At 61.0% G+C, this 56,649-nt stretch carries 51 protein-coding genes, 1 tRNA gene and 2 pseudogenes (2 of these 54 running past the window's edge); 31 read left to right on the top strand and 23 right to left on the bottom strand.

Features of this window, described 5'->3' with window-relative positions:
- A protein-coding gene (locus AC0L2D_RS25830) for a protein-disulfide reductase DsbD domain-containing protein (protein ID WP_013532766.1) crosses the window boundary here: on the bottom strand, positions 1–471 show its 5' portion. 336 nt of this gene lie to the left of the window's left edge; 471 of the gene's 807 nt are visible here — the first part of the coding sequence; it begins with the start codon at positions 469–471; its stop codon lies off the left edge, out of view.
- A 170-nt stretch (positions 472–641) separates the two neighbouring features.
- On the opposite strand from AC0L2D_RS25830, the gene AC0L2D_RS25825 reads away from it, so the two are divergent.
- Positions 642–1,250, top strand: coding sequence for a YqgE/AlgH family protein (locus AC0L2D_RS25825; protein ID WP_013532765.1), 609 nt, complete (start codon positions 642–644; stop codon positions 1,248–1,250).
- 5 nt (positions 1,251–1,255) lie between these two features.
- Here the strand turns inward: AC0L2D_RS25825 and AC0L2D_RS25820 are convergent, their stop codons facing one another.
- The 5 genes from AC0L2D_RS25820 to AC0L2D_RS25800 are packed head-to-tail and all read right to left on the bottom strand — an operon-like array spanning position 1,256 to position 7,594.
- Complete coding sequence (locus AC0L2D_RS25820; RefSeq protein WP_013532764.1) at positions 1,256–4,144, bottom strand: EAL domain-containing protein; 2,889 nt, start codon at positions 4,142–4,144, stop codon at positions 1,256–1,258.
- Between the two features lie 3 nt (positions 4,145–4,147).
- Positions 4,148–4,744 (bottom strand): GNAT family N-acetyltransferase, encoded by a 597-nt coding sequence (locus tag AC0L2D_RS25815; RefSeq protein WP_013532763.1) that lies wholly within the window; start codon positions 4,742–4,744, stop codon positions 4,148–4,150.
- 15 nt (positions 4,745–4,759) lie between these two features.
- Positions 4,760–6,052 (bottom strand): M16 family metallopeptidase, encoded by a 1,293-nt coding sequence (locus AC0L2D_RS25810; protein WP_013532762.1) that lies wholly within the window; start codon positions 6,050–6,052, stop codon positions 4,760–4,762.
- Between the two features lie 14 nt (positions 6,053–6,066).
- Positions 6,067–7,464 (bottom strand): threonine synthase, encoded by a 1,398-nt coding sequence (thrC, locus tag AC0L2D_RS25805; RefSeq protein WP_473543008.1) that lies wholly within the window; start codon positions 7,462–7,464, stop codon positions 6,067–6,069.
- A gap of 1 nt (position 7,465) precedes the next feature.
- Complete coding sequence (locus tag AC0L2D_RS25800) at positions 7,466–7,594, bottom strand: hypothetical protein (protein ID WP_255337193.1); 129 nt, start codon at positions 7,592–7,594, stop codon at positions 7,466–7,468.
- Here AC0L2D_RS25800 and AC0L2D_RS25795 point away from each other — a divergent pair.
- Entirely contained in the window at positions 7,593–8,324 is a 732-nt protein-coding gene (locus AC0L2D_RS25795; RefSeq protein ID WP_063171665.1) for a hypothetical protein, read from the top strand. The genes AC0L2D_RS25800 and AC0L2D_RS25795 overlap by 2 nt on opposite strands.
- 42 nt (positions 8,325–8,366) lie before the next feature.
- Here the strand turns inward: AC0L2D_RS25795 and AC0L2D_RS25790 are convergent, their stop codons facing one another.
- Positions 8,367–9,053, bottom strand: coding sequence for an HAD family hydrolase (locus AC0L2D_RS25790; RefSeq protein WP_473543006.1), 687 nt, complete (start codon positions 9,051–9,053; stop codon positions 8,367–8,369).
- A gap of 175 nt (positions 9,054–9,228) precedes the next feature.
- Between AC0L2D_RS25790 and AC0L2D_RS25785 the strand changes: the two genes are divergently transcribed.
- The gene (locus AC0L2D_RS25785) at positions 9,229–10,362 is read left to right on the top strand and encodes a site-specific DNA-methyltransferase (RefSeq protein WP_013532758.1); all 1,134 of its coding nucleotides are present in this window, start codon (positions 9,229–9,231) and stop codon (positions 10,360–10,362) included.
- Positions 10,363–10,428: 66 nt separating this feature from the next.
- On the opposite strand, the gene AC0L2D_RS25780 is transcribed toward AC0L2D_RS25785, so the two are convergent.
- Positions 10,429–11,040: an HAD family hydrolase gene (locus tag AC0L2D_RS25780; RefSeq protein ID WP_473543003.1), complete on the bottom strand. Its 612-nt coding sequence runs from the start codon at positions 11,038–11,040 to the stop codon at positions 10,429–10,431.
- Entirely contained in the window at positions 11,033–12,181 is a 1,149-nt protein-coding gene (mutY, locus tag AC0L2D_RS25775; RefSeq protein WP_473543001.1) for an A/G-specific adenine glycosylase, read from the bottom strand. Before mutY ends, AC0L2D_RS25780 begins: the two co-directional genes overlap by 8 nt.
- A 53-nt stretch (positions 12,182–12,234) precedes the next feature.
- Here mutY and AC0L2D_RS25770 point away from each other — a divergent pair, with 53 nt between their 5' ends.
- The 3 genes from AC0L2D_RS25770 (at position 12,235) to smc (ending at position 17,209) form a co-directional block, all read left to right on the top strand.
- Positions 12,235–12,735, top strand: coding sequence for a DUF721 domain-containing protein (locus AC0L2D_RS25770; RefSeq protein WP_013532755.1), 501 nt, complete (start codon positions 12,235–12,237; stop codon positions 12,733–12,735).
- 163 nt (positions 12,736–12,898) lie between these two features.
- Positions 12,899–13,642: a DsbA family protein gene (locus tag AC0L2D_RS25765; protein ID WP_013532754.1), complete on the top strand. Its 744-nt coding sequence runs from the start codon at positions 12,899–12,901 to the stop codon at positions 13,640–13,642.
- A gap of 105 nt (positions 13,643–13,747) precedes the next feature.
- The gene (gene smc, locus AC0L2D_RS25760; RefSeq protein WP_473542998.1) at positions 13,748–17,209 is read left to right on the top strand and encodes a chromosome segregation protein SMC; all 3,462 of its coding nucleotides are present in this window, start codon (positions 13,748–13,750) and stop codon (positions 17,207–17,209) included.
- 263 nt (positions 17,210–17,472) lie between these two features.
- On the opposite strand, the gene AC0L2D_RS25755 is transcribed toward smc, so the two are convergent.
- The 5 genes from AC0L2D_RS25755 to AC0L2D_RS25735 form a co-directional block, all read right to left on the bottom strand.
- Positions 17,473–17,688 (bottom strand): hypothetical protein, encoded by a 216-nt coding sequence (locus AC0L2D_RS25755; protein ID WP_473542996.1) that lies wholly within the window; start codon positions 17,686–17,688, stop codon positions 17,473–17,475.
- Between the two features lie 180 nt (positions 17,689–17,868).
- Positions 17,869–18,237, bottom strand: a complete 369-nt coding sequence (locus AC0L2D_RS25750; RefSeq protein WP_013532752.1) for a VanZ family protein — start codon at positions 18,235–18,237, stop codon at positions 17,869–17,871.
- 92 nt (positions 18,238–18,329) lie between these two features.
- Positions 18,330–19,100 carry a hypothetical protein gene (locus AC0L2D_RS25745; RefSeq protein ID WP_473542994.1) on the bottom strand — a complete coding sequence of 257 codons (771 nt, stop codon included), beginning with the start codon at positions 19,098–19,100 and terminating at the stop codon, positions 18,330–18,332.
- 184 nt (positions 19,101–19,284) lie between these two features.
- Positions 19,285–20,487 (bottom strand): alpha-2,8-polysialyltransferase family protein, encoded by a 1,203-nt coding sequence (locus tag AC0L2D_RS25740; RefSeq protein ID WP_244514274.1) that lies wholly within the window; start codon positions 20,485–20,487, stop codon positions 19,285–19,287.
- 760 nt (positions 20,488–21,247) lie between these two features.
- Positions 21,248–22,885, bottom strand: coding sequence for an ABC transporter substrate-binding protein (locus AC0L2D_RS25735; RefSeq protein WP_027164134.1), 1,638 nt, complete (start codon positions 22,883–22,885; stop codon positions 21,248–21,250).
- A 128-nt stretch (positions 22,886–23,013) separates the two neighbouring features.
- Here AC0L2D_RS25735 and AC0L2D_RS25730 point away from each other — a divergent pair, with 128 nt between their 5' ends.
- A complete protein-coding gene (locus tag AC0L2D_RS25730; RefSeq protein WP_013532748.1) occupies positions 23,014–23,913 on the top strand; it encodes a LysR family transcriptional regulator in 900 nt (299 codons plus the stop codon).
- 86 nt (positions 23,914–23,999) lie between these two features.
- Here AC0L2D_RS25730 and AC0L2D_RS25725 read toward each other — a convergent pair whose 3' ends face one another.
- The 4 genes from AC0L2D_RS25725 to AC0L2D_RS25710 form a co-directional block, all read right to left on the bottom strand.
- Positions 24,000–24,872 (bottom strand): phytanoyl-CoA dioxygenase family protein, encoded by an 873-nt coding sequence (locus tag AC0L2D_RS25725; protein ID WP_024503632.1) that lies wholly within the window; start codon positions 24,870–24,872, stop codon positions 24,000–24,002.
- 168 nt (positions 24,873–25,040) lie between these two features.
- The gene (locus tag AC0L2D_RS25720; RefSeq protein WP_224621107.1) at positions 25,041–27,131 is read right to left on the bottom strand and encodes an O-antigen ligase family protein; all 2,091 of its coding nucleotides are present in this window, start codon (positions 27,129–27,131) and stop codon (positions 25,041–25,043) included.
- 221 nt (positions 27,132–27,352) lie between these two features.
- Positions 27,353–27,427 (bottom strand) — tRNA-Gln (locus tag AC0L2D_RS25715).
- A gap of 127 nt (positions 27,428–27,554) precedes the next feature.
- Positions 27,555–27,899, bottom strand: a complete 345-nt coding sequence (locus AC0L2D_RS25710) for a VOC family protein (protein ID WP_013532745.1) — start codon at positions 27,897–27,899, stop codon at positions 27,555–27,557.
- A 222-nt stretch (positions 27,900–28,121) separates the two neighbouring features.
- Between AC0L2D_RS25710 and ppdK the strand changes: the two genes are divergently transcribed.
- The 3 genes from ppdK (at position 28,122) to AC0L2D_RS25695 (ending at position 32,931) form a co-directional block, all read left to right on the top strand.
- The gene (ppdK, locus tag AC0L2D_RS25705) at positions 28,122–30,800 is read left to right on the top strand and encodes a pyruvate, phosphate dikinase (RefSeq protein ID WP_013532744.1); all 2,679 of its coding nucleotides are present in this window, start codon (positions 28,122–28,124) and stop codon (positions 30,798–30,800) included.
- Between the two features lie 118 nt (positions 30,801–30,918).
- Positions 30,919–32,022, top strand: coding sequence for a glycosyltransferase family 9 protein (locus AC0L2D_RS25700; RefSeq protein ID WP_473542990.1), 1,104 nt, complete (start codon positions 30,919–30,921; stop codon positions 32,020–32,022).
- A 168-nt stretch (positions 32,023–32,190) separates the two neighbouring features.
- Positions 32,191–32,931: a polysaccharide deacetylase family protein gene (locus tag AC0L2D_RS25695; protein WP_013532742.1), complete on the top strand. Its 741-nt coding sequence runs from the start codon at positions 32,191–32,193 to the stop codon at positions 32,929–32,931.
- 35 nt (positions 32,932–32,966) lie between these two features.
- On the opposite strand, the pseudogene AC0L2D_RS25690 reads toward AC0L2D_RS25695, so the two are convergent.
- Positions 32,967–33,357, bottom strand: a pseudogene (locus AC0L2D_RS25690) (DUF427 domain-containing protein).
- A gap of 147 nt (positions 33,358–33,504) precedes the next feature.
- Positions 33,505–33,861, bottom strand: a complete 357-nt coding sequence (locus AC0L2D_RS25685; RefSeq protein ID WP_013532740.1) for a hypothetical protein — start codon at positions 33,859–33,861, stop codon at positions 33,505–33,507.
- Between the two features lie 182 nt (positions 33,862–34,043).
- Between AC0L2D_RS25685 and AC0L2D_RS25680 the strand changes: the two genes are divergently transcribed.
- Complete coding sequence (locus tag AC0L2D_RS25680) at positions 34,044–35,672, top strand: fatty-acid--CoA ligase (protein WP_275953715.1); 1,629 nt, start codon at positions 34,044–34,046, stop codon at positions 35,670–35,672.
- 80 nt (positions 35,673–35,752) lie between these two features.
- On the top strand, positions 35,753–36,538 hold the full coding sequence (locus AC0L2D_RS25675; protein ID WP_024503644.1) for a DUF1499 domain-containing protein: 786 nt from the start codon (positions 35,753–35,755) through the stop codon (positions 36,536–36,538).
- 31 nt (positions 36,539–36,569) lie between these two features.
- Here AC0L2D_RS25675 and AC0L2D_RS25670 read toward each other — a convergent pair whose 3' ends face one another.
- Positions 36,570–37,478 carry an MBL fold metallo-hydrolase gene (locus AC0L2D_RS25670; protein WP_473542987.1) on the bottom strand — a complete coding sequence of 303 codons (909 nt, stop codon included), beginning with the start codon at positions 37,476–37,478 and terminating at the stop codon, positions 36,570–36,572.
- 117 nt (positions 37,479–37,595) lie between these two features.
- On the opposite strand from AC0L2D_RS25670, the gene AC0L2D_RS25665 reads away from it, so the two are divergent.
- Positions 37,596–38,186 (top strand): biotin transporter BioY, encoded by a 591-nt coding sequence (locus tag AC0L2D_RS25665; RefSeq protein WP_473542985.1) that lies wholly within the window; start codon positions 37,596–37,598, stop codon positions 38,184–38,186.
- A gap of 92 nt (positions 38,187–38,278) precedes the next feature.
- On the opposite strand, the gene AC0L2D_RS25660 is transcribed toward AC0L2D_RS25665, so the two are convergent.
- Both AC0L2D_RS25660 and AC0L2D_RS25655 read right to left on the bottom strand, forming a co-directional pair.
- Positions 38,279–38,791: a Fic family protein gene (locus AC0L2D_RS25660; RefSeq protein ID WP_473542983.1), complete on the bottom strand. Its 513-nt coding sequence runs from the start codon at positions 38,789–38,791 to the stop codon at positions 38,279–38,281.
- Positions 38,792–38,797: 6 nt separating this feature from the next.
- Positions 38,798–38,851 (bottom strand): annotated as a pseudogene (locus AC0L2D_RS25655) (Fic family protein); the annotation flags it as partial.
- A 543-nt stretch (positions 38,852–39,394) separates the two neighbouring features.
- Between AC0L2D_RS25655 and AC0L2D_RS25650 the strand changes: the two are divergent.
- The 18 genes from AC0L2D_RS25650 to AC0L2D_RS25565 form a co-directional block, all read left to right on the top strand.
- The gene (locus tag AC0L2D_RS25650; protein WP_473542982.1) at positions 39,395–40,672 is read left to right on the top strand and encodes a sugar transferase; all 1,278 of its coding nucleotides are present in this window, start codon (positions 39,395–39,397) and stop codon (positions 40,670–40,672) included.
- 43 nt (positions 40,673–40,715) lie between these two features.
- Positions 40,716–41,990 (top strand): nucleotide sugar dehydrogenase, encoded by a 1,275-nt coding sequence (locus AC0L2D_RS25645; protein ID WP_473542980.1) that lies wholly within the window; start codon positions 40,716–40,718, stop codon positions 41,988–41,990.
- The gene (locus AC0L2D_RS25640; protein WP_127365516.1) at positions 41,990–43,015 is read left to right on the top strand and encodes an NAD-dependent epimerase; all 1,026 of its coding nucleotides are present in this window, start codon (positions 41,990–41,992) and stop codon (positions 43,013–43,015) included. Before AC0L2D_RS25645 ends, AC0L2D_RS25640 begins: the two co-directional genes overlap by 1 nt.
- Positions 43,016–43,049: 34 nt before the next feature.
- Positions 43,050–43,943, top strand: a complete 894-nt coding sequence (locus tag AC0L2D_RS25635) for a glycosyltransferase family 2 protein (RefSeq protein WP_473542978.1) — start codon at positions 43,050–43,052, stop codon at positions 43,941–43,943.
- Positions 43,940–45,208: an MATE family efflux transporter gene (locus AC0L2D_RS25630; RefSeq protein WP_473542976.1), complete on the top strand. Its 1,269-nt coding sequence runs from the start codon at positions 43,940–43,942 to the stop codon at positions 45,206–45,208. Before AC0L2D_RS25635 ends, AC0L2D_RS25630 begins: the two co-directional genes overlap by 4 nt.
- On the top strand, positions 45,201–45,977 hold the full coding sequence (locus AC0L2D_RS25625; protein WP_164755503.1) for a class I SAM-dependent methyltransferase: 777 nt from the start codon (positions 45,201–45,203) through the stop codon (positions 45,975–45,977). The genes AC0L2D_RS25630 and AC0L2D_RS25625 overlap by 8 nt, the downstream gene beginning before the upstream one ends.
- A 5-nt stretch (positions 45,978–45,982) precedes the next feature.
- The gene (locus tag AC0L2D_RS25620) at positions 45,983–46,792 is read left to right on the top strand and encodes a class I SAM-dependent methyltransferase (protein WP_473542974.1); all 810 of its coding nucleotides are present in this window, start codon (positions 45,983–45,985) and stop codon (positions 46,790–46,792) included.
- Positions 46,770–47,411: a glycosyltransferase gene (locus tag AC0L2D_RS25615; protein WP_473542972.1), complete on the top strand. Its 642-nt coding sequence runs from the start codon at positions 46,770–46,772 to the stop codon at positions 47,409–47,411. The genes AC0L2D_RS25620 and AC0L2D_RS25615 overlap by 23 nt, the downstream gene beginning before the upstream one ends.
- Positions 47,351–47,926 carry a glycosyltransferase gene (locus tag AC0L2D_RS25610; RefSeq protein ID WP_473542970.1) on the top strand — a complete coding sequence of 192 codons (576 nt, stop codon included), beginning with the start codon at positions 47,351–47,353 and terminating at the stop codon, positions 47,924–47,926. Before AC0L2D_RS25615 ends, AC0L2D_RS25610 begins: the two co-directional genes overlap by 61 nt.
- Positions 47,923–49,065, top strand: a complete 1,143-nt coding sequence (locus tag AC0L2D_RS25605) for a glycosyltransferase family 4 protein (RefSeq protein WP_473542968.1) — start codon at positions 47,923–47,925, stop codon at positions 49,063–49,065. The genes AC0L2D_RS25610 and AC0L2D_RS25605 overlap by 4 nt, the downstream gene beginning before the upstream one ends.
- A 57-nt stretch (positions 49,066–49,122) precedes the next feature.
- Positions 49,123–49,395 (top strand): hypothetical protein, encoded by a 273-nt coding sequence (locus tag AC0L2D_RS25600; protein ID WP_473542966.1) that lies wholly within the window; start codon positions 49,123–49,125, stop codon positions 49,393–49,395.
- A gap of 736 nt (positions 49,396–50,131) precedes the next feature.
- The gene (locus AC0L2D_RS25595; protein ID WP_473542964.1) at positions 50,132–50,617 is read left to right on the top strand and encodes a hypothetical protein; all 486 of its coding nucleotides are present in this window, start codon (positions 50,132–50,134) and stop codon (positions 50,615–50,617) included.
- A 331-nt stretch (positions 50,618–50,948) separates the two neighbouring features.
- The gene (locus tag AC0L2D_RS25590; protein ID WP_127369837.1) at positions 50,949–51,269 is read left to right on the top strand and encodes a hypothetical protein; all 321 of its coding nucleotides are present in this window, start codon (positions 50,949–50,951) and stop codon (positions 51,267–51,269) included.
- A 120-nt stretch (positions 51,270–51,389) separates the two neighbouring features.
- Positions 51,390–52,199, top strand: a complete 810-nt coding sequence (locus AC0L2D_RS25585) for a tyrosine-protein phosphatase (protein WP_473542962.1) — start codon at positions 51,390–51,392, stop codon at positions 52,197–52,199.
- On the top strand, positions 52,199–52,981 hold the full coding sequence (locus AC0L2D_RS25580) for a polysaccharide biosynthesis/export family protein (RefSeq protein ID WP_024503662.1): 783 nt from the start codon (positions 52,199–52,201) through the stop codon (positions 52,979–52,981). Before AC0L2D_RS25585 ends, AC0L2D_RS25580 begins: the two co-directional genes overlap by 1 nt.
- 29 nt (positions 52,982–53,010) lie before the next feature.
- Positions 53,011–55,389 carry a GumC family protein gene (locus AC0L2D_RS25575; RefSeq protein WP_473542959.1) on the top strand — a complete coding sequence of 793 codons (2,379 nt, stop codon included), beginning with the start codon at positions 53,011–53,013 and terminating at the stop codon, positions 55,387–55,389.
- On the top strand, positions 55,277–56,536 hold the full coding sequence (locus AC0L2D_RS25570; protein WP_473542958.1) for a tetratricopeptide repeat protein: 1,260 nt from the start codon (positions 55,277–55,279) through the stop codon (positions 56,534–56,536). Before AC0L2D_RS25575 ends, AC0L2D_RS25570 begins: the two co-directional genes overlap by 113 nt.
- Positions 56,533–56,649 carry the start of an O-antigen ligase family protein gene (locus tag AC0L2D_RS25565; protein WP_473542956.1) on the top strand. 1,215 nt of this gene lie beyond the right edge of the window, so the window shows 117 of its 1,332 coding nt (coding positions 1–117); it begins with the start codon at positions 56,533–56,535; its stop codon lies off the right edge, out of view. Before AC0L2D_RS25570 ends, AC0L2D_RS25565 begins: the two co-directional genes overlap by 4 nt.

Raw genomic sequence — 56,649 nt, 5'->3', positions numbered from 1 at the left:
ATCGGAGGCGGGGTCGACGGTCAGCCGCGTCTGCACCGGAATGCAGATCGTTTCGCAGATGCCGAGAAAGATGTCGGCATCGATCACCGCCGGCTGGTTCGGCGTCGCCAGCGTGAATGTCACCGGCAGAGAGACCGGATAGTTGTAGCCCGCCCATTTGCCATAGCCGTCGTCATGGCGCTGCGGCGCCGGAAACGACAGAGCGGCGTCGGCGATGTTGGTGCTGGCCGAAATGTCGAGTTGCGGCGGCACGCCCGCGTCTCCCGGATCGCGCCAATATGTCTTCCAGCCGGGCTTGAGCGCTATGTCGAGAACGCCCTGTATGCGGCCGGCATCGTCGGCTTTGCCTGATGTAACCAGCCGGACCTTGCCGCCTTCGCTGTTGTACCACGCCGACGAAGAGGCGGCGGCGGGAAGAGCGGTGGCCGATCCGATGGCGGCGCCGAGCAGCAGGATTTTCAAGGTTCGCATGGCGGTGATTTGATCGTCCGTTCGTGGCCGCGCAATGATTTCATGGCCTTGCCGGTATCATATTTGCGTGACTTCGAGGGAGAAGAATGTTCGAGCCGCCGCCACAGGCTTTGGTCGAATCCAGCACGGCGCATCTTTTCGGCGCTTTGGAAACGCGTTACGCTCCCTTCATGGACTTGTTGCGCCACAAGAAGACGGTCGCCAGCCGCGGCTTTCTCGACGATCAGTTCCTGATTGCCATGCCCGGCATGAAGGACGACCGTTTCACGCGCTCGGTCATCTATGTCTGCGCCCATTCCGATGAAGGCGCCATGGGCCTGATCATCAACCAGACGCAGCAGATGCTGTTTCCGGACTTGCTCGTGCAACTGGGCATCATGAACGAGCAGGAGGCAATCCGCTTGCCGGCTCAGGCCCGCGATTTCGTCGTGCGCAATGGCGGCCCCGTGGATCGCAGCCGGGGCTTCGTCCTGCATTCGGGCGACTATCGGGTGGAATCGTCGCTGACCGTTTCCGACGACATCTGCCTGACGGCGACCGTCGACATATTGCGCGCCATATCGTCCGGCCGCGGACCCCGTCATGCGCTGATGGCGCTCGGCTATTCCGGCTGGGGCGCCGGCCAGCTGGAGACCGAGATCGCAGAAAATGGCTGGCTGACCTGTCCGGCCAGTGCCGAGCTTCTGTTCGACACCGATATCGAGCGCAAATACGACCGGATCCTCGCCTCGATCGGTATCGACCTTGCGCATCTCAGCCTCGCTGCCGGACACGCCTGATCCGTTTACGCTTGCGTCAGCGGATACTGCTCTTTCAGCGTCTTCAGCACCTGGTCGCCCGGCATCGGCGCGCCGAACATGAAGCTCTGGACATATTCGCAGCCCATCTGGCGCAGTTCCAGCGCGTCGCTCTCGTCCGAAATGCCCTCGGCGACGACGGACAGGCCGAGTTCATGCGCCATGTTGACCATCGATTTCAGCAGCACCGCGCGCTTGGGCGTGTTGTCGTCGACGAAGCTCTTGTCGATCTTGATGGTGTCGAAGGGGAAACGCGTCAGATAGGCCAATGAGGAATAGCCGGTGCCGAAATCGTCCAGCGACAGGCCGATGCCGAGCTGCTTCAGCTTGGTCAGCACATGGGCGGTCTGCTCGGGATTGTCCATGACAAGCGATTCGGTGAGTTCGAGCCGGAAGCAGCGCGGCTTCAGGTTGGCCCGAGCGATGACCGAGCGGACGTCGCTGACCAGGTCGCGGCGGATCAACTGGCGGCTGGACAAATTCACCGAGACCGACAGCGGCGCGTCGCCGATCTGCTTTTGCCAGCTGGCGAGGTCTTCCGCCGCTTGCTGCATGGCAAACAGGCCGAGCTGCACGATCAGGCCGCAGCTTTCGGCGACCGGGATGAAATCCGCCGGCGGGATCATGCCGCGGCGCGGGTGGTCCCAGCGCAGCAGCGCCTCGAAGCCGGCGACACTGCCGTCCTCGAGCCGCACGATCGGCTGGTAGGCAAGCGTGAATTCGCGTCGCTCGATGGCGCGGCGCAGGTCGGATTCGAACTGCAGCCTGTCGGTGCCGACAGTGCGGAAAGCCGGACGGAACGGCTCGATCCTGTCGCCGCCGAAGCGCTTGGCCTGATGCATGGCAAGCTCGGCATCCTTGACCATGTCCTCGGCCGACATCTGTGGCGAATTCCAGGTGATCAATCCGATCGAGGCGGTCAGCACGATCTCGCGCTTGGCAAAGGTGATCGGATTGTTGATGGCATGCTTGATGGCATCCGCCACGGCGGCGATGCGGGCCGGGTCCTGTTCGGACAACAGCATCAGCGCGAACTGGTCGCCGGCAAAGCGCGACAGCGAGTCCTTCGGCTTGAGCAGCCGGTGCAGGCGACGCGCGATGGTCAAGAGGATGGTGTCGCCGGCCGAGATGCCGAGCCCGTCATTGACCTGCTTGAAACGGTCGATGTCGATGACGAAGACGGTCGGGCGCACCTTCTCTTCGGTGCGCGCGATCGAGATGATCGCTTCCAGCCGGTTCATCAAAAGTTCGCGGTTCGGCAGGCCGGTCAGGTTGTCGTGCACGGCATCGTGCAGCAGCCTTTCCTCGGACTTTTTCTGCTCCGTCACGTCGACCATGGTGCCGACGCAGCGGATGACCTCTCCATCGGATCCGATGACCGGGCGCGCGCGCAGCGAGAACCAGTGATAGTGGCCGTCAGCGCCGCGCAGTCGGAAGTTCTGCGACACGCGGCCGCGCCGGTGCTCGAGCACGACGTCGAGCGTCGTGCGGAACGTGTCGCGGTCGTCGGCATGCAGCACCGGCAGCCAGTTACGCGCCGCACCGCCGAGGCTGTTCGGTGCCAGCCCGAGTTGGATGCTGACATCGGGCTTGGTGACGACGCGGTCGCGCAGCACGTCCCAGTCCCATACCGTGTCGCCCGATCCGGCGACGGCAAGCGCCTGCCGCTCCAGGTCGGAGAACAGGCCCTGATGCAGCGCGCCGCCGGCAAAGGCATGCTGCATGACAGTGAAGCCGATCAGCAGGATGATCAGGATCAGCCCGCCGCCCAGGGCCGGCTGGGCGATGTCGTTGTCGAGCATGCCGGTGATCGCCATCCACGATCCGCATAGCCACAACAGCACCATGACCCAACTGGGCACCAGCATGATCGCACGATCATAACCACGAATCCCGAGGAAAATGATCAGGCCAAGCCCCGTCAGTGCGGTGGCGGCGAAGGACAGCCTGGCGATGCCGGCGGCGACCGCCGGATCGACGATCGCGACGCCGGCGATCAGCACCAGCCCGAGGATCCAGACCAGTGCGCCATAACTGAAATGGCCGTGCCATCGGTTGAGGTTGAGATAGGCGAACAGGAACACCACGAAGGTTCCCGCCAGCGCCACCTCCGTTCCCGCCCGCCACATCTGCTCATTGCCGGGCGAGATCTCGATGACCTTGTTGAGGAAGCCGAAATCGACGCAGATATAGGCCAGTACCGCCCAGGCAAGCGCGGCGGTCGCGGGGAACATCGAGGTCCCCTTGACCACGAAAAGGATGGTCAGGAACAGCGCCAGCAGGCCCGCAATGCCGATGACGATGCCGCGAAACAGCGTGTAGGAATTGACCGAGTCCTTGTAGGATTCGGGATCCCAGAGGTAGACCTGCGGCAGCTTCGGCGAGGCCAGTTCGGCGATGAAGGTGATCACCGTGCCGGGGTTCAGCGTCACCCGGAAAACGTCGGCGTCGGGGCTGGTCTGGCGGTCGAGCGCGAAGCCTTCGCTGGGCGTGATGGCAGCGATGCGGGTCGAGCCCAGATCCGGCCAGAAGATGCCGGAATTCACCAGGCGGAAATGCGGTGCGACGATCAGCCGGTCGAGCTGCTGGTCGGTGGTGTTGGCGAGCGCGAAGACAGCCCAGTCGCCGGTCGAACGGGCATCATTGGCCTCGACTTCGATGCGCCGCACGATGCCGTCCGGACCCGGCGCGGTCGACACCTGGAAATTCTCGCCCTGGTTGCGGTAGATCTCGACGGCGCCGGAAAGGTCGAGCGCGACGTCGTCGCGGGCGATCTTGATCGGCTCGACGGCGAAGGCCGACGATGCCGCCCACAGCGTCAGGAGTGTCGCGAGGACAATGGCGAACAGCGGCCCGTTGCGCAGGAATTTCGTCAAAAATCAGTCCTTCGTTCCAACGCCCGGCGGATCGTCCGCGATCCGGGCGTAGAGGTAGTGGTCCTGCCAGATGCCGTTGATCCTGAGATAGGATCGCAGCAGTCCTTCGCGCCGAAATCCGGCTTTTTCAAGCACGCGGATCGACCTGATATTGTCGGGAATACAGGCCGCTTCGATCCGGTGCAACCTCAGCGTATCGAAGGCGAAGCGGGTCACCACCTTGACCGCGTCGGTCATCAGGCCGCGGCCGCCGAAGCGCTCGCCGATCCAGTAGCCGACATGGCCGCTTTGCGAGACGCCATGGCGTATGTTGCCGAGCGTGATGCCGCCGGCAAGCTTGCCGCTGCTCCTCTCGAAGATAAAGAAGGCGATAGCGGTTCCCTGAGCATAATCCTCGCGGTAGCGGCTGATGCGCAGCCGCCATGCGTTGCGGTCGAGTTCATCGGGAGTCCAGCGTGGCTCCCATGGTTCGAGGAAAGCGCGGCTTTCCCCGCGCACCGCCGCCCACTCGCGATAGTCGTTGGTGAACGGCACGCGCAGCGTGACACGGTCGCCTTTCAGTGCCGGCAGGTCACGGCGAAAGAAAGGGAGCGCGAACATGGCGCTTTGAGGGGCTTAGACGGCGAGCTTGCGGGCCGCGGTCTGCGTGCCCGCGAGCGATTCGAGAATCGCCTCGTAGGGCGCCAGTGTGCCCACAGGCCCGACAGCGGTAAGCGTCGGCTTGGTCGAGAACAAACGCGACGATAGATCGGTCAGCCGCTCGATCGTCAGCGCCGACAGCCGTTCCATCAGTTCCTCCTTGGCGATCGGCCGGCCGAACAGAAGCAGTTGCCGTGCGATCTGCGAAGCGCGGCTGGCCGGGCTTTCGGCTGACATGATCAGTCCGGCGCGATATTGGGCGCGCGCCCGGTCGAGTTCTTCCTGCAGGATCTTCTCGCCGGCCTTCTGCAGTTCGTCGATGATGACAGGCACCAGTTCGGCGATGTCGCTCTGGCCGGTCGCTGCATGGACGCCGAAGACGCCGGTGTCGGAAAAGCCCCAATGGAAGGCATAGACCGAGTAACACAGGCCGCGCTTCTCGCGGACCTCCTGGAACAGGCGCGACGACATGCCGCCGCCGAGGATCATCGACAGCACCTGCGAGGCGTAGAAGTCGCGCACATGATAGGCCCGGCCTTCGAACCCCAGCACGATCTGCGCGTCCATCAGGTCGCGGTCCTCGCGAAAATCGCCGCCGACATATTGCGCATATTGCGGGATGGTGCTGTCGGCCTTGCTGCGGAAGCCGCCGAGCTGCTTTTCGACCTCGCGCACGAAATTGTCATGCTTGATGTCGCCGGCGGCGACAATCACCATGCGCTCGGCGCCATATTGCCGCTCTATGAAGTCGTGAAGTTGTTTCGAGGTGAAGGATTTGACCGTTTCGGGCGTGCCGAGAATGGAGCGCCCAATCGTCTGATGGCGATAGGCGGTTTCCGTGAAACGGTCGAAGACGATGTCGTCGGGCGTGTCGTGCGCGGCGCCGATCTCCTGCAGGATCACATGCTGTTCGCGTTCGAGTTCCTGCGGGTCGAATTCGGACTCCTGCAGGATGTCGGCAAGAATGTCGACGGCTAGCGGCACGTCGTCGGAGAGCACCCTGGCATAGTAGGAGGTGGTCTCGACGCTGGTGGCGGCGTTGATTTCGCCGCCGACGTCCTCGATCTCCGAGGCGATTTCGAAGGCGCTCCGCCTTTTCGTGCCCTTGAACGCCATGTGCTCGAGCAGATGGGCCATGCCATGCTCGTCGTCACGTTCATTGCGGGCACCCGACTTCACCCAGGCACCAAGGGCAACCGATTCGATGCTTTGAAGGGTTTCGGTGGCGACTGTCAGGCCGTTCGACAGACGGCTTACCTCAACACCCATATGGCTACTACTCCCTAACACGCCGCCCGCGCGCGGCGGCCGACGTAATCTTCCACCATTTTCAGGTCGGATGGAAGTACCGTGTATTTTTCCTCCGATGTCATCAACCCACCTAGCCACGCGGGCAGTGCGGGCGACACGCCGCTGGCGGCTTCGACGGCGGCCGGGAATTTTGCCGGGTGCGCTGTACCCAGCACCACCATAGGCACGGCGCCTGACGCCTTGCCTGCGGCGACATGCACGGCTGCCGCAGTGTGCGGATCGAGCAGATAGTTGCTGGTCGCGAGCGTCGAGCGGATGGTGGCGGCGACCTCGTCCATATCAGCGCGGCCGGCGTCGAATTCGGAACGCATCCCGGCGATTTGGTGGGGTTCGATGGTGAAAGCACCGGACTGCTTCAGGCCGTCCATGTAGCGCCGGACGATCGCGGCGTCACGGCCGGAGGCCTCGAACAGCAAGCGTTCGAAATTCGACGACACCTGGATATCCATCGACGGCGACGTGGTCGCAAAGACGCCCTTGGTGCGGTATTCGCCGGTCGAAAAAGTGCGCGCCAGGATGTCGTTGTCATTGGTGGCAATGACCAGCCGATCGATCGGCAAGCCCATCTTCTTGGCGGCATAGCCGGCAAAGATATCGCCGAAATTGCCGGTCGGCACGGTGAAGGAAACCTGCCTGTCCGGCGCGCCGAGCGACAGCGCCGAGGAGAAATAATAGACGATCTGGGCCATGATGCGGGCCCAATTGATCGAATTGACGCCCGAAAGCGCCACCCGGTCGCGAAAGCCGTGATCGTTGAACATGTCCTTGAGCAGGCCCTGGCAATCGTCGAAATTGCCTTCGATCGCCAGCGCATGGACGTTTGCAGCCGTCGACGTCGTCATTTGCCGCTGCTGCACCGGCGAGACGCGGCCATGCGGGAAAAGGATGAAGATGTCGGTCCGGCTGCGACCGGCAAAGGCATCGATGGCCGCCCCGCCGGTATCGCCCGAGGTGGCGCCGACGATGGTGGCGTGCTGGTCGCGTTCGGCAAGCACATGGTCCATCAGCCGGGCCAGAAGCTGCATCGCCACGTCCTTGAAGGCGAGCGTCGGCCCGTGGAAGAGTTCCAGGACGAAGGTGTTGGGGCCGGTCTGCACCAGCGGGCAGACGGCCTCGTGGCGGAAGGTGGCATAGGCTTCGCGGACCAGCCGCTCGAAGACGGGCGCCGGGATTTCGCCGCCAAGGAACGGCGACAGCACGCGGAGGGCAAGGTCGGGATAGGCAAGGCCGCGCATGGCGCGGATCTCGGCGGCGGAAAACTGTGGCCACTCGCGCGGCACGTAGAGCCCGCCGTCGCGCGCCAGCCCAGCCAGCACGGCGTCGGAAAATCCAAGAACGGGGGCTTCCCCGCGGGTACTCACATAGTGCATGTCACAATTCCGTTACTGCCTGGCTTTTTCCGTCCACCGCAAGGTGGTTAATTCTGCGCTGGCTCAGTCGCATTTTTGCCGCGCGGTTGATATACGTCACCAGCTTTGCGAGAGGGAAGTGCAGTTTCATGGCGTTTCGTACATTCAGTGGTCGCTTTTTGGCGGGTCTTGCGCTCACCGGCTTTATGCTTGCCGCCGCCGGCTGCCAATCGGGCGACAATGGCATCCTGAACCTCGGCATCGGCAAGAAGGAGGACCCGACGGCGCCACCGCCGCCGCAGGATCCCAAGATCCTGGCCAGCCAGTTGCAGGCCTATTGTCCCAGGGTGACCGTGCGCGACGGCACGGCCTTCTTCAACACCTATTCCAGGGAAGCTCAGAAGCCCAAGCCCAGGATCAAGAAGACCGGCGATGCCGCGCAGGATGCCGCGGCCCAGGCCGAGGCTGACGCCGCTGCTGCAACGCCGCCCGACGAATCGGCCAACATCATCTACCAGGCGTCGGTCAGCGACGTGACACGCGACTGCAGCCGTGCCAACGGCCAGTTGACGATGAAGATTGCGGTCGCCGGCAAGATTGTCCCCGGACCGAAGTTTTCTCCAGGCACGATCACCATGCCGATCCGAACGGCGGTGATGCACGGCACCGAGGTCCTCTACTCGCAGCTCCACCAGTATCAGGTCCAGGTCACCGATCCTTCGGTTGCCACGCAGTTCGTCTTCACCGATTCCAATGTCGTCGTGCCCGAGCCGACGGCCCAGGATTATCAGGCCTTTGCCGGCTATGACGAAACCGCGCATCAGGCAACGGCCGACAAGTCGAAGAAGACCCGCCGCAAGAGGGCTGCCGCGACGAACTAGGTCTCGGCAGTTGCATGAGGCGTGCGTCGCGGCGCACGCTTCTCAGGCGTCCGACCACTCCGACAGCGCGGCGATCACGCTTTTCAGCTCCGCCCAGCGGCGGATCACCGTTTCGGCGCCGGCCTCGGTGAGCGCGTCGGCATGGCCGGGATAACTGTGTCCCGCGCCGGTGAAGCCGATCACCCGCATGCCCGCCGCCCTTGCGCCGTGGACGCCGTGCACGGAATCCTCGATAACGAAAGTGTTCGCCGGGTCGGCGCCGAGTTTCTCCGCCGCAAACAGGAACACGTCCGGCGCCGGTTTCGTTTTCGCGGTCGGTGTTTCCATCGCCGAAAAAATCCGGTCGGCGAAAAACGGCAGAAGATGCACCTTCTCCAGCATGAATTCGATCCTCTCGGAGCGTGAATTCGAGCAGACACAGCGCGGCACGGTTACCGCGGCAACGGCCTCGCGCGCGCCATCGATGGCGCGGACGTCACTGCGCAGTTTGCGGTCGACCAATTGTTCCTCCCTGTCGATCAGAGAGGCTTGGAAGGGAATGCGGGACTTTTCCTCGACCCGCAGCATGATGTCCTTGAAGGTCAGGCCGGCATAGCTCTCCGAAATCTCCTCAGCCGATATCTCGTATCCGGCCAAGGTCAAAAGCTCGGCGTCGACGCGGGCGGCGATGATCTCGGAATCGACGAGCACGCCGTCGCAATCGAAGATGACAAGGTCTGGCTGGGGCATGGTGATCCGGACAATGGGAGGGCGAAGTGGCCTCGGAAGGCTCAGGCGGCGCGGCATACACCAACAGGGCCGCCTTCGCAAATTCGCCACACCAGTCCCTTGCCTTCACGGAATATTTACGCTGATCGGTAACCATAACCAGGAGTAAACAGTAACGCGTGCCTTGGGTGTCAGAATGTCTGCCGTGCGTCTTCTCGACGAGCTTTCCCACGCTCCCCAGCAATCCGAATGGCTGGACACGATCCTCAAGGGCGACTGCGTCGCCGCGCTAGACCGGCTGCCCGAAAAATCGATCGACGTCATCTTCGCCGATCCGCCCTACAATCTGCAGCTCGACGGCGACCTGCACCGCCCTGATCAGTCGAAGGTCGACGCCGTTGACGACGATTGGGACCAGTTCGAGAGTTTCGAGGCCTATGATGCTTTCACGCGTGCCTGGCTGCTGGCGGCGCGCCGGGTGCTGAAGCCCAACGGCACCATCTGGGTCATCGGCTCCTATCACAACATCTTCCGTGTCGGCGCCAAGATGCAGGATCTCGGCTTCTGGATCCTCAACGACGTCGTCTGGCGCAAGACCAACCCAATGCCGAATTTCCGCGGCCGCCGCTTCCAGAACGCGCATGAGACGATGATCTGGGCCACGCGCGACCAGAAGGGCAAGGGTTACACCTTCAACTACGAAGCCATGAAGGCGTCCAACGACGATATCCAGATGCGCTCCGACTGGCTGTTTCCGATCTGCACCGGCGGCGAGCGGCTGAAGAACGACAATGGCGACAAGCTGCACCCGACGCAGAAGCCGGAAGCGCTGCTTGCCCGCATCATGATGGCCTCGACCAAACCGGGCGACATCGTGCTCGATCCGTTCTTCGGCTCCGGCACCACCGGCGCGGTGGCCAAGCGCCTCGGCCGCCATTTCGTCGGCATCGAGCGCGAGCAGGCCTACATCGACGCCGCCAACGAGCGCATCGACGCGGTGCGGCCGCTGGATGGTGCCGATCTCACCGTTCTCACGGGCAAGCGCGCCGAGCCGCGCGTTGCCTTCGTCAGCCTGATCGACACCGGCCTGATGATGCCGGGTGCGACGCTCTACGATGCCAAGAAGCGCTGGGCGGCCAAGGTGCGGGCCGACGGCACGGTGGCGATCGGCGACAGCGCCGGTTCGATCCACAAGGTCGGCGCCGAAGTGCAGGGGCTGGATGCCTGCAACGGCTGGACCTTCTGGCATTATGAGCGCAGCGGTGGCCTGACCCCGATCGACGAGCTTCGCCGCATCGCGCGGCTCGGCATGGAGCGGGCAGGGGCCTGAGCCCCTGCCAATTGCTTCGAATGCCGTTGATTCAAAGGCTCAACGGATCGCGCGAAGCGATTCAAATCAGGCCTTGATTCCGAGACGTTCAAGGTTTGCTTGAAGCGTCCTTGCGTCGGTGAACAGCACCGATTGCCAGCCTGCCGCCTTGGCGCCGTCGACATTCTTCTGGCTGTCATCGATGAACAGCGTCGCGGCCGGTTCGAGGCCGAATGCGGCGACGTGGTGATCGTAGATGGCTCGGTCGGGCTTGATCTGGCGGATGTCAGCCGACACCGTCACGCCGCGCGGACGATTGAGAAAATCGAAGCGTTCGCGTGCCTCGGCCAGCGTGTCGCTGGCAAAATTGGTCAGCATGGTCACGTCGTGGCCGCTCTCGATCAGACCGACCATGATGGCGACGCTGTCCTCATAGGCATGCGGCACCATCTCGTGCCAGTGGCGGCGGAAACCGCGGATGTTTTCCGCGTGATCGGGATGGTCCGCGATCAGCAGCGCCTCGGCCTCTGCCCAGGTCCGGCCGCGATCCTGCTCGATGTTCCAATCATGCGTGCAGACATTGTCGAAAAACCACTTTCTCTCTTCGGCATCCGGAATGAGGCGGCTGAACGGAATGTTGGGATCGTAGTGGATCAGCACGCGGCCGATGTCGAAAACGATGTGGCGTATTTCAGTCATGGGGCCTCTTTGCACTGTATGGCGACGGCTTTTTCGTCGCGCCGGGTATCGCAGCCTCGATTGCCTTTTTCATGACAGTCGGCAGCGCCTCGCCGGAAATCTCGTGAGCGAGCGACCAGAAATGCCCGTCTGGCGCATCACCTTTGATGTGAGCGTGAAAGACTTCGAGTTCGAGAGCGAAATGCGTGAAGACATGCGCAATGCGGCCCGCATGCCGCCAGTCGGCGGGAAACGGCGCGGCCGCTTGCGTGGTTGCCCCATCGATCCGCGCGGTCCAGCCTGTCGTCGGCACCTCGGTCATGCCGCCGAGCAAGCCCTTCTCCGCCCGTTTGCGCAGAAGGATGGCGCCGTCGGCCCGCACGGCGACAAAGGCCGCGCCGTGCCGCTGCGGCTTGTCGGCTTTGGGCAGGCGCACCGGGAAGTGCTCGGGATCGCCTGAAACGACGGCGTCGCAGTCTTCGCGCAGCGGGCACAGCATGCAGCGTGGCCGGCGTGGCGTGCAGATGGTGGCGCCGAGATCCATCATCGCCTGGGCGAAGTCGCCAGGCCTTATCCCGGGCACCATGCGCTCGACATGGGCGCGGATCTCGGGCTTGGCTTCGCTCAACGGCGTTGCGATCGAAAACAGCCGGGAGATGACGCGTTCGACATTGCCGTCGACAACGGCGGCGGGGCGGTCGAAGGCAATCGCCGTGATGGCCGCCGACGTATAGGCGCCGATGCCGGGCAATTCTCTCAAACGAGTCTCCGTGTCGGGAAACCGGCCGCCACGCGCAGCCACAAGATCGGCACAGGCCTTGAGATTGCGGGCGCGGGAGTAGTAGCCGAGCCCGGCCCAGGCCTTCATCACGTCCTCCGCCGGCGCCGCGGCCAGCGCCTCGACATCGGGCCATTTCTCGACGAAAATCCGGAAATAAGCCTTCACCGCTTCGACGGTGGTCTGCTGCAGCATCACCTCGGAGAGCCAGATACGGTAGGGATCAGGCCGCACGCCGCGTGCATGCTCACGGGGCGTGATGCGCCACGGCAATTCACGGTGATGAACGTCGTACCAGTCTAGCAGGCGGGATGCGATATCTCCGGATGTGGCTTTGCCACTATCCCAGGATGCGGTCTTGCGGGTCTGGTCTGCTGGTGCCATTGATCTTGTATTGGCCTGGCCGGTATCTGCTGGGTCGTCGCTGGAGGACGTACATGGCAGGGAGAACGCCCTACGGCAATCCCGTCCCGGTCAGCGATCTCGCGACCAGGATCCTCGATCCGGTGCTGCGCAAGCGGGCCGGCATTTCGATCGGCCTCGTCCAGTCATGGGACGAGATCGCTGGCCCGCGGCTGGCCAGCCATTCGCGCCCCGAAAAAATCCAGTGGCCGCGCCGTATGCATGAGGACGATCCGTTCGAGCCGGCCGTGCTGGTCATTGCCTGCGAAGGCATGGCGGCACTTCATCTGCAGCACGAGACGGGCGAGATCATCAACCGGGTCAACGCCTTCCTCGGCTTCACCGCCATCAACCGCATCCGGATCCTGCAGAAGCCGGTGACAGCCGACAAAGGAAAGCGCAGACCGGCCCTGAGACCGCTGACCGCGGCTGAGAAGACGAAATTGTCGGGGACTGTCGGCCTGGTCGATAATGAAGGACTGCGCGCCTCGCTGGAGAAACTTGGCGCGACCATTATTGGGGAGAGAAAATCATAGGCGTCTTGAAGAAAGTCATGGATTCGTCGTCTATATCTCGCATTCGTGATCGCCCTTGTCAGGTCTCGCGATTGGATTGGGGATCGAGATGCCTTAATTCGCGCCAACTCTCGCCTTTTCGTGTCTTTGCATTGCAAAATCCAACCCTTGTCAGGTGATTCGTATGAACCGTCCCCCGTTTGGCCAAAGCTTGTCTCGCAGAAACGTCCTGTCTTCGCTGGCCGCCATTCCGGCGGTGGCCCTGCTCGCGGCTTGCAGCGACTCTGGCGAGGAGGCGAAGGCCGCGAATGTGAAGCCCGCTGAGCCGGCCGCTCCCGCAAAGCCGGCCACGCCGGCCGCCGCCACCGCGCCGGAAGCCCAGGGCACCGTGGACATGACGGAACTGATGAAGCCGGGCGCGCTGCCCGACAAGCAGCTTGGCAAGGACGACGCCAAGGTCACCATCGTCGAATACGCCTCGATGACCTGCCCGCATTGCGCGCATTTCGCCGAGACCACCTTTCCGGACCTGAAGACCAAGTACATCGACACCGGCAAGGTTCGCTACATCCTGCGCGAATTCCCGTTCGACCCGAGCGCCGAAGCCGGTTTTATGCTGGCGCGCTGCGCCAAGGATAACTATTACCCCATGGTCGACGTCCTGTTCCGGCAGCAGGCGAACTGGGTTGGCGTCCAGAATACCAAGGATGCGCTGCTGCAAATCTCGAAGCTCGCCGGTTTTACACAGGAGTCCTTCGAGGCCTGCTTGACGGACCAGAAACTTCTGGACGATGTGAGATCGGTCCAGAAGCGCGGCGCCAATGAATTCAAGGTCGACTCGACACCGACCTTCTTCATCAACGGTAAGACCTACAAGGGGGCGATGTCGATTGAGGAAATGTCGGCCATCATCGACCCTCTGCTCTGACGTCCAGTCAGCCCTGAGGCGGCGGCGCTTCGGCGTGCGCGGCTTCTCGTCGTGCCGCGACTTCCTTTCGCAAAACCACGGAAATCCGCTTAGCGGGCGGCGCGAATGAAGTTTTCGCGCCTTCGCCTCCTTGGTTTCAAATCTTTCGTCGAGCCTGGCGAGTTCGTCATCGAACGCGGCCTGACCGGCATTGTCGGGCCCAATGGCTGCGGCAAGTCGAACCTTGTCGAGGCGCTGCGCTGGGTGATGGGCGAAAGCTCCTACAAGAACATGCGCGCGTCCGGCATGGACGACGTCATCTTTTCCGGCTCGGGCACTCGGCCCGCCCGCAACACCGCCGAAGTCACGCTTTTCCTCGACAACAGTGACCGCTCGGCGCCTGCTGCCTTCAACGATGCCGACGAACTGCAGGTGTCGCGCCGCATCGAGCGCGAGGCCGGCTCGCTTTACCGTATCAACGGCAAGGAGGCCCGCGCCAAGGACGTGCAGCTTCTGTTCGCCGACCAGTCGACCGGTGCGCGTTCCCCGTCGATGGTCGGCCAGGGCCGCATCGGCGAACTGATCCAGGCCAAGCCCCAGGCACGCCGCGCCCTGCTCGAAGAGGCGGCAGGCATTTCCGGCCTGCACACCCGCCGCCACGAGGCAGAACTGCGGCTGAAGGCGGCCGAGCAGAACCTCGAACGACTGGACGACGTCGTCGGCGAGCTGGAAAGCCAGATCGAAAGCCTGAAGCGCCAGGCGCGCCAGGCCTCCCGCTTCAAGAACCTGTCGGCCGATATCCGCAAGGCCGAAGCAACGCTGTTGCATCTGCGCTGGACGCTGGCCAAAACCCAGGAAGGCGAGGCGCGATCGGCGCTGGCGGTTGCCACGGCACTGGTCGGCGACCGCGCCGCGGCCCAGATGGCCGCCGCCAGGGAGCAAGGCATAGGCGCCCATCGGCTGCCGGACCTGCGCGACGCGGAAGCCGCCGCCGCCGCTGCCTTCCAGCGCCTCTCGATCGCCAAGTCGCAGATCGAAGAGGAAGCCGGCCGCATCCGCGCCCGTCAGAGCGAACTCGAGCGCCGGCTGCAGCAGCTCGACGGCGATATCGCGCGTGAGGAGCGCATGGTCCGCGACAACGCGGACATTCTCGAGCGCCTGCGCGCCGAAGAGGCGGCACTCAATTCGGAAAATGCTGGTGCCGCCGAGCGCGAGGCCACCACCCGCGCGGCTTTCGAACAAGCGGCATCTACGCTTTCACAAAGCGAAGCCAAACTCGCCGCGCTGACTGCCGAGCGGGCCGAGGCTGCCGCCTCGCGCAACCAGATCGAACGGACGCTGCGCGATACCGCCGAGCGCCGCGACCGCTTCGCGCGTCAGCTTGCCGATGTCGACCGGGAATTGTCGGAGATACTCTCCAAGGTCGCTGGCCTGCCCGATCCGGCCGAGAAGCGGGTGCTGGTCGAACAGGCCATGGCGCTGCTGGAGGAGGCCGAGGCTGCCGTGTCCGAGGCCGAGCAGTCGGTCATCGATGCCCGCGCTGCCGAAAGCGCTGCCCGGCCACCGCTTCAGGATGCCAGGGCCGAGCTGGCAAGGATCGAAACCGAAGCGCGCACGCTGGCAAAAATCCTCAATGCCGCCAGCGGCGATCTCTTCCCGGCCGTGCTGGAGCAGATCAGCGTCGATCGCGGTTTCGAAACGGCGCTGGGTGCAGCCCTTGGCGAAGACCTCGACGTGCCGCTCGACCGCAGCGCGCCGGTGCATTGGGGCGAAGGCGCGATCCAACCCGGCGACGCGGCTCTGCCGGAAGGCGTGAAGAGCCTGGCCAGCGTGGTCCACGCGCCGGCACAGCTCGCCCGCCGCCTGGCGCAGATCGGTATCGTCGATGCCGCCGGCGATGGCCGCCGGTTGCAGCCGCTGCTTGCTCCCGGCCAGCGGCTGGTCAGCCGCGAGGGCGCGCTGTGGCGCTGGGACGGCTTTACCGCCAGTGCCGACGCGCCGACCGCCGCGGCGCAACGGCTGGCGCAGAAGAACCGGCTGGCTGAGCTCGATGCCGAGGCGATACAGGCGACGCTCGTCCTGCGCCAGGCCGAGGAGGCGCTGGGAGAGGCCGAACAGGCGCTCCGCCTGGCAAGCGAGGCCGAGCGCAACACGCGCCAGGCCGGTCGTGACGCACAGCATCGGCTGGACGCCGCCCGCAATGCACTGGCTGAGGCCGAGAGGGCCGGCGGCGAATTGCAGAGCCGGCGCGCAGCACTCGATGAAGCGCGCGCCCGCATCGTCGACAGCCATGAGGAGATTTCGGCCGCCTTCGCCGAGGCGGAAATGCTGCTGCAGGACGCGCCCGATCTTGGCGATCTGCAATTGCAGCTCGAACAGTCCTCGGCCAATGTCGCCCGCGACCGCGCCGCGCTTGCCGATGCGCGTGCGGTGCATGAGGGGCTGCGCCGCGAAGCCGAGGCGCGCGCGCGCCGGCTCGATGCCATTGGCGCCGAACGCAGCAATTGGCTGGAGCGGGCCGAAAACGCCTCGACGCAGATCGCCTCGCTTGGCGAACGCAAGGCCGAGGCCGAGGCCGAACGCGAGCGGCTGGCGGATGCGCCCGATGAAATCGACGCCAAGCGGCGCGCCCTGCTGTCGCAGCTCACCGAGGCCGAAACCTTGCGCAAGGCGGCGGCCGACCGTCTGCAGGAAGCGGAGAACCGGCAATCCGAACTGGACAAGGCCGCCACCGGCGCCATCCAGTTCCTGGCTGAGGCGCGCGAGAGCCGCGTTCGCGCCGAAGAGCGGCTGACCGCGGCCGACGAACGCCGGCTGGAGGTCGAGGCGCGCATCCAGGAAACGCTGAACACACCGCCGCATCTGGTTATTCGCCATACCGGTCTGGAGGCTGACAGCCCGATGCCTGAGATGCCCGAGATCGAGCGTCAGCTGGACCGGCTGAAGATCGAGCGCGAACGGCTGGGCGCCGTCAATCTGCGCGCAGAGGAAGAGCAGAAGGAGCTTTCCGACCGGCTGGAGGCGATCGTGTCGGAGCGCGAGGACATCATCGAGGCGATCCGCAAGCTCAGGCAGGCGATCCAGAGCCTCAACCGCGAAGGCCGCGAGCGGCTGCTTGCCGCCTTCGATGTCGTCAACGGCCATTTCCAGCGGCTGTTCTCGCATCTGTTCGGCGGCGGCACGGCGGAATTGCAGCTGATCGAATCCGACGATCCGCTCGAGGCCGGCCTCGAAATCCTGGCCCGCCCGCCCGGCAAGAAGCCGCAGACCATGACGCTGCTGTCGGGCGGCGAGCAGGCGTTGACGGCGATGTCGCTGATCTTCGCGGTGTTCCTGACCAATCCGGCGCCGATCTGCGTGCTCGACGAAGTCGACGCCCCGCTCGACGACCACAATGTCGAGCGCTTCTGCAACCTGATGGACGAAATGGCCGCCACCACCGAGACGCGCTTCGTCATCATCACCCACAATCCCATCACCATGGCGCGCATGAACCGGCTGTTCGGCGTCACCATGGCCGAACAGGGCGTCAGCCAATTGGTGTCGGTCGACCTGCAGGCGGCCGAGGCCATGCGCGAGGCAAGCTGACCCAGGTCAGCGCTGGCTGGAATGGGCCGCACCGGAGCAATTTCAGGAAAAGGGTGCAAGCGGTTCTCGCTCGGCAAAAAATGTCAGGGCCGCGGACTGTGCCTGTGCGAATGATGTTTGGCCGGGGACCAGACGAAATAGAGCGAGCCCAGTTTCAGCACAGGCACCCTGTGATCCCGCTCGCGATCACGCAGTTCCCGGTAGGTCTTCACCTTCAGTGTGCCCCCCGGCAATCTGATTCGCAAAGCCATGATGCATAGAGCTTACGTGCTTTCTCCAGACGATGAAAGATTCATTTCAAGTTCCTCATCAGTATTCGAGCTCCTGGAGGGGCGATCAGGAATTGTACTGGGCCACCAGATGACGAAATATTTGCCAAACTGCCAGACCGGGACTTCGCCCTTGTACTCTCGCCGCCGCAACTCATAACGTTGCTTGACCTTCAATACACCGCCCGGAAGCCTGATCTTGATCGTCATCGTCCCTCAATACTGATGGCGCACTTCCTGGGTGCCGCGCCCAAAATATCTGTCCGGCCAAGTTAGAAAAATCGCTCACTCTCGGATCGGATCGTTGCAATCCGATTTCGCTGAGTCAATGGAGCCGAGGGCGAACTCCTGTGGCTATCGGCGCCGTGCAGATAAGGCTTGAGAGCGGGCTCAACCTCTGCGCCGCAAGATCCAGTTCACACAGATCACGGCCACGAGGCCACATGCGATGCCGGCGCAATCGGCAAACCAGTCGAACACATCCAGATCGCGCCGTATCAGCGCCGTGCCCTGCAGGACCTCGATCGCCGCTCCAATCATGGCCAGGAAGACGATTAGTCTTGCTTTTCGATCGGGCCAGCCGAGCCCTCCAAGGAAAGTCATGACGGCAAAGGCGCTGGCGTGGTTCAGCTTGTCGGAACGGAAACCGATATCGATCCCGTACTCTTCAAGTCGGGGTATAGGCAGCAGTGCAAGGGCAAGAACAGCGGCAAGCGTGGCGAAAAAGGCGATCCGTTCGACGGCTGGATAAAATCTCATTCTGTTCCAATCTTTGCCTAGCCGCCGGGAAAGTCGAATCCGGCTCGGTATTGGCAGTTCAGGCTGAAACTCGGATCGACGGCGTTGTTCTTCTAAAGCCGCAATTTTTGCTTGAGCTTTTTCAGCCAGGTCTGTTCCGCCTCATCCTGATTTTGATGCGCCGGGACGTAGCGCGGCCGTATCTTTTTTCCTTTGATGTAGAATGGCTTTTCGACTTCTCCAACCAGATTGACGAAAAGCCGGGATTTGTTGGTGGGTTGGCGGACTGTGACGCCGTGGACCGATTCAATCGAGTTGATGAACAATACAAGAATGTTCTTGTCGTATTGAACTGTTTCGACGCATTCCAAATGGGTGTCGTCGACATAGGCATCATTGAAGAGTGTCGCTTTGGCTTTCAGCGTGGCGTATTTGGACTGGAAACGACTAATTGTCAGGTCCCCGCCAACGGCATCATAATCTTCCGGCCTCATATAAAACAGGCCAGAAAATAGCTTGTCGCCATTGTCGATGTGGCTTGTCCGCACCGAGCCGGCATTGGTCACCGGCGTGTTCCCGCTGAGCATCGCATCCATCAGTATGTCGCGTGTTGCATAGGTGTCACTAAACCTGATGCCCGCTTTCATATTCTTGAGGCGTTCATAATTGGGGTAATAATCAGGGTAAAGTTTGTGAATATCGTCATAGAACAGGTCGGCGACCTCGCCGAAAAATGCTTGCGATACATGGTAGGCGATAAAATCGCGCCATATTTGCGGCACGGCTTCGTTCGACCGAACGCGGTGGGCCTCATAATCCCACCTGGTGTTGTTGCGGCGTGTATCGATTTCGAGCGTTTCCGGAGCGGGAAACGTGCCGGCCAATTCCTGGTAGAGATCGAGGGGAAGGCGTCAGGCAGGATGATGTGTGGAAACGGCTCCGATCGAACGTCGGCCTTGGTGGCTCGTTGAAGGACTGAAAGCGGCTTTGACATCGATGGTGCCCAGATCGAGTTTGTCCGAATTTGGACAGCGAGGATCGTGTTCAACCTGTTCGGGTTACCGCCTTTCAACGGATCCCTTTCTGCGTCTCGTTCAAAGATTGGAGCGTTGAAAAGGGCTCCGCATGGGCTTTTACCATTTCGCTCATTAGAATATCCGCGCCAGTCATGAGGGGGACCAGGGTTTCCGCAAATGTGTATGTTTTGATGCCGTAAAGCCACTTCAGGTAAAGAAGGGCAGCTGACGTGCCGGAGACGCAGCCAACGATGTTCATTCGGGATACGACAAGCTCTATCGGATATATGTGTGGCAGGTTAGCTTCCATGATCCTGGTGTTGGCGTCGGCCGTCACATTGCCAACTGCATCCAGCAATTCGGGGAAGAAGGGCTTGCTTATTCTGGGATGTTCCTTCCAGACGACGTCGTATCCCCTCTCGACGATCTGCTCCGCAATTCGTCTATAGATCGCCGCCTCTTGCGCGTACGACATTATGCGGTTTCGCGACAATGCCTGGCCGAGCAGCAGGATCCGTGGGTTGGCTGACGCACGGCAATGTTCATCGCCGCCGGAAAGCGCATCCCTGCAGGCTTCACCTATTACGTCGCGCATCAGCGAAGCGCCGACCTGAAATCTTGGTACGTTCTCCAGCGCATCGTGAATGGGGATTTCGTGAAGCAAAGAATAAAACTTCGTCACCCGTCTCAGATGGTGTCTTTCTATCCTGTCGGCCGCTTTCCTCAATCGGAACGCCGGTGAAATTGTAGAGAGTCCTGCAATCAAGACCGCGGTGATGCGTCGTCGAAACCTTGTGCCCGGCGGCCGTGACATGGTTGCCATCTCGAATGGAAGGTATGACGTCAAGCCATCCTCATACAAAACGATCTTGGCTTCAGGGTATGAATCCAGCAGTATTTTTTCCGACGGCCGGTTAACGAAGCAGGCCCAGATTTCAGCTACGGAACTCGCGTCGAGACCAATTGTGTCTCGGATCAGACGATGGATCCGGAAAATTTGCAGTTGCCCATATTTACGCTCGGACGTCAGAAGGTCGTACGCCCATATGATCCGTCTCCAGGTCCATACTTTAGACGCAAGTTCAGCAAGACCGGTCTTGAAATGCTCGGAAACGCCGGCCGTTTCATAAAGCAGGAGATAGTCCTCATGCTCCTGATCCGCCGGGGAGCTTCCATCCATTGTTGATTGGCGAAGTGAGGCAACCAGGCTGAGCAATTGCCAGCTGCCAAAGACGCAGCATATTCGAGCTGGCAATTTAAGATCTCCAGATCGGATGGAAATAACGCTGCATGTTCCGCGATCTCAACCGCAAAATTGCTTCATATCCGACAGGCCGTGTGGCTCGGGGCGTCCCACCCGCTTCGTAATACTGCCTATCGCGTCGGTAGGAAATATCTTTCAGATGGCGGGTCTAACGTCCAAGACAGGCTAGAGTTCCGCACAATAGGCAGGCGAATTCACTTCAACTGAGCGGCAGAGACCTGTCGAGATCCGGCAATAGAACCCGGTGCGGCAGACCGCTCATGGGGTCGTCTTGCTGCTTCGGGTCCCTCTCGGCACCAAGAGCACGAATTCTCCCGGTTTTCGGGAAGGTCGTTGCCCGGGAAAGCGGGTTTCGCTTCCCCCAGTCAAAAGTAAGCTCCAGCCATGAACCGGAGCTAGATGATGACAGAGGCAGAAACCAGAATGTTTCACACACTTGATGTGCCAGCCGGTCCGGTGCGGCGGCCTGCAATTCCGGCCGACCTGACAAGGCAGGGCATGTGTGGGCGCATCTGCGCATCATGCCCGATACAAAGCCCGCACTGCTCCTCGAACGCCCTTGAGGCCGACGCTTCGGCGCAACGTCCCCGGTGAGCAGGCTAGAGCAATTCTAGGAAAAGTGTGAAGCGGTTTTCCGGCCAAAATTGCCTCAAAACAAAGAGTTAGAGCAACTCGCCATTTCCGTGAAACGGTGAACTGCTCTAAGGGCGGCGCCCGAAATGCGCCGCCCTGTCGGAGGGGTCGTCCGCGATCAGGCGGCGAGCCAGGCCCGTGTGAAATCCTGCTCATAGGCCTGATGCATCTGGTAGCCCATCAAAGCAGGTTTCATATGACAGAACAGCTTTCGCCAGTAAGGCTGAACGATGATGCCGGAATCCTGCAGCATGACCTGGAGTTCCTTCATTACCACACGGCGCTGCTCCGGATCGGCGATGGAATTGGCCTTGTGGACCTTGGCATCGAAGTCTGGATCGGCGAACCCCGTCTCGTTCCATGCCGAACCGGTCTGATAGGCAAGCGCATAGGTCTGGATGCCGAGCGGTCGGGCGTTCCAATTGGTCGTCGCGAAGGGATACTTCGTCCAGTCGTTCCAGAACGCCGATTCCGGGATGACGGTGCGTTTCACCTTGAAGCCGGCGTCGCGCATCTGCTGGGCGACGGCATCGGAGCTTTCCTTGCGGTAGTCGGCTTCGACCGAGATCAGATCGAACTCGAAATCGAGCTGGCCGGCTTCCTCGAGCAATGCCCTGGCCCGGGCCGGATCACGTTTGATCGGCGGCAGGTCGGCGTGTTCGGGATGCATCGGTCCGACATGATCGTTCTGCGCGACGATGCCCATGCCGTCGGCGCCCAGTTGCAGCACCGCTTCGTTGTCGACCGCAAGCTGTATGGCGTTGCGCACGCGCTTGTCGTCATAAGGTTTGGCGTTGACGTTGCAGCGCGAGACCAGGGTGGCGGCGGTGACGATCTCGCTTTTCTTCAGGCCCAGCCTGTCGAGCATGGCGACATCATAGGACTGCGTCTGGCCGTTCAGGTCGATCTCACCGGATTCGAAGGCGGAGACGGTGGCGGCCGAGTCGGTGCCGTAGTCGGTCCAGTCGATGCCGTCGAGGAACACCTCGCCGCCCCACCACGACCCGTCCGGCCGCTTGCGCACCGAGGCAGCAACGCCGACATCGAGTTTTTTAAGCTCGAACGGACCCGTGGAAACGGGGTTGGCCGACAGTGGCGCTGCCTTCGGATTGAACGTGCGGTGGACGATCAATGCCGGGTAGTCGGTCATCGCAGGGATAATGGTGATGTCGGGCTGCGACAGTTTCAGGACCACGGTGTGGTCGTCGCGAACCTCGATGGCACCAGTGCGCGCCACCTTGGTGTCGGGATCGATCAGGGCGGTCATGCGCCCCGCCATCGAGTTGCCAGCGGCATCCTTCTCACACCAGCGCGTGATGTTGAAGGCGACATCCGTGGCGGTGAAATCGTCGCCGTTCGACCACTTCACCCCTGGGCGCACCTTGAGCACATATTCCGTGGCGTCCGCATTGATCTCCCAGCTCTGCAGCAGCACCGGCTCGAAGGTGAAATCCGGCTTCCAGCGCACCAGCGGTTCGAGAAACTGCATGGCGATGTTGCCCATCTGCGAAATCTTGAACTTGCGCGGGTCTTCCAGCTCCATCACCTGCATGGCAACACGCAGCACGCCGCCCTTTCTGGGTTGGGCGGCTTCCTCGGACCGCGCCGGGACCGGTTGACCGATGAGCCCATAGGCAATCGCCGTGCTGGCGCCGAAGGCGCTGGCCAACGCCAGGAACTCGCGGCGGCCAAGCGCGCCGCTCGTCGCGCCTTTCGCAAATGTGCCGATCGCCGGATGAAGAGGTCTGGATGTCATATCGGTTCTCCCATTGTTGATTTTACGCCGAAATTCGGTGGAATGCCCTTGCCGCGTCGTTGCTGGGCGCTGTTTTCTACAAGACGCAGCCGATGGCGGCGGGGCCGCGACGGCGAGGGGAAGGCAAGATGAATCTTCTGACGGCGATGCGGGTGTTCGATCGGGTCTGCCTGCTGGGCAGCCTGTCGGCGGCGGCGCGCGATCTCAACATGTCGACGACGGCCGTCAGCCGCACCATCAAGGAACTGGAAGACGACCTCGGCGTCCGGCTCATCAATCGCACCACAAGGCGCCTCAGCCTCACAGAGGCGGGCCGCGACTATGCTCCGCGTGCCCGCATCCTGCTCGACGACATTTCCGAACTGCAGGATTCGACGCGCGGCCTGCACAAGGAGACGCGCGGCCTGATCCGGGTTTCCTGCTCCAATGTTCTGGGCCACACGCGCATAACCAAGCTGGTGCCGAAATTCCTCGAAGAGAACCCGCTCACCACGATCGAGTTCGACCTCACCGCGCGTTATGTCGTCGGCATTGTCGAGGAAGGCTACGATGTCGCCATCCGCTTCGGCGGTCAGGCCGATTCCGCCTTGATTGCCCGCCGGCTTGGGGAAGTTCGCAACTATGTCTGCGCCACGCCCGATTATTGGGACACAAACGGCCGCCCGGTCCACCCGGATGAGCTGGCAAGCCATTCCTGCGTGCTGAGCAATTTCGCCAAGCGGCTTGGCACATGGCCTTTCATCGGACCAGACGGCCCTTTCGATGCGGCTGTCGGCGGGCGCATCTCGACCAACAGCGTCGAGGCCGCCTACCAGATGACCACCGCCGGTTTCGGCATCGGCAATCTGCCCAGCCTGCTGGTCGATGCTGCGATCAGCGACGGCCGGCTGGAAGTGCAGCTGGATGAGTTTCGCCCCGGCTCCAGCCCGATCTACGCACTCTATCCGCACCGCACCTATATTGCGGCCAAGGTGCGCGCGTTCGTCGATTTCCTGATCCGCGAACTGTCGGCCGACTTCACCGCCTGAAATGCTGCCCGGTTGCCGGCCAACGCCGTCAGGGGCCTGGCGCGAACGCCCGGCCCCTGCTGCCCCCGTCGCCCGACGCGGCAGCGTCATTTCCACCAGGCGGTGGTGTCGTACATCGGTCCCGGCTCCTCGAAGAGCTTTTCGTATTTGCACAATGCCGGCGTCTTGCCGAGCGGTACCGAAACACCGTCCCTGAACGCCCATTCGCCACGTTGCGTCGTATCCGCCCGCACATAGCTGGACAGTGCAAAGGCGCGGTCGTGCTGTGACCTGTTGGGCGAGGAGCCGTGCACGGTGAGCAGCCCCCATAAAGCAAGATCGCCCGGCTCCAGCACCAGCGGAACGATGGTCGCCGGGTCGATGCCGACCTTGCGCAACTCTTCTTCGGCGGTCAGACCCTTCATCAGCTCGCCGGTTCCCTCGTCCGACAGGCCGAGATAGCCGAGCTTGTGGCTGCCGGGCACGACCTGAAGGCAGCCATTGTCCAGCGTCGCCCGATCGACCGCGAGGCCTGTTGTCACGGTGGCGTCGGCGACATTGTCGAAGGCGGCCTGGTTACGAAAGCGCAGATCCTGGTGGAAGCGATAACCCGTGACATTGGCGCCGGGCGGCTTCCAGTGCAGCTGTTGGGCGATCTGTTTTATGTCGCGGCCGATCAGACCCTCGAGCAGCTTCAGATAGTCGGGATTGCGGCGGAACTGCTCGAAATAGGAATTGATCCAGGAAAACCAGTAAGCCTGCAGCACATAGCGTTGGCCAAAGTCCGATTCAGGCAGGATCTGGAAATTCAGGTTGCCGTGCCGGAAAGTGGCGTGATGCTTGAGGCCTTCGGCATAGACCGCATCGGTTTCCTTCTTCAGCCGGATCATCTCGTCGCCGTCGACAAATTGTCGAACGACCGCATATCCTTCCTCGCGGTACTGCTCCACCGCTTCGCGTGCCTGCCTGTCCGTCAGCATATCCGTGACAACCCCCGTCTGTGATCTGTGTCGATCGTAACAAACGGGTTGCCGGCGATAAGCCGTGGATTTTGGCATCGACTTTCCCGATTATCGGGAAATTGAGCGGGGCCTCAAAGGTGCATTGGGCGCAACCGGCTGATCAGATACGTGCTGCGCCGGCAGGCCCTAAAAATAGGTTCGCGGCGCGACAAGGTTCTTCTGCTGGCGAACATAAAAACAATAGAAGCCGAACGCCGCGGCAAACCACATGAAGGCCTCACCCATGGCCAGCCGGTTGTTGGAATTGGTAAGGATGCTGAGGGCGAAGAAAACCAGTGTGGAGATGTAGCAGGACCATGCCGCCGGAGCGACAAGCTTGGCTCGCATGGCCAGCAGAACCTGCCTGGCCGACCAGGTGTAGAGAAAGGCAAAGAACACCAGTCCGACCAGACCATAGCGCACGGCAATTTCCAGATAACCATTGTGGAAGACGTTTAAGATCATGGGATGATAGGTTCTGTTCTCCCACTCGGTCAGCCAGCTGGAACTGGCTCCGAAGATCGGGTGGCGTTTCCAGATATCGATCGCATCCGCCCACAGCATCAGCCTTTCCTTGGCTGCAAGCGGAACCGCATCGCTCGCGATGGCGCGGTCGAATGCGGGAAGGACGCCATGCCTGAACACATCCGGAACCAGGGTTTTGACGAAGGTCATGGTGTCGCCGGCGGTGGACGAGAAGATGTTGTGTGTTGCGACAATGCCGGCCGCCACGATCGCCAGCACGCCACCCGAAACCAACAGTTCGCGGCGATGGCCTCTCGCCAGGGTCATGACCGTCAACAGGAGCAGCGCAAGCGCAAGCGCAAGCCACACGCCCTTTGACCGCATCTCGATGATATTGACGACGGCAAGCAGCAGGACGGCTGTCGACAGCGCCCAATAAAGGTTCTTGGTTGCTTTCCCGAGGTCCGTTCTCTGGGCCGTGTAAGCCATGAATTGCAGCGTGCAGAGGAAGATGAAACCGGCCGCCACCGACGCGTGGATGGGATTGTTGAAAAGCCACGGGGCCGGTTGGATATCCTGAAACATGTTCGAACAGGCGGTGTCCGCCGCCAGGAAGACAAGACTGAGGATCATGAACCAGAGGACCAGCCGTGCGGGCTGCCTGACAAACAGCAGAAAGGCGAATCCGGTCGTCGCATAGAACAGCGGAAACATGTAAATGCCTTCGGCGCCACCCAACTGGTGGGTGCCGAAATAGACGATCGCCAGTCGGATGAAGACATAGAGCGACCAGCCCAGACACAGGAAGCCGACCCAACCGATCAGTGGTTTGCTGTAGGTCCACAAATCCACCCTGAACCAGCGGATGACCGCGACCAGGGCCAGCGCCAGGCCCGCATAGCGGTAGGTGTCTGCCTCGCGCCACACCGCGGAAACCATGGCGAGAACGGCGAGTGCCGCAAGCAACAGAAGCAAGGTGTGGCGCGGCGCGTTGTCCTTGGCATAGTCCAGGGTATCTCGCGGCAAAGGGGGCCGCAGCAGGACGTGATGCAGGCGGCGCAGCTCGTCACTGGCCCGCAACACCCCGGCACGTAGCCGGCTCGGCCCCCCCAACCTTGCGGATTTGTAGCTTCCCGAGGGACCGGCTATGCCGGAGATCTCGCTGCTGGCGGCGAAGCCAAGCACGTTTTGGCGGGCCGAATAGACCTTCAGACCGGTATCCCAAAAGCGTTCGAGCGCGACGTCCCATGGCATTTTCATGACGGCGAGCGCCGACAACAGACCCTGCGCGCCCTCCCGCGTCACCAGATAGGCGGCGGCCGAGCCTTGCGGGCCATGCAGCGCACGACCGATCTCGTCGCCTTCCGCCGTCTCGACGGCGCGCATGAAGAAGCTGATGCGATGGTTGATCAGTTTGATGACGTCGAAATCCGGCACCGCCGCGATGACGGCCTCGATGCGCCGCATGGTGTCTTCGCTGAAGAGGACGTCGTCCTCGACGATCAGGCCATGGGCGCTGCCACCGGCCACGAACGTTTCCAGCGCCTGGATATGGCTGCGGTAACAGGCATATTCGCCGGAAAGGATGTCGCGCCCGCTCAGCTTGCGTGCGGCTGGCAGATCGATCTCCGTCCAGGCCTCTTTGGCAAGCGCATGGCCGTCGACGGCGGCAATGCGCTGCAAGGTCAGGCCTGCCGCTTCGGCGCTGGCGAGCAATTCGCTCCAGCGCTGGGTCTCGCGATCGAGGTTGATGGCGAAGATAGGAAGGTTCATTGAAGTTCCATGTTGAGCCGCCACCCACCCGGCCGACCTATGTATGGAAAGAAGGAGATGTTCAAGGCGACACTGTCCAGATCATGTGCAAGACCTGAATTTGCCGCGACGGCTTTGGCTCATCTGAATTTATGACACAATCGAACTGTTAGCCGATCGGCTTCATGGAAGATCGCAAAGGTACTCTCGGTCCTAAGTGTCCGGAACGGACCTGAGCGGGATGGCTGGGGCGCCAGGATTCGAACCTGGGAATGTCGGTACCAAAAACCGATGCCTTACCACTTGGCGACGCCCCAATTGCCGTCAGAGTCGCTTGTGCGGCGCGTTATTAGCAGAGCAGCCAAAAAGCACAATGCCCCATGAATGGTGGTGAGAACGCCTGTTTGGGCAGCAAAAGCAACGCCGCCAGACGGCACCAGCTGGCTATTCGGACCACACCGCCATCTCGTTGCCGGCCGGATCGGCAAAGTGGAAACGGCGGCCGCCAGGGAACGCGAAGATCGGTTTGACGACCGTGCCGCCGGCGTTTTCGACAGCCTCGAGGGTCGCCTCCAGATCCCTGCTGTACAGCACCGGCAGCGGCTTCGATGGCGCTTCGGCGGCGTCGGCCTGAAAACCCCCGTCCAGGCCTTCGGCAAAGGCCGAATAGGTCGGCCCATAGTCAGTGAACGACCAGGCAAAGGCGGAACTGTAGAAGGCCTTCAGCCGGTCCAGCGTTCCGCCCGTAGCCGGCATTTCCAGATAGTCGAGTTTTCCGGACAGTTTCATAGCCACCTCTTTGTTCACTGTATGTTCTACTCCAGAATCCCCGGCATAGCAAGTCTTTTTGCCGCATCCTGAGGCACGGCTTTGCTTAATCGATTGTAGTGGCCGGGCGGCTTTGCCGACGCCTTGCCTTTCGCACTGCAGCATCATATCGCTCCAAGGGCGGACCGGCGGAACTTTCCGTTTCGCCAATCTTTCCAATCTCCTGCAACCGGAGAGCGATGCATGACCAAATGGGTTTTCACCTTTGGCGATGGTGCGGCGGAGGGCCGTGCCAGCGACAAGAATCTCCTGGGCGGCAAAGGCGCCAACCTAGCCGAGATGTGCAGCCTGGGGCTGCCGGTGCCGCCGGGCTTCACCATCACCACGGAGGTCTGCAACGCCTACTACGCCAACGGCCGTATTTATCCGGCCGGGTTGGAAGCCGATGTCGCGGTCGCGCTCGATCACATCGGCCGGCTGACCGGTCGTCGGTTCGGCGACCCGTCGAAACTGCTGCTGGTGTCGGTGCGTTCTGGCGCTCGCGCCTCGATGCCCGGCATGATGGACACCGTCCTCAATCTCGGCCTGAACGACGAGACGGTCGAGGCGCTGGCCGCCGATTCCGGCGATGCGCGCTTTGCCTATGACAGCTACCGCCGCTTCATCCAGATGTATTCCGATGTCGTCATGGGTCTCGACCACGAAGTGTTCGAGGAAATCCTGGAGGACCAGAAGGGCGGGCTCGGGCACGAGCTCGACACCGAACTGACGGCGCTCGAATGGCAGGGCGTCATCGCGCTCTACAAGGCCAAAGTCGAGGAAGAGCTTGGCAGGCCGTTTCCGCAGGATCCGCATGAGCAGCTCTGGGGCGCGATATCAGCCGTGTTCTCGAGCTGGATGAACAACCGCGCCATCACCTATCGCCGCCTGCACGATATTCCCGAAAGCTGGGGCACGGCGGTCAACGTCCAGGCCATGGTGTTCGGCAATATGGGCGAAACCTCGGCCACCGGCGTTGCCTTCACGCGCAACCCATCGACCGGCGAAAAGATGCTCTATGGCGAGTTCCTGGTGAACGCGCAGGGCGAGGACGTCGTTGCCGGCATCCGCACGCCGCAGAACATCACCGAAGCGGCGCGTATCGCAGCAGGCTCGGACAAGCCGTCGCTGCAGAAGCTGATGCCTGACGCGTTCCAGTCCTTCGTCACCATCTCCGATAGTCTGGAGAAGCACTACCGCGACATGCAGGATCTCGAATTCACCATCGAGCGCGGCAAATTGTGGATGCTGCAGACCCGCTCCGGCAAGCGCACCGCCAAGGCGGCGCTGAAAATTGCCGTCGAGATGGCGCGCGACAGGCTCATCACGAAAGAGGAAGCCGTTGCCCGTATCGACCCGGCCTCGCTCGACCAGTTGCTGCATCCCACCATCGACCCCAAGGCCGCGCGCGACGTCATCGGCATCGGACTGCCGGCCTCGCCCGGTGCCGCTACCGGCGAGATCGTCTTTTCCTCAGCTGACGCCGAGGACTTGAAGACACAAGGGCGCAAGGCGATCCTAGTGCGCATCGAGACCAGTCCCGAAGACATCCACGGCATGCATGCGGCGGAAGGCATCCTGACCACGCGCGGCGGCATGACCAGCCACGCCGCGGTGGTGGCGCGCGGCATGGGCAAGCCTTGCGTCTCGGGTGCCGGCTCGCTGCGCGTCGACTATAGGGCCGGCACGCTGCTCTCGATGGGGCAGACCTTCCGCAAAGGCGACATCATCACCATCGATGGCGGCAACGGCCAGGTGCTGAAGGGCGCGGTTGCCATGCTGCAGCCTGAACTGTCAGGCGATTTTGCCGCCATCATGGAATGGGCGGACGCGGTGCGGCGCATGAAGGTGCGCACCAATGCCGAAACACCGCTCGATGCGCGCATGGCGCGCTCCTTCGGCGCCGAAGGCATCGGGCTTTGCCGCACGGAGCACATGTTCTTCGACGGCGACCGCATCGTCGCCATGCGCGAGATGATCCTGGCCGACACCGAAAAGGACCGGCGCGCCGCACTCGCCAAGCTTCTGCCCATGCAGCGCTCGGATTTCCTCGAACTGTTCGAGATCATGGCCGGCCTGCCGGTGACGATCCGACTGCTCGATCCGCCGCTGCACGAATTCCTCCCCAAGACCGAGGCTGAAATCGCCGAGGTCGCCGCCGCCATGAACGTGTCGCCCGACAAGCTCAGGCAGCGCACCGAGGCACTGCACGAGTTCAACCCGATGCTCGGCCATCGTGGCTGCCGCCTGGCCGTCTCCTACCCCGAGATCGCCGAGATGCAGGCACGGGCCATTTTCGAGGCGGCCGTGGAGGCCGGCAGGAAGGCCGGCGCCCTGGTGGTCCCCGAGATCATGGTGCCGCTCGTCGGCCTGGTGAAGGAACTCGACTACGTCAAGGCGCGCATCGATGCGGTTGCCAAGAGCGTCATGGAGGAAACCGGCGTCAAGATCGACTATCTCACTGGCACGATGATCGAGCTTCCCCGCGCCGCCATCCGCGCGCATGTCATTGCAGAATCAGCCGAATTCTTCTCCTTCGGCACCAACGACCTGACCCAGACGACCTTCGGCATCTCGCGCGACGATGCGGCCTCGTTCCTGGAAACCTACCGCCAGAAGGGCATTATCGATCAGGACCCGTTCGTCTCGCTCGACATCGAGGGCGTCGGCGAACTGGTGCGCATGGCCGCGCAAAAGGGCAAGGCGACGCGGCCCGACATCAAGCTCGGCATCTGCGGCGAACATGGCGGCGATCCGGCCTCGATCCGCTTTTGCGAAGAGGTCGGCCTCGACTACGTGTCCTGTTCGCCCTATCGCGTGCCGATCGCCAGGCTGGCGGCAGCGCAGGCAGCGGTGCTGGTTGCGAAAACAGGCCGCGGATAGGATCCATCCAGCTTACCGTTTTGTAAGACAATTCACGCGAACGTGCTGGCCGCGCCGCGTAATCTCGACATTGTTCCTGCCCAATTTGCGGCCATCCGCAAATTGCTCCCGGAAACAGATGCTGCAGATCTCTCCCGCGCCGCTCCGCTCGATCCTGGTCATTCAAACCAAGTTCATAGGAGATCTCGTCCTCGCCTCGGCGCTCGCCAAGAACCTGCGGCTCGAATTCCCCGGCGCCAGCATCGTCTTTCTGTGCGAGGCCCGCTTCGAGAGCTTCGTGATCGCCCATGGTATCGCTTCCGAGGTGGTCGCATTCAGGCGCGACCGCATGCGCGGCACGCCCTTGGAGCGCGGGAAGGAGCTCTACGCCATGGTGCGGGCGTTGCGCCGCTTCCGCTTCGACCTGACCATCGACCTGACCGATTCGAAGACGTCGCGCATCCTCACCGGGCTCGTCCACGCAAAGACCCGTGTCGGATACAATCCCTCCGAAAGACCCTTGCGTATGCTGGAGCGGCAGCCCGCCAACGTCCTTGCCAAGCCCTACGGCTTTGATGGCCAGCATTTCCTGTACCGCTACCTCTCGCCGCTCGAAGCGCTCGGCATTGAACTTCGCACGGTGATTCCGAACCTTCAGCCGCTGCCATTGGAGACGGCGAAAGCATTGGCGCTCCTGGATAAACACCATCTGCGGCCAAATGCCTTCATCGCCGTGCATGCGGGTGCAAGCTTCGAGGGGCGACGTTGGCAGCCGGAGCGGTTTGCAGCAGCGATCGTCGAGATTGCCGGCGAGACCGGCCTGGACGTCGTCCTGGTGGGCGGCCCGGACGAGCGCGAGATCGCCGAACGCATCGTCGCCAGGACCGCGCCGCCGGTCGTCAATCTCGTCGGTGACCTGTCGCTTGAAAGCCTGCTGGCGGTGCTGAAACAGGCCCGGCTGTTTCTCGGCAATGAGAGCGGCCCGATGCACATGGCGGCAGCCACTGGGACCCCGGTTGTCGGGCTGTTCGGTCTGACGGAGCCGTCGCGCTGGGGTCCCGTCGGCGTGCCCAGCATCTCGCTCCAGCCGCCGATGCCTTGCGCCTGCATGGCCGAGGACCTTTGCCGCGCGCCGGATCCCAGCAAGGCATGCTGCGTCTGGGGCCTGGAAGTCAAGCCGGTGGTCGACGCGGTGCGCGAGGTTCTTTCGCGCACCGAAATGCAGCTGGAATGCGTCATCTGAGATCATGGGTCGCATGCACGACTCTCGACGCGGTGGAATGACCCCTTCGCCACAGGCACGGTCACATTGTCGCGTGGAGCGCTTTTCTGCTATGCATCATCCTGATTTCCGCCTTCATGCGGGTCTTTGGGATGCCTGCTTGAAATGACGGGTCAGGAAATCGGTTTGATGCGCCTGCTGCAAAAAAATCTCTGGATGATCGCCATGTCGTTGGCGATGGCATCCGCCGGCCATGCCGCGCCGCTCGTCGAGCCGACGCTGCACATCAGGCCGCAGGCGAGCGGCGCCGGCCGTGTGGCACTCACGCTCGATGCCTGCGGCGGACAGACCGACAGCCGGATCCTTTCGGCGCTGGTGGACAACAAGATCCCCGCCACCATTTTCGTGACCGGCATCTGGCTGAAGCGAAACGCCGCCGCCGTCGAGATCATGCGGGCGCATCCCGATCTGTTCGAACTGGAAAATCACGGCGGTCACCACATCCCGGCGGTCGACACGCCGCGGAAAATCTACGGCATCCGCAGCGCCGGCAGCCCGGATGCGGTGCTGGCCGAGGTCGAATCGGGGGCCGCCGCTCTTGCCGGGACCGGCGAGCCGGCGCCGAAATGGTTTCGTGGCGCAACCGCCGAATACAGCCCGTCGGCAATCGCCATGATCCGCAAGCTTGGCTTCAAGGTCGCGGGATTCTCGATAAACGGCGACGGCGGCTCCTTGCTCGGCGCCAAGGAAACCGCGCGGCGCATTGCGGCGGCCAAGGACGGCGACGTCATTATCTCGCATATCAACCAGCCGACCCATGCGGCAGGCGAAGGCGTGGTGCAGGGGCTGCTGGCGCTCAAGGCCAAGGGCTTGACCTTTGTGCGGCTCGACGATGCCGAGGGCATCGGCAATAACGGCACCACGGAGTGAGTGGCCAGCCGAGCGTATCCCGCTTCGGCGTTGGCTCAGTCCGGTTTGGCTTCGATCGTGACCTTGCTGGGCGTAGAATGCGCCGTGGTTGCCGATTTCAGCCATCTCGTCGAAAGGCCGTTCATAGGCCCACATGGCGTTCTGGCCGGTCTCGCCGGCAGGCAGCACGCTCCAATAGCTTGCATCGCCCTTGTAGGGGCAATGGGTCGAGTGGTCGGTGCGGCCAAGCTTGCCGAAATCGATGTCGGCGAACGGAATGTAGAAGGCCGCCGGATAGGGAGCTTCGGTCAGCACCTTGGCCTTCGCTGTTGAAGCGATGACCACGTCTCCGGCGCGCACGGTAACGGTGCCGGCATAGGGCTCGATGGTGATGATTTTGTCCGGGTTGCGTTGGAAACCGGGTGCGGGGTTGGCGATCTGATCCATGCGGCGGCTCTCCTTGCGTCGACTTTGAGATGTGTCGCGCAAACGCATTGTTCAAGGCCTGCCGTCGCCATGCAACACGCAAACACCTGCCCAGGCCGGCACTGCCGGATCGCGCCTCCGAATATCCTCGATACTTGTCGTCAGCTGTCAGGCAGCGGCCTTGAACACGTCCATGAGACCGGCATAGGCGGCAGCAATACCGGCGACCGGGTTGCTGCTTCTCGATACGGTCTCGACCTTCAGGGAACCACCGCCGGTCGGCAAGGTGAGCAGCAGGAACTGGCGGTTTCCGCCATCGCCGACTGACGCGGCTGCGACGTGCTGGTCCTCGCCCTGGTTCTGGACGCACATCTTGAACAGCAACGTGCCGCCGACCGCTTCCAGCGCGCCGCCGACAACTTCAACAAATTCATCTTCGGAAACAGTCTTTGTGTCCGGCACCAGATCGGCCAGACTTTCGGCAAGCGTACTCTCGAGAGCCTTGTCGTCGAGCTGCGCGTCCATGCGAACCTCTTTCAGTCGCCAATCGCACCCCTTTGCCCGTTAACGAAGCTTAACGCCGACGATGGCCGGATTGTGGCGGTTGTTCCCAATGCAGTGCTCGGCCGTATTGGCGGCTGGACAATCCGTCGGTTCGCTCCACAATGGGACAAAAAGCACAACGCAAAAGCGTGAGGGAGGATCGAATGCTGGGACTGATGCAGGAATGGCCGCTGCTTTGCCATAAGCTCATCGACAATGCCGAGCGGCAGCATGGCGTGCGCGAGATCGTGTCACGCTCGATCGAAGGGCCGATCGTGCGCACCACCTACGCCGACATCCATCGTCGCGCCCTGAAGGTCGCCCAGCGGCTGGAACGCGACGGCTATGGGTTGGGCGACCGCATCGCGACGCTGGCCTGGAACACCGCCCGCCACATCGAGGCCTGGTACGGCATCATGGGCATCGGCGCCATCTACCACACGCTCAATCCGCGGCTGTTTCCCGAGCAGATCGTCTGGATCATGAACCATGCCGAGGACAAGGCAGTCTTCGTCGACCTGACTTTCGTGCCGCTGCTCGAGAAGATCGCCGGCGCCGTCAAGTCGCTGAAACAGGTGATCGTGCTGACCGACAAGGCACACATGCCGCAGACGACGTTGCCAAATGTGGTCGCCTATGAAGAGTGGCTTGAGGAGGCGGATGGCGACTTCGCCTGGAAGACCTTCGACGAAAGCACCGCCGCAGGCATGTGTTACACCTCCGGGACCACGGGCGATCCCAAGGGCGTCGTCTACAGCCACCGTTCGAACGTGCTGCACGCCATGATCGCTGCCATGCCCGACGCCATGGGGTTGTCGTCGCGCGACACGATCCTGCCTGTCGTGCCGATGTTTCACGCCAATGCCTGGGGCCTTGGCCAGAGCGGGCCGATGATCGGCGCCAAGCTGGTCATGCCCGGCTGCAAGATGGACGGCGCCTCGATCTATGAACTGCTCGATACCGAGAAGGTGACCTTCAGTGCGGCCGTGCCGACCGTCTGGATGATGCTGCTGCAGCATCTGGAGGAGACCGGCAAGAAGCTTCCCTATCTCAATAAGGTCGTCATCGGCGGCTCGTCCTGCCCGCGCGCGATCATGACGAAGTTTCAGCAGAACTACGATGTTCAGGTCATCCATGCCTGGGGCATGACCGAAATGTCGCCGCTCGGCACGCTGTGCACCCTGAAGCCGGACTATGCTGGTCTTGAGGGCGAAGCCCGGCTCGATGTCCAGCAGAAACAGGGCTATCCGCCGTTCGGCGTCGAAATGAAGGTGACCGACGACGACAACAATGCGCAACCCTGGGACGGCAAGACATTTGGCCGCCTGAAAGTGCGTGGGCCGGCCGTTGCCCGTGCCTATTATGGCGGCGCCGGCGTGGAGCAGTTCGACGAGGACGGCTGGTTCGACACCGGCGACGTCGCCCACATCGACGCCGGCGGCTATATGCAGATCACCGATCGTGCCAAGGACGTCATCAAGTCCGGCGGCGAATGGATTTCGACCATCGACCTCGAGAACCTGGCTGTCGGTCACCCCGATGTCGCCGAGGCGGCAGCCATCGGCGTCCACCATTCGAAATGGGGCGAACGGCCGCTGCTGGTCGTCGTCCGCAAACCGGGCAAGGAACCGAGCAAGGCTGATATTCTCGACTTCATGGACGGCAAGGTGGCCAAATGGTGGATGCCGGACGATGTCGCCTTCGTCGGTGAAATTCCGCACACCGCCACCGGCAAGATCCAGAAGATCACCTTGCGCCAGCAGTTCAAGAATTATCGCCTGCCGACGGATTGACGCGATGTCGCATGTTTCGGCTTCATGGCATCGCAAAAAGGTTCTAAGTCTCCGTTCGGGTTGGGGTGGTGCGGCAATCGATGGCAAGTATTCCTGAACGGCAAACGTCGAGGGCGGCCGGATGGTCGCGGCGCACGGCCGCTTTTTCGTTGGTGCTGCTGCTGACGGTCTTTGTCGGCCATCGCTTCGATCTCGTCGAAACACCTGTCTTTCTGTGGGTGCTCGGCATTGTCGCGCTGCTGGCGGCGATGGCGCTGTTGTTTGCCGGGTTTGCCTTTTCGCGGCTCTGGAATTTCGGCGACCGCGGCGGTCGCGACCTGACGGTCGGCGCGCTGCTGGCGCTGCTGGTGCTCGCACCCTACGGCGTCGCCGCCTACTGGGCGACGATCTATCCGCCGCTCAGGGATATCTCGACGGATTTCGACGAACCGCCGGCGCTCGACGTGAGCGACCGCACGAAGGATATGAACGTGCTTGCGCCGTCGACGCCTGGGGAACAGCGGCTGCAGACCGATAGCTATCCGCTGGTCAGCGCACGCAGCTACGACCTGCCGTTCGAGACTGTCGTCAATGCCGTCGAAACTGTACTCGACCGGCGCGACTGGGATCTATCGGAACCCTATCCTGATCTCGCCGGGCAAAGCGAGGTGACCATCACCGCCGTCGCCAAGGGCTTCGTGATCGGCCTTCCCGCCGATGTGGCGATCCGCGTGACGGACGATGGCGATACGGTCATCGTCGACATGCGGTCGGCGTCCCGCTACGGTCGCTACGACCTTGGCGACAATGCCGCGCGTATTGTCGATTTCCTTGCCGAGCTCGACCAGGAAGTCGCCGGTCAGGTTGGCGCCGCGCCGGCCGAGTGAGGCACGGGCACTTGGCAGTGGGCTGCGTTGCCTATCCGGCCGGCGTGAAAATGCCGTCGATGGCCGGTGCGGAATCGGTCACAACCAGACCGCGCGCCGTCAGATCCTCGAGATGGGCAAGCACCGACAATCCGGCGGCGCCATGCAGCCGCGGATCGGTATCCCTGTAGATCGCCTTGACCATGTCCACGATCGTCCGGTCGCCGGCCCGGACCCGCTCCAGAATGGCGCGCTCGCGCATTTTGCGGTGCGTCTTCAGCCCGCGCATGAAAGCGCGCGGTGCGGTCACCGGCCCGCCATGTCCGGGCAGCAGCAAGCGGTCCTCGCGGTCGATCAGACGGTCCAGCGAGGCCATGTAATCGGCCATCGCCCCATCCGGCGGGGCGACGATGGAGGTTGCCCAGGCCATGACATGATCGGCCGAAAACAGGATGCCGGTTCCTTCCAGCGCGAATGCCGCATGATTGGCGGTGTGGCCCGGGGTCAGAACCGTCCTGATCGACCAGCCGTCGCCATCGACCGCCTCGCCGTCGGAAAGGGCGATGTCGGGAACGAAAGGCATGTCTGCACTGGCGTCGAGCGCATTGGTCTCGCCGATGTGCAGGGCTCTTGCCGGCCGGTGCGGCCCCTCGGCCAGCACGATGGCGCCGGTGCGCTCTTTCAGCCGGGCCGCCAGCGGGGAGTGGTCGCGATGCGTATGGCTGACGAAGATATGGCTGACCGGCCGGCCTGCGATCACCTCGAGCAGGGTCCGCAGATGCGCCTCGTCATCCGGCCCCGGATCGATCACCGCCAGCGTATCGCGGCCAACAATGTAGCTGTTGGTGCCGTGAAAGGTGAAGGGGCTTGGATTGCGGGCCGTGATGCGCTGGACATCGGGGGCGACGCTCACCCCCTGGCCATAGAGGGGGTCGAAGCCGGTATCGAACTTCAGTGCCATGCATCGGTGCCTTGTTTCGGGAAACGGCAAAACCGATTGCCGCATAACACGCAAGCCAATATAGGAGGATGTGAGGCCGCGAACATCTGGTAGCGGCAATCGGATTGGGGAAATACCATGGCAATTGCAACTACGATGCGTCCGCTTGTTTCTCTGGCTCTGCCGCAAAGCGGCGGGGCGCGGCTGGCAACGCAGCTTTTCCTGGCCATCGCCGGAACGCTTGTGCTGACCTTGTCGGCCAAGACCAAGGTGATGCTCGGGCCGGTCGACATTTCGATGCAGACGCTGGCCGTGCTGCTGATTGCCGCCGCTTTCGGCATGCGTCTCGGCGTCGCCACCCTGCTGCTCTACATGGCCGAGGGCGCCATGGGCTTCCCCGTCTTCCAGAGCACGCCTGAAAAGGGTCTCGGCATTGCCTACATGCTCGGCTCGACCGGCGGCTATCTCGCCGGCTTCGTGGTCATGGCGGCCATTGTCGGCTGGGCGGCGGATCGCGGCTGGGACCGCCACCCGATCAAGCTTTTCAACGCCATGCTGGTTGGCGAAGTCGTCATGATCGCGATGGGCTTTGCCTGGCTGGCGCTGCTCATCGGTCCGGAAAAGTCGTGGCAGTTCGGCGTCGTGCCGTTCATCGTCGGCGACCTGATCAAGGTGGCTCTCGCGGCAAGCCTGGTGCCGGCCGTCTGGACGCTGCTCAAGCGCGGCTGAAGCCCGAGCAGGCCAGCGGCTTGAGCAATCAAGCCTTGGCTGGCATGGGGTGATTGGCGGATTTCAGCGTGGCGTCTGCCAAGTAGTCACACTTAGGTTTCTGGAAACAGCTTCGGAAACAGTGATCCAATGCGTCGGCCGGAAAGCGTAGCGACAACCGGACCTTTGGGTGTTTCCGACGCCAACAGACCGAGCGCGATCACCTCATTGAACACGCGACGCGCCGTGCGTTCGGGTAGTCCGCTAATGCGAGACGCTTCGCCGCGTTCAAATTCGCCGCGCATTAGCGCTTCCTCCAGGAGGCGGGCGGCTTCGGGTTTGAGGCCACTGCGCTCGACGTAGCGACGCAGCCGCTTCGCGAGCGTGTCGAGATCGAACAAGCCGGTCATAAAGTTCACCTGATCGATGCACACCTGCATGAACCATAGCGTATAGTCGCCGAGTGCGCGCTCGGAGAGGTTGCCCCGTCCGTCGAGATCACCCTGGCGGGGCATATCGGCATGATCCATCATGCGCTTGTAGTCCGTGCGGCTTTTCACGCCGCGCGCTAGACCGCGTGAGATCGACCACAGCCCGTGCGCGGCGATCCCAGCCTCATGGGCCATGGCGTGGCTCATCAAACGGCTGACGCGGCCATTGCCGTCGGGGAACGGGTGAATGTAGTTGAAACGCTTTCTTCCATGTCTGGCCGATCTTGGCTTCTGCTAAATACGTAATTATAAAGATATATTTCGAATTTGCCCGGATATTTGGCCGATCTTATGGCCGATGATCGGTACCCTCCGCCGGCCTACGCATCTGATTAGGTTGCCGTCCCGACGACACCAACATACAGCTGCTTCGGAACGCAATATCTCCGCTCTCTAGATCGATCTGTCTCGGCTCCCAGGCGACTTGCCAAGGGGTTGATCGCCGAGGCGGTGCTGGAAATTACATCCCATTATTGGCCCTATCGTTCGGCGTTGGTGCGTTGCAGACGGTATCTTTTCAATCGCATCAAGCAATGCTGTTGATCAAAAGTTCCCGCACTGTTGATCCGAGAAATAGATGCTTGCTGGAGCAGCCGCGCTGTCGTAGCTCTTGGTCTCCGACTGTATCGAATCGCCGGGGGGCGAGACGTCCGATTCGTTTTTGTGCGCGAGCAGGTCAGATGCACTATCGCGCTGGTCTGTCGCCGACACGGCAGCCTTGGGGAAGGGGGGAAGACATTGAATGTCGCAGCGTCGACTATCGTCGGAAGCCGGCACTTCCTGTTCAGGATTCGGTTTCAACTGCTTGGCGGACTGACATTCGCGATTTTTGCGCCGGCGATTATCCGGATTGTCTTCAATCCTGAATTTATCTATTCGGCCAATCTTCAGGTAACAGTAGCCGCTGCGGTCATCGCTCACCTTGTGGGCTTCTTATCTTATCGCCGCATCGGAAATTTCCCGGGCGTGGCCGCCGCAAGTTACATCTTGCCGACATTTGCCCTGTCCTACGGGGCTGTTTTCCTGACCATCTTCTTTTTTCGGTTCGAATACAGCCGGTTTCAGGCCGCCGCCAGTTTCACGCAGTCCACGCTCTGGTATTTCGGCCTGAGCCTGTTGACGCGGCGTCTCGATCCGTACCGGCTCGTCGTGATTCCCGGCGGAGATGTTGAGCGCCTCAAGACATTACCGGGTGTGCATTGGTTTTGGATCAAGTCGACCAGTACGATAATCGAAAGAGCCAGCGGCGTGGTCGTTGATCTGCGTGCCGATCTTGGCGCGGAGTGGGAACGATACATCGCGGATCGGGCCCTTTCGGGAACGCCCGTATACCACGTCAAGCAGGTCAGCGAGTCGCTGACCGGTCGGGTCGAGATCGAGCACCTGTCGGAAAACACGCTTGGTTCGCTCAATCCGAACCAGGCCTACCTCAAGATCAAGCAGGCGGTCGACTGGGTCTCGGCACTTGTCTTGACTATCGTTCTTTGCCCCGTTCTGGCGTTGATTGCGCTGCTGATCCGGCTGGATTCCGATGGTCCCGCGCTGTTTCGCCAGCAACGCATGGGCTACCGGGGCAAGATCTGCACGGTCTACAAGTTTCGCTCGATGCGCCAGCACTCTGGCGCCGGCAGCGACAAGGAGAGGGCGATCACCAGGCACGACGATGATCGCATCACCCGAGTCGGGCGTTTTCTGCGAAAATCCAGGATCGACGAACTGCCGCAGGTCATCAACATCCTGCGTGGCGAAATGAGTTGGATCGGACCGCGACCGGAAGCTGTCGTGCTGTCACAGTGGTACGAGGCTGAGCTGCCATTCTATCGCTACAGACATATCGTCAGGCCAGGCATAAGCGGGTGGGCACAAGTAAATCAGGGGCATGTGGCTGCTGTCGATGACGTTATGGAAAAATTGCACTATGATTTCTATTACATAAAGAACTTTTCGCCTTGGCTGGATGTTTTGATAACTCTCAAGACAATGAAAACGATGCTTACCGGCTTTGGTGCGAGATGACCAATGCGAAGCATGGCTCTGGAATAGCAAGCGCAGGAAGCAGATGGATCTCGCCTCCAGGAAAATAGCAATCATCGGGCTTGGCTATGTCGGTCTGCCGCTGGCGGTCGCCTTCGGCGTCACCAGGGATGTCGTCGGCTTCGACATCAACCAGTCGAGGGTGGACGCGCTGAAGCGTGGCGACGACCATACGCTGGAAGCCAGCAGCGATGAGATCAATGCCGCGTCGCGGCTGACATTCACCACCGACAAGGCCGATCTGCGCGATTGCGGGATTTTCATCGTCACGGTTCCGACGCCGATCGACAGGGCCAACCGTCCGGATCTGAAACCGTTGATCATGGCCTCGACTTTGGTCGGTGAGGTCATCTCGCCAGGCGCGGTGGTGATCTTCGAATCGACGGTCTACCCCGGCTGCACGGAAGAGGTGTGCGCTCCGCTGATCGAGAAACATTCGGGCCTGCGCTACAATGAGGGGTTCTTCCTCGGCTACAGTCCCGAGCGCATCAACCCGGGCGACCGGGAGCATCGGTTGCAAACGATCGTTAAGGTCACCAGCGGCTCGACGCCGGAAGCGGCCAAAGGTATCGATGCGCTCTATGCCTCGATCGTGCCGGCAGGCACACACCGTACCTCGAGCATTGCGGTCGCCGAAGCGGCCAAGGTCATCGAGAACACTCAGCGCGACCTCAACATCGCGCTGATGAACGAGCTGTCGCTTATCTTCGGCAAGCTCGGCATCGACACCTCCGAAGTGCTGGAAGCCGCCGGCACCAAATGGAATTTCCTTCGCTTCACGCCTGGTCTGGTCGGCGGCCACTGCATCGGCGTCGATCCCTACTATCTCACCCACAAGGCCCAGGAACTCGGCTATCATCCGGAGGTGATTCTTGCCGGCCGCCGTATCAATGACGGCATGGCTCAGCATGCGGCGGATCAGACGGCCCGCCTGATGATGCGCAAGGGAATACCTGTCGTTGGCAGCCGGATTCTGGTGATGGGCGCGGCCTTCAAGGAAAATTGTCCGGACCTGAGGAATTCCAAGGTCGCCGATATCGTTGCCCAACTGAAGGAATACAATGCCGGCATCGACATATGGGACCCCTGGGTCGACGCGCAGGAATGCGCGCGTGCCTTCGGCGTAGCGAGCATGAAGGACATTCCCGACCAGCGCTATGACGGCGTTATCGTGGCCGTCGGCCACAGGCAGTTCCGCGCTCTGGGCGTCGACGGCCTGCAGGCTCTTTGCAAGACCCCCGGCGTCATTTACGACATCAAGGGTCTGTTTCCCAGGCATGTCACGGATGGGCGCTTCTGATGAAGGTTCTGGTCACCGGCGCGGCCGGCTTCATAGGGTATCACGTAGCCAAGCGGCTGCTGGAGCGCGGTGACGAGGTCGTCGGCATCGACAACGTCAACGACTACTACGATCCGGAAATCAAGGAGGCGAGACTGCAGCTCCTGGACGAAGCGAGCCGCAAGACCAATGCCGGATACCATTTCATCCGCGGCAATCTCGCCGACAAGAGCGTGGTCGACGCCTGCTTTGCCGACCACGCATTCGACCGGGTGATCCATCTCGCCGCCCAGGCCGGGGTTCGCTACAGCCTGGAAAATCCGCATGCCTATGTCGAAAGCAACATCATCGCCTACACCAACATGCTGGAGGCCTGCCGCAACAGCGCCGTCGCGCACCTGACCTATGCCAGCACCTCGAGTGTCTACGGCGCCAACACCGACATGCCGTTTTCCGAGCATCGTCCGGCCGACCACCCGCTCCAGTTCTACGCCGCGACCAAGCGCGCCAACGAGCTGATGGCGCACAGCTACAGCCATCTGTTCGGGCTGCCGACGACCGGGCTTCGCTTCTTCACCGTCTATGGCCCCTGGGGGCGCCCGGACATGGCGCTATTCCTGTTCACCAAAAACATTCTTGCTGGCGAGCCGATCAAACTGTTCAACAACGGCAACCACACGCGCGACTTCACCTATGTCGACGACATCGCCGAAGGCGTGATCCGTGCCAGCGACAGCCCGGCCACGGGCAATGCCGCCTGGGACTCCAGCCGTCCGGATCCGGCCACAAGCAGCGCCCCCTGGCGCATCTTCAACATCGGCAACAACAACCCGGTTAAGTTGACCGCCTATGTCGAGGCGCTGGAAAACGCGCTCGGCCGCAAAGCCATCGTCGAACTCTTGCCGCTGCAGCCCGGCGATGTGCCCGATACCTTTGCCGACACCTCGGCGCTGGAGCAGGCGGTCGGCTACCGCCCGACGACGACAGTGACCGAGGGCGTCGGGCGGTTCGTCGAGTGGTACAAGGCTTACTTCGGGCGGGGATAAGGCTCGGTGTTTCTCGGCTGATCCGCGCTGTTCCATGATCACGCAACCAGGAGCAGATGGAATCGACACGGCTCGCAAACAGGCAGTCTGCAATCCGTTGCAGTCCAAGGCGCTATTGAGCGTCTGCATCCCCACGTTCAATCGGCGGGATCGCGTTGCGGCGCTGGTTCAGCAACTGCTACGTGCGGACTGCCCATTGCAGATATGCGTCCATGTCGACGGTTCGACCGACGGAACGAACGAAGCGCTTGCGAAAATCGCGTCTCGCGATTCCAGTTTGGTGGTCACCACTGGCCCGAATGACGGCAGAGGCCGCGCAATGTTTTCGGCGATTGCTTCCGCCACTGGCGACTATTGCATGGTCTTCGATGATGACGACGATCTCTTCGCCGATCGCTTGCCGGAAGTCTGTGAGCACCTTTCGCAGAGAGGTGTCGATGAGAAGATTGCGGGTTTTGTGTTCTCGATGGCTCTTGGCCACCCAGAGACGGCAGCAGAGCCGTTTCCGTTGGAGCGGACAAACCTGATAAAGATGCGGGCCGACGAACGGGTGGTCGGCGACAAGAAGGAGGTCATCAGAACTCCTTTGCTTAAACGGGTTGCCGTGCCCCCTGCGGGACGGTTCCGCCGTGTTCCAACATCTCTTCTCTGGTCCAGATTGGCGATCGAATACGACGTTATCTGTGTCAATATCGAGATTGGACGAAAACGATATTTGCCGGAGGGGATGACGGCAAGGATTCGGCTTCTTCAGCGACAAAATGCATACCCGATGTTGTTGCTGAACTTGATCTACATCAAGGCATTCTGGCTAGGACGATATCGGTCGGTTCGGTTCCTAGGTAAGGCGGTTCTTGCCTGTTTGAGCTTTGGTATCTTGAGTTTCCCGTTCTTGCTCAAGAGATCATTCGTGCGGGTGACTTCATGAAAGAAGCCAGCCTGTGGAAGTTGGTGGAAGCCATCGTAATACGAATTGTTCCTGGTCTTCTGAACATAGCGACATTGCTGTACATCGGAAGCCATCTGGAGACTGGACAGTACGGTATTTTCAGCACGACGATTGCGACAGTTTCATTTATTTCGACACTTGTTTTTGGAGTCGCGACCTATTCGATAATGCCGGTTTCCGCAAAAATGCATGCCGCGGGAATGGGTAGAGAGTACGTATCGTCCATTTTGACCGTGCTTGCAGTTGTGGCGTTGTTTGTCGTCGTGGCTGGGCTGGCACTGACGTGGCTGGGATTTGGCAATGCCGTTGCCGCGACCATCATCATTTCTTTCGGCTTGCACACCGCACTTCAAGAGATTTTGAGGTCACAACTGCGTTTGTGGGCGTACGGTTGGTCGGCGATTGGCCAGGCCGTAGCATACCAGGCAGGAGCCATAATCCTGCTTGTCGGCGATGCGAAAGTAGGATCGGCTCTTGCCGCCTTTTCGCTCTCCTATTTCGTCGGAGCGCTGATTTCATTTGCCTTGCTGGGACCCAGGAATCTGAGACGACCTGGCTTTTCCTATCTTGCCGGGTCTCTGGTCACAGGCTGGGGATTTGTGTTGAGCAATCTGGCCGAGAGCGGCGTGTTTGTCGGCATTCGATACATTGTTTTGTTGCTTGGCTCCGAGACCCATCTCGGTGTCTTCTCGTTTTGTGTCGATCTTTCACAACGGTCTGTCGGCTTCTTCATGAACGCGGCCAGCTTCGTTTTCGTGCCAAGGGCGTTTCTCAGTGCCGCAAATGGAAACGTCAGGGAGTTTCGGCGCGGACTGTTCGAAGGAGCGGCCATCGCACTCATTTTTGCGGCTGCGGCTGCGGCCGGAATAGTTGGCCTGTTTTTCTCGGGCCATGCCTCCGGATGGCTGGGGAAGTCTTTTGATCCTGCGGTGTTCGGGATCGTTTCTTGTGCTGTTCTGGTCAACAGGACCAAAAAAGTGATCATCGACCCGTTTGCGCTTCGGTCGAACAAAGCGATGACGTTGACTTATTCCTACGCGATAGGGGCGTTGGCTTGCTGTTGTCTGGCGGCATTGGGCCTTTGGTGGCGGGTGCCGCTTGGCAGTGAAATGGCATTTTTGTTCGGATATGTCGTTGCCGCGGCCTGTTCCTTTTTCGCATTGAGGAATGTGATTGCAGACCAAGGGCCTGGTGCGAAACAGCGCACGGTTTTGATGGTCGGGCCGGATGCCAGAAATGAATGAGAAGAAAGCATTCTACGACGAGAAAAACAGGCGCATCGTCCATGTCGGCACGGTGGCCGATGACGACTATTGGGATTCTCACTGGGCCGACGGGATTGTCTTGAGGCCGGATCGCTTTGTCGTTGAAACCACCAAGCGATATCTGACCGGATCGGCCAAGGTCCTGGACGCTGGATGTGGTTTGGCCAATACGGTCCATGGCCTCCACCAGGCAGGCTTTTCCGCCTACGGGATCGACTTCGCGCAGAAGACCGTGGGGATGGTGAACCGTGCCGCGCCCCATTTGCAAGTGACCGTGGGGGATGTTCGAGCAACGGGCTTCGCGGACGGATTCTTCGATGGGGTGTGGTCCCTGGGGGTGATCGAGCACTTCTTCGACGGTTACGATGAGATCGCATTGGAGATGAGGCGCATCATCCGGTCAGGAGGAGTTGCCTTCGTGACAGTGCCGAGCATTTCTCCTCTCCGACAGTTGAAGATCAGCATGGGTCTCTATCCCAGGTTTTCAGGTGAACAGGCCGGATTTTACCAGTTCGTTCTTGGGCCGTCTTCGATTGTTTCCAGTTTCGAACAGCACGGCTTCAAGCTTCTGGGATCCCAGCCAAGGGGAGGCTTCAAGGGGCTGAAGGACGAGACATTTTTCTCCAAGCCGATGCAGGCCTGGTACGACAGCAAGAATGGAATCCTGAGAGGTTTGCGTGCTGCCGCGGACCGGTTGCTCGGCCCATTTTCGCATCATACGCGGCTCTACGTCTTCCACAGGATATAGCGCGGATGTCCAATCCGAGTGGGCGCAGATCGCCAAACGAAACCGGTGGTGAAGCAGTATCGATATTGCGAAAGTTTGTTCGTGCGAATGTGGCTATTTCCGAGTTCCTGGACAGAGCTCTGCCGCGACGCCTTCGCATCGACGGCAACCGGACCTTTGCGACGGAGATAGCACCTCCCTTACTTACCTCAAACGCACGGGTTTACGACCTTGGCGGGGGCGCCAGGCCGTTCGTCAGTCTTTCGGAGAAGCGGCGCCTGAGGCTTTTTGTCGTTGGGCTCGACCTCGACGCGGAAGAGTTGTCGAAAGCGCCGCGCGGAATATACGACGAGGAGATTGAAGCGGACCTTACCTCGTTTAGGGGGAGGGGCGATGCTGACGTCGTCATTTGCCAGGCAACGCTCGAACACGTCCGTGATGGCGAGGGTGCCTTGCGCGGCATTGCCAGTTGCGTGAAGCCGGGAGGCGTGGTTGCCATTTTCTCGCCCTCGCGCAACGCTGTTTTTGCCAGATTGAATCGGGTCCTGCCGGAGGGGATGAAACGACGGCTGCTTTTTGCGATCTATCCTGAAAAGGGCATGGGTCATGACGGGTTTCCGGCCTTCTACGACAAGTGCTTGCCCAGTGACGTCGAGACAATCGCAAAACGGAACGACCTGGAACTTGTCGAGCGCCGTCTGTTCTGGAAAAGCTCCTACTTCTATTTTTTCGTGCCGGCCTTTCTTGCCTGGCGCATCTGGTTAGGCGTTTCGGCCCTGCTTCTCCGCAAGGATGCCGCTGAAACCTACGCCTATGTCTTTCGGCGAAAACAGTGAGTTCCCGCGGCTCATGAAAAGGAAGCTCGCGCTGATCGCCATTCCGCTCGACAGAAGAGGCGGTGCCGAAACCATCTTGAAACTTGTTGCGCGCGCACTCGCGAGACGACCCGACTGGGACGTCGAAATCGGCTTCTTGGGTGGCCAGGCGGCGGGCGAGGCCGCTGGATCACACCAGAAGGGAATTCGGTGCAGCTACGGCTTTGGCGGCGGTAAGGCCATGAGCGAGGTTTTGCTCGCTCCGCGGCTGATCCGGCATCGGTACGATTTGGTGTTCTCGAGCCACGCACGGGTAAACTCGTTTCTGGCTGCCGCCCGAAGCGTTGGACTTCTCCGCAGCCACAGGCTGGTCGCCCGCGAGTCCACGGTGCTTCTGGACCGCTTCAAGGGTCCTCGCGCGCTCGCTTACAAGGCGCTCTACGCTGCCTATGGCAGCCAGGACATGATAGTCGCGCAAACGAGCTATATGAATGAACGCCTGCGTGACGTATTGCCCCGCCGAGCAATCGCCAAGCTGCGTACTTTGCCCAACCCGGTCGATGAAGATCTCATCGTCAAATGTCCATGGAGGCATTGCCCGGGCACGACGCCGAGATACTTTCCCGCCGTCCGCAGATAGTCTGGTGCGGTCGGCTGATTGATGTGAAGCGTCCGACGATCGCGGTTGATGTGCTGGCCGAGGTCAGACGAAGGACCGGCGAGGATTATGAGCTGACCATGGTTGGCTCTGGACCCATGCAAGCGGAGTTGAGAGCCCGCGCTGGCGAGCTTGAGCTGGCCTCGCGACTAAATCTGCTCGGCCAGAGAGACAACCCGTTTCCACTGTTTCGCGCAGCGCGTGCCGGCATGCTCACGTCGGCGACGGAGGGATTTCCCAACGTCCTTCTGGAAATGATGGCTTGCCGGATTCCTGGCATCGTCACCACCCCCTGTGCGGGAGATCTGGACATGCTGTCGGGTCTGGAGATTTCAGCCGGCTTTGGCGCGTCGGAAGTTGCGGAAGCACTGCTGAAGGTCATCCAAGGCGGCGATCGGTCGGCCTTGTACGGAAAGACCTTGTCGGAAAGATCGCCGGATCGGTTTGCGGATATGCTGTTGAGAGCGCCGTCGTCATATCCGGGTGGGCAGAGATGACGCCCGTTGCTCGCGACAAGATAATCGTCTCGATAAACACATCCTGGAATGTCGTCAATTTCCGCAAGGGATTGATCGAGGCGCTGCGGAGCCGTGGCTATGAGGTGGTCGTCGTCGCGCCGAAAGACGCGTATTCTTCGCTGATTGCGGCCATGGGCTGCCGCTATGTCGAACTCGACATGGACAATTCCGGCACGTCACCGTTGCGGGATCTGGTCCTTCTGTGGCGCTACTGGCGTATCTTGCGGCGCGAGAGACCGCTGGCGTTTGTCGGCTTCACGATCAAGCCCAACGTGTTCGGCTCCATCGCGGCCAATCTGAACGGCATTCCCGTCATCAACAACATTTCGGGATTGGGGACGGCGTTCGTCCGCGGTGGTCTGCTGCTCAGGATTGCCAAGGTCTTGTACCGGGTAGCGTTGGCCCGTTCCAAAATGGTTTTCTTCCAGAACGACGATGACCGGATGCTGTTCGTCGATGAACGACTGGTTCGCAAGGATCGAACCGCGCTTTTGCCTGGCTCCGGCATCGACCTCGTGCGTTTTGCCCCGTCGTCCGAAGCGCGCACCGGGTCTGGCGCCATCGTCTTTCTTCTCGTGGCCCGGCTTCTCTGGGACAAGGGTGTCGGCGAGTTCATCACGGCGGCCCGTCGGGTTTGCCGTGAGGTGCCCGGAGTGCGTTTCCAGCTGCTCGGCTTTCTTGATGTCGAAAACCGGACCGCGGTCAGCCGCGAGCACGTGGAAAAATGGGTTGCCGAGGGATTGGTCGAATATCTCGGCTCCACCGACGATGTGCGGCCTTTCATGCGTGCCGCCGATTGTGTCGTGTTGCCCTCCTACAGGGAGGGAACGCCGCGCTCGCTGCTTGAGGCGGCTGCGATGGGCAAGCCGCTGATCGCAACCGACGTGCCAGGATGCAGGGAAGTGGTGGACCACGCCGTCAATGGCTTCCTGTGTAAGGTGAGGGACCCTGATGACCTTGCGAGCAAGATGGTCGAGTTTGCGCGGCTGGACGGCTCGTCCAGGGACAGGATGGGGGCCCGGAGCAGAAACAAGGTCGAGCGGCAGTTTTCGGAAACGATCGTCATCGAGAAGTACATGCAGCAGATAGAAAGACTGAGCGCCCTTGCGACGAAATGAGCGGACCGGCCGCACAGGGTCGGATGGAGGATGGTTTTGTCAGTCAGGAGCATAGCGTTGCTTGCCGTCGTGGCTGTTTTGTTTGGTGTTGGCTTTCTAGGCATAATCGTCCTGCAGAGGGGCGGCTCGTCCCCCACGAAGCCGGTAGCCGCGCTCGAGCCGTTTGACGGCAAGCTCGCCATTCCATCGGTCGATGATCTGCGCGTCGGCGGTCGCAAGATCCTGCTGTGCGGGGCGGCGTTTTCCAGGCCTCAGGCTATGCGCCTCCTGGTCACGGAAGCGGCGCGCCGAGACTATCAGGGGCTCGTCCTGGCCTGCAAAAACCTGTAGGTGCCGGAACACCTTGCGACGGCAAGATCGCTTCCAGGGTTGGCGATACCCTTGTTGTGCAGTGCCTGACAGCTGAGGGGGAAGATTTGGCCACCATACTTACGCAGGGCGGAATTCTCTGCGGCCAGCCGGTTCAGGCCGGCGCAACGTACAAACCTTGCTGAGCGGGATTTCGGGGCCGCCGCAGCGATGCGATGCGTACCGCTCTTTCCCGGAACTCGACGCATAGTGCTCAATCCGTTCGTTTTGACGATCCGTCAGGGCAAGAGTGGCATAGAGATCGCGTCCGTCCGCAACGGCAAACAGAAGGATGCATATGCGCCTTCCGAGCTTCTTGGGGAAGATCCTGAAGAGGCAGAGGTTCCGCCGAAAGGTAACACTGCCTCAGTGAGTATCGAACACGAATGCCGTCTGACGCTTGGCTAGTACAGGCTGTGGGGCTTCTTGCGCATTTAGCGTGCCTAATTTCTCCGCGACTCTGATCGGCCTGTCCTTAGGAACAATGGCGACGGAAAGGAAACCTCAATTTCTGTCTGTTAATAATAAACGTGCGCTGGCCAGCTAAATTGCTCATGCCTTCTCACTAAAGTACTGTGCTCGGACAGACACGCATCAGCTTAAATCGCCTCGCGCGCGCGAAACAGGTTGGAATTGTGGCCAAAAACTGGTACGCGCTAATGAACTGCCTTGGACTGGGTGCGCCGGAAGCGGTGCAGCAAGAGGGGATCGAAGACTGATGAACCTTGTGGTTAAAACTGCGCTTGCCGTATTTGTCGTGTCAATCGGGTTTGGTTCAGCTTCATCGTTTGCCCAGGATGCTTCGTGCAGCTGCGCGACACCCTATCAAGGTTCGGCAAGCCCGATCGGATCCATTCATTCCGCCATCGGTGATGTGATGGTGTCGCAAACAACGGGCTATGGCGCTGCCAAGGTCGGAAGCGCGCTCGATTTTGGTAGCCGTGTGGTGGTTGGCGCCAAGGGCGCGGCCTCCGTTCTGGTCGGCGGCTGCAGTCTGGAGGTTTCGGCCAATTCGAGCCTCGACGTTTCCCGCCTTGGCAACAACATCTGCCTCAAGCTTGTCGGCTCTGAGCAGACGGCTGCTATTCAGCCCTCCCGTGGCGGCGCCGGGTTCGGTCCGCCGGAGGCGATTTTCACGGGCGCGCTTCTGACGTCTGGCGTGCTCGCGGCGACGCAGGACGACGACAACGGCGTCAGCCGCTGACGAAGATTAAGCGGTGTTGGCCGCTGTAGTGAAAGTGCTGGATCGGTCGGCGGCCCGGCTAGTTTATTGGATTCTTTAACCATTTGCTTTATTGCTTGGGGTGGGGTGGGTGTGATTCGTACCAGCAGGGCGAGTTGCAGGTTTTGGTGGGGTAAAAATGATGAGTTACCATCGGTTCGGGGCTGCTTTTGCTTTTGTTGCATTCGTCGCAGGGGGCGTCCTGTTGGCCGCGCCCGAGGCTGTAGCTCAACAAACCTGTTCCTGTCTTGCGTCCGTGCCGGCGTCCGCAGACGCGATAGGTCGGCTTACGCAGGTCCGGGGTGATGTCCAGATGTCCCAGGCCGGCGGCTATGCAGGGGTGGATGCCGAGGCGCCGGTGTATGCGGGCGCTCGCATCATGACCGGGGCGCAGGCGTCTGCTTCGCTGGCTATCGGAGCCAATTGCGCGCTCGATATTCCAGCCAATGCCACCGTCAAGGTCGACCCTATCGAAGGCGGCATGTGCGTTTCGCTTGAGACACCAACTGCGACGATCGTACCCGCCAGCTCAGAACCTGGCATGCTGCCGGTTCTCTTGGGCGGCGCCGCCGTCGGTGGTGCCGCCGCCCTTATTATCGGCCTGCAGGATGACGACGACGCGGTCAGCCGGTAGGCGGGATACGACACCCGTTGTTTTGTGTAAATTTGTCAAATGCGTCATTCGCCTTCATGCGGGTGACGCATTTCTATTTTGTCGAGGCGAAGCTTTGCCTCCTCTCAACCAGAAACGCCAATGATCGACCTGCATTCACATATCCTGCCCGGTCTCGATGACGGTTCTCCTGACTTGGCCATGTCGCTGGAGATGGCACGGCTGGCAGTCGCCGACGGTACAACGCATATGGTATGTACGCCGCATGTGATGCCTGGGGTTTATGAGAACGCCACGCCAAACATTGCGGAGGCTGTTCAGGCGTTGGAACTGGAGCTTCATCGCGCTGCCATACCGCTTACCTTATACGTTGGCGCTGATGTTCATCTCGCGCCTGATCTTCCCGATCGATTGAGGCTTGGTACGGTGCCCACTCTGAACGGATCCCGCTATTTCCTGTTCGAACCGCCACATCACATTCTGCCTCCGCGGCTCGAAGACTTCGCCGCCCGTCTCATAGGCGCCGGCTTCGTGCCGATCCTCACTCATCCAGAACGGTTGACCTGGATCAAGGCGAATTACGACGTCATCGAGAGGTTGAATACGCTAGGCTGCCTTATTCAGCTCACGGCTGATTCTGTGACGGGGGTCTTTGGACGTACGGCGCTCTACTACTCGGAGAAGCTGCTGGATGAGGGCAGGGTGGATATTGTCGCCTCCGATACGCACGGCGCCAGCCGCCGGCGGCCAGGGCTTTCGCAGGCGGTTGTCGCCATCGCGAACCGGTGTGGGGAAGATGAGGCTTACAACATGGCAGTGAAACGCCCGGACGCGATATTGCAGGATCGGCCGCTCGTGCCCATCGGAAAGCAAAGCGCGAGAAAGTCGGGCGGCAGCAGTGCGGGGCGGTTTGGCGGATTGGGCCGGTTGTTCAAGAGCGGGGCTCTTTGATGGGCATTTTCGACCTTGCAAGAAGTCGTGCGGGCACCGTGCCCGCCTTACTCGCATCACTAGCGATATCTGCTTGCGCAAGCACGTCGTCGACATCGACGTCCACCACCAGTTCTGTCGATGCGCTGCAGCCGACGGCGTCTTCATCGGCGCTCTCTGGCGGTGGTACGCTGCAGGTGGTCAAGGATCTTCCGCCGCCGCAGAATACCCAGAATGGCAGCGAGCAGCCGCTGTCCGCCAACGATGTGCTCGAGGTCAGTGTGTTTCAGGTCGATAATTTGAACAGAACAGTTCAGGTCGACGCAGGCGGGCAGATTTCGCTTCCGCTGATTGGAACCATGACTGCAGCCGGCAAGACCGTTCGTCAGCTCGAGAAGGAAATCGAGACTGCCTACGGTGAAAAGTACTTGCAGTCGCCTGACGTGACGATTTTCGTCAAGGAGTCGATTGGCCAGCGCATCACGGTCGATGGTGAGGTCAACAAGGCCGGCATTTATCCGGTGTCCAGCAGCGCTTCCTTGCTCGACGCGATCGCCCTTGCCGGAGGGTTCAATCCGGTCGGTGATGCCGGCAAGGTCTTCGTCTATCGCAATGTCGGCCAAAACAAGCTGGTCGCAAATTACAATGTCGAGGAAATCCGCGCCGGCAAGAACCGCAACCCGCGCATCTATGGCGGCGACGTGGTCGTCGTTTTTGCTTCGAAGTCGAAAATCGCGATGAACAATTTGAAGGATGCGCTGGGCCTCGCCTCCAGCGCTGCCCGCATTGCGGTCATTCCGTAGACACGGACAACCCCAGGATCACCTCGCGCATGCTCGATCGCAACAGGCAGCCCCAACTTGCCGGACCCGGACATGGTCAGGCCCTGTCCGCGGACTCCTATTACGACGTGCCGCAAAACTACGGTCCCTATGGTCGCGACTATGCGGGCCAGGATGAGGGGTTCAACCCGCTCAAGCTGCTTTTATACATCGTCCAGTATCGCTGGCTGATCGTCATGATGGCGGCCGCCGGGCTCGTTGCCGGCGTTATCGTGACGATGATGCAGACACCAAAATATCAGGCGACGACACAGCTCGAAGTTCTGGTGCCTTCGGCGAAAGTGTTTCAGGACATTGAGGTTGTTTCCGAAAACAGCGACGTCCGGGCCTTCCTGACCGCGCGGGAGAAGCTGAAGAGCCGGGCATTGGCTCAGCGCGTGGTGTTCCAGCTTGGACTTGGCGAAAGGCCGGACTTTCTGTTTCCGACGCCGAGCTTCTCCCCGAGCAATATTGTTTACCGTGCGTTCGGGATGTCCAAATCACCTTCCATTGAGGAGAAAACGCCCGAAGAGCGCGAGGCAATTGCCATCAAGAGCATCCAGGAAGATCTAACGGTCAATCTGGTCACCAATACAAGCCTGTTATCGATCACCTTCGTCGATCAAAAGCCGAAATATGCAAGCGACGTTGCCAATCAGGTCGCGCAGAGTTTTATCGATCAACGTCTCGATCAGACCAGCGAGACCTCCGATCTGGCACGGCAGTTCATCCAGGAGCAGGTTTTGCAGGTGAAGCAAAAGCTGCAGACCTCCGAAAAGGAACTGGTCACCTATGCAAAAGATGCCGGCATCACTGTTACCGGCGACGACAAATCGCTGATCGGCTCGAACATCGAAGCCCTGAACACCGCCCTGGCCACGGCAATCCAGGAGCGTCTTGATGCGGGGCGGGTGGTCGATCAGATAGAAAAGGGCCGCGGGTCGAGCCTCGGTCCGGTTCTGGAAAGCGAAGGTCTGCAGAAGCTTAGCGACAAGCTGGCGGATCTGACCAGCCAGTATCAGCAGAAATTGGGCATCCTGAAACCCGGTTTTCCGGAAATGCAGCAATTGCAATCGCAGATCAAGGAACTGCAGCGACTCTACAACAACGGCGTGCTGGCGATAACCGATTCGTTGCGGCTGAAATATCAGGAAGCGCAGAACAAGGAAACCGACCTCAAGTCCAAGCTCGCGGAGATGGAGAGACAGCAGGTCGTCTTCAACGACAAGAATATCAAATACACGATCCTGAAGCGCGAAGTCGACTCCAACCGGTCGCAGTATGACAGCCTTATCGCCAAGCTGAATGAAGTCGGTGTTAGCTCGGAGCTCAAGACGCAAAGCGCTGCGATAGTCGATTTCGCTTCGCTGCCCACAGCCCCCTATTCTCCACGTCTGAGCATCAATCTTGCAGTCGCTCTCGCGCTTTTCATGGCACTGGCTGCATCGATCATCTACATCATCGAGTTGCTGAACAACACTTTCACCAATCCGGAGCAGATCGAGAAAGAGCTGGGGCTGACGATGCTCGGCATCCTGCCGCTTGTTGGTGATCGCGAACTCATAGCCAGCATCGCCGATCAAAAATCCGGGCTCTCCGAGGCCTATCGTTCGCTGCGAACATCGCTGCAGTTCTCCGGTGCGGAGGGCGCGCCGCGATCGCTGCTGGTGACCAGTTCGGAACCGTCGGAAGGCAAGTCGACCACGTCGTTCAAACTTGGCCAGGATTTCGCGGCACTCGGCGCAAGGGTTCTGCTTGTTGACGGCGATCTCCGCAAACCCAACCTGCACCGGCTGTTCGGCCTCGACAATGCGATCGGGTTGAGCAACCTGCTGACAAATACCGTTCGCAAGGACGATCTGCCGGGCATTTTCAGACCGACGAAATATCCCAATGTCACCGTGCTGACGTCCGGAACGATTCCGCCGAATCCGGCCGACCTGCTCTCGTCGCCGAAGATGGCGTTGATCTTGACCAATCTAGGCAAACGCTTCGATCTGGTCATCATCGACGCACCGCCGGTCGTCGGTCTTTCCGACGCACCAATCCTCAGCCGGCTTGCCGAAGGCACATTGATGGTCGTTTCGACCAATCAGGTCACACGCAAGTCAGCCAAAACGGCACTCAAGCGTCTGCGCTCAGCCGGTGCGAATGTGATCGGAGCGGCGATGTCGAAATTTACGGTCAACAAGTTCGATTACAATTACGCCTATAAATACATGAACTATCAGTACTACGACTATGGCGCGAGTACCCCGAAAATTGAGGGCAAAGTCGATGACGGAGCAGGCCAGCCCGCTCACGCGAAATCTCCGGCGTTCAGGCGTTTGGTTCGTCGCCTCCGTTCTGGTGTTGGCGGTTTCGTCGGTAGGGCTAAGTCGGCTTCTTGAGTCGGAAACGCCGGCCGTCTCGCTTGCGCTCGATCCGTTCAACGTAGATGCCTTGATAGGCGAAATTGCCGGTCGGTTGAGCGAAACAGGCGACGGTGCTGATCTCGATGTCTTGGCAACAAAGGCGAAGGGCGCGCTTCGTTTCAATGTTGCGGATGCCCGGCTCTACAGCCTGATAGGCGAGATTGAGTATCGACAAGGCGAAAAAGATGAGGCTTTCGAACTCTTCGACCAGGCTCGAAAGCTGTCCAAGACTGAAATCCATTCGCTTCAGAGATCGATCGATCGCTCGATCGAGGTGGGCGATCTGTCAAAGGCCGTTGCCGAGATCGACACGTTGCTGCGCCGGTGGCCCGACAGATTTCCAGTCATTGCGGCGGGCTTGCCGGCTATTCTTTCAAACCCGGACGGATACCAGGCTGTCCTGGCAGCCTTGAGGATCGAGGCACCGTGGAGATCCAGTCTTTTCACCGCGCTTGGTAAGGATCCGCGGGGCCTGCGCGTCGCAAATCAACTGTTGCTGGACCTTGCCGGATCGATCTCACAACCGACGTCGAAGGAACTGTCTGCCGTAATCAACGGATATATCAGGCAGAAGGAATACGAGGCGGCCTACCGGCTTTTCCTGTTCAGTCTGTCCGATCAGGAGCGGACACTGGCCGGATACATTTTCAACGGCGGCTTTGAACAGATACTCAGCGGCAAGCCATTCGACTGGCAGGTTCGCGACCGCTCCGGTCTGGAAATTACCTTTGCCGGGGCGCGCGATGTTGGCGAAGGCGATAGCGGAGCGACTGTCCGATTCCTGAATACGCCGGTGAAGAACGCCGCGCTCCAGCAATATGTCGAACTGCCTCCCGGCTCCTACAGGATTTCCCTGATCGCCTCCGCGAGAAACCTGAAGCTGCCCAAGCAGCTGTTCTGGTGGATCAGATGCGCGGATCCGGCGGGCGAAATAGCTCGGTTCGACATTCCGGAAGGCACATTCAATCGGCGGGAGTTGAGCCTGGATTTCGCGATCGGACCAAGCGCGTGTCCCATGCAATTGTTGCGGCTGGAAACAGCTGCCATCGCTGAGAGTTGGCGATTTCGGTACGTTGGCACGTTGGTCATGCACAAATTGAGCATCGAAAGAGTTTCATCTTGAGAGAGCGGTCAACCCGGTCCACGGAATGGGAAAAATATCTGCTTGGGTCGGTTCTCTTCCTGTCGGTGCTGATTGGCGGCGGCACCGCGAGCGGTCTCCACACAGAAGCGCTG

Source organism: Mesorhizobium sp. WSM4833, assembly GCF_055811095.1.
The sequence above is the reverse complement of the archived record's forward strand: the minus strand, read 5'-3'. Positions and strand labels throughout refer to the sequence as shown.

Bases quoted from the DNA above. Each gene is read 5' to 3' on its own strand.
- AC0L2D_RS25825 (WP_013532765.1), top strand. From the start codon at position 642: ATGGACTTGTTGCGCCACAAGAAGACGGTCGCCAGCCGCGGCTTTCTC.
- AC0L2D_RS25815 (WP_013532763.1), bottom strand. From the start codon at position 4,744: ATGTTCGCGCTCCCTTTCTTTCGCCGTGACCTGCCGGCACTGAAAGGC.
- AC0L2D_RS25810 (WP_013532762.1), bottom strand. From the start codon at position 6,052: ATGGGTGTTGAGGTAAGCCGTCTGTCGAACGGCCTGACAGTCGCCACC.
- thrC (WP_473543008.1), bottom strand. From the start codon at position 7,464: ATGCACTATGTGAGTACCCGCGGGGAAGCCCCCGTTCTTGGATTTTCC.
- AC0L2D_RS25795 (WP_063171665.1), top strand. From the start codon at position 7,593: ATGGCGTTTCGTACATTCAGTGGTCGCTTTTTGGCGGGTCTTGCGCTC.
- AC0L2D_RS25800 (WP_255337193.1), bottom strand. From the start codon at position 7,594: ATGAAACTGCACTTCCCTCTCGCAAAGCTGGTGACGTATATCAACCGC.
- AC0L2D_RS25790 (WP_473543006.1), bottom strand. From the start codon at position 9,053: ATGCCCCAGCCAGACCTTGTCATCTTCGATTGCGACGGCGTGCTCGTC.
- AC0L2D_RS25785 (WP_013532758.1), top strand. From the start codon at position 9,229: ATGTCTGCCGTGCGTCTTCTCGACGAGCTTTCCCACGCTCCCCAGCAA.
- AC0L2D_RS25780 (WP_473543003.1), bottom strand. From the start codon at position 11,040: ATGACTGAAATACGCCACATCGTTTTCGACATCGGCCGCGTGCTGATC.
- mutY (WP_473543001.1), bottom strand. From the start codon at position 12,181: ATGGCACCAGCAGACCAGACCCGCAAGACCGCATCCTGGGATAGTGGC.
- AC0L2D_RS25770 (WP_013532755.1), top strand. From the start codon at position 12,235: ATGGCAGGGAGAACGCCCTACGGCAATCCCGTCCCGGTCAGCGATCTC.
- AC0L2D_RS25765 (WP_013532754.1), top strand. From the start codon at position 12,899: ATGAACCGTCCCCCGTTTGGCCAAAGCTTGTCTCGCAGAAACGTCCTG.
- smc (WP_473542998.1), top strand. From the start codon at position 13,748: ATGAAGTTTTCGCGCCTTCGCCTCCTTGGTTTCAAATCTTTCGTCGAG.
- AC0L2D_RS25755 (WP_473542996.1), bottom strand. From the start codon at position 17,688: ATGACGATCAAGATCAGGCTTCCGGGCGGTGTATTGAAGGTCAAGCAA.
- AC0L2D_RS25750 (WP_013532752.1), bottom strand. From the start codon at position 18,237: ATGAGATTTTATCCAGCCGTCGAACGGATCGCCTTTTTCGCCACGCTT.
- AC0L2D_RS25735 (WP_027164134.1), bottom strand. From the start codon at position 22,885: ATGACATCCAGACCTCTTCATCCGGCGATCGGCACATTTGCGAAAGGC.
- AC0L2D_RS25730 (WP_013532748.1), top strand. From the start codon at position 23,014: ATGAATCTTCTGACGGCGATGCGGGTGTTCGATCGGGTCTGCCTGCTG.
- AC0L2D_RS25725 (WP_024503632.1), bottom strand. From the start codon at position 24,872: ATGCTGACGGACAGGCAGGCACGCGAAGCGGTGGAGCAGTACCGCGAG.
- AC0L2D_RS25720 (WP_224621107.1), bottom strand. From the start codon at position 27,131: ATGAACCTTCCTATCTTCGCCATCAACCTCGATCGCGAGACCCAGCGC.
- AC0L2D_RS25710 (WP_013532745.1), bottom strand. From the start codon at position 27,899: ATGAAACTGTCCGGAAAACTCGACTATCTGGAAATGCCGGCTACGGGC.
- ppdK (WP_013532744.1), top strand. From the start codon at position 28,122: ATGACCAAATGGGTTTTCACCTTTGGCGATGGTGCGGCGGAGGGCCGT.
- AC0L2D_RS25700 (WP_473542990.1), top strand. From the start codon at position 30,919: ATGCTGCAGATCTCTCCCGCGCCGCTCCGCTCGATCCTGGTCATTCAA.
- AC0L2D_RS25695 (WP_013532742.1), top strand. From the start codon at position 32,191: ATGCGCCTGCTGCAAAAAAATCTCTGGATGATCGCCATGTCGTTGGCG.
- AC0L2D_RS25685 (WP_013532740.1), bottom strand. From the start codon at position 33,861: ATGGACGCGCAGCTCGACGACAAGGCTCTCGAGAGTACGCTTGCCGAA.
- AC0L2D_RS25680 (WP_275953715.1), top strand. From the start codon at position 34,044: ATGCTGGGACTGATGCAGGAATGGCCGCTGCTTTGCCATAAGCTCATC.
- AC0L2D_RS25675 (WP_024503644.1), top strand. From the start codon at position 35,753: ATGGCAAGTATTCCTGAACGGCAAACGTCGAGGGCGGCCGGATGGTCG.
- AC0L2D_RS25670 (WP_473542987.1), bottom strand. From the start codon at position 37,478: ATGGCACTGAAGTTCGATACCGGCTTCGACCCCCTCTATGGCCAGGGG.
- AC0L2D_RS25665 (WP_473542985.1), top strand. From the start codon at position 37,596: ATGGCAATTGCAACTACGATGCGTCCGCTTGTTTCTCTGGCTCTGCCG.
- AC0L2D_RS25660 (WP_473542983.1), bottom strand. From the start codon at position 38,791: ATGGCCCATGAGGCTGGGATCGCCGCGCACGGGCTGTGGTCGATCTCA.
- AC0L2D_RS25645 (WP_473542980.1), top strand. From the start codon at position 40,716: ATGGATCTCGCCTCCAGGAAAATAGCAATCATCGGGCTTGGCTATGTC.
- AC0L2D_RS25640 (WP_127365516.1), top strand. From the start codon at position 41,990: ATGAAGGTTCTGGTCACCGGCGCGGCCGGCTTCATAGGGTATCACGTA.
- AC0L2D_RS25635 (WP_473542978.1), top strand. From the start codon at position 43,050: ATGATCACGCAACCAGGAGCAGATGGAATCGACACGGCTCGCAAACAG.
- AC0L2D_RS25630 (WP_473542976.1), top strand. From the start codon at position 43,940: ATGAAAGAAGCCAGCCTGTGGAAGTTGGTGGAAGCCATCGTAATACGA.
- AC0L2D_RS25625 (WP_164755503.1), top strand. From the start codon at position 45,201: ATGAATGAGAAGAAAGCATTCTACGACGAGAAAAACAGGCGCATCGTC.
- AC0L2D_RS25620 (WP_473542974.1), top strand. From the start codon at position 45,983: ATGTCCAATCCGAGTGGGCGCAGATCGCCAAACGAAACCGGTGGTGAA.
- AC0L2D_RS25615 (WP_473542972.1), top strand. From the start codon at position 46,770: ATGTCTTTCGGCGAAAACAGTGAGTTCCCGCGGCTCATGAAAAGGAAG.
- AC0L2D_RS25610 (WP_473542970.1), top strand. From the start codon at position 47,351: ATGTCCATGGAGGCATTGCCCGGGCACGACGCCGAGATACTTTCCCGC.
- AC0L2D_RS25605 (WP_473542968.1), top strand. From the start codon at position 47,923: ATGACGCCCGTTGCTCGCGACAAGATAATCGTCTCGATAAACACATCC.
- AC0L2D_RS25595 (WP_473542964.1), top strand. From the start codon at position 50,132: ATGAACCTTGTGGTTAAAACTGCGCTTGCCGTATTTGTCGTGTCAATC.
- AC0L2D_RS25590 (WP_127369837.1), top strand. From the start codon at position 50,949: ATGTCCCAGGCCGGCGGCTATGCAGGGGTGGATGCCGAGGCGCCGGTG.
- AC0L2D_RS25585 (WP_473542962.1), top strand. From the start codon at position 51,390: ATGATCGACCTGCATTCACATATCCTGCCCGGTCTCGATGACGGTTCT.
- AC0L2D_RS25580 (WP_024503662.1), top strand. From the start codon at position 52,199: ATGGGCATTTTCGACCTTGCAAGAAGTCGTGCGGGCACCGTGCCCGCC.
- AC0L2D_RS25575 (WP_473542959.1), top strand. From the start codon at position 53,011: ATGCTCGATCGCAACAGGCAGCCCCAACTTGCCGGACCCGGACATGGT.
- AC0L2D_RS25570 (WP_473542958.1), top strand. From the start codon at position 55,277: ATGACGGAGCAGGCCAGCCCGCTCACGCGAAATCTCCGGCGTTCAGGC.